Source organism: Cellulomonas xylanilytica, from assembly GCF_007989805.1.
Lineage (GTDB): Bacteria > Actinomycetota > Actinomycetes > Actinomycetales > Cellulomonadaceae > Cellulomonas > Cellulomonas xylanilytica.
In genome coordinates this window covers 57,672-113,111 of record NZ_BJUB01000012.1, presented here as the reverse complement: position 1 = coordinate 113,111, position 55,440 = coordinate 57,672, and the positions used below count along the sequence as shown (strand labels likewise).

General features: G+C 72.9%; 55 protein-coding genes and 2 riboswitches (2 of these 57 running past the window's edge). Of the genes, 24 read left to right on the top strand and 31 right to left on the bottom strand.

The window, feature by feature from the left end; translation table 11 throughout:
- The 3 genes in view from moaA to CXY01_RS17610 are tightly spaced (each overlapping or abutting the next) and all read right to left on the bottom strand, a layout consistent with a single transcriptional unit that may run on beyond the window.
- A protein-coding gene (gene moaA / locus CXY01_RS17620) for a GTP 3',8-cyclase MoaA (protein ID WP_186813449.1) crosses the window boundary here: on the bottom strand, nt 1–7 show its 5' portion. 1,088 nt of this gene lie to the left of the window's left edge; 7 of the gene's 1,095 nt are visible here — the first part of the coding sequence; the start codon lies at nt 5–7; its stop codon lies beyond the left edge, outside the window.
- The gene (locus CXY01_RS17615) at nt 7–420 is read right to left on the bottom strand and encodes a molybdenum cofactor biosynthesis protein MoaE (protein WP_146929999.1); all 414 of its coding nucleotides are present in this window, start codon (nt 418–420) and stop codon (nt 7–9) included. Before CXY01_RS17615 ends, moaA begins: the two co-directional genes overlap by 1 nt.
- A complete protein-coding gene (locus tag CXY01_RS17610) occupies nt 417–908 on the bottom strand; it encodes a MogA/MoaB family molybdenum cofactor biosynthesis protein (RefSeq protein WP_246125466.1) in 492 nt (163 codons plus the stop codon). The genes CXY01_RS17615 and CXY01_RS17610 overlap by 4 nt, the downstream gene beginning before the upstream one ends.
- 112 nt (nt 909–1,020) lie before the next feature.
- Nucleotides 1,021–1,115, top strand: a riboswitch (glycine riboswitch).
- A 240-nt stretch (nt 1,116–1,355) separates the two neighbouring features.
- Between CXY01_RS17610 and gcvP the strand changes: the two genes are divergently transcribed.
- The 5 genes from gcvP to CXY01_RS17585 all read left to right on the top strand — a co-directional run bounded on the left by gcvP (nt 1,356) and on the right by CXY01_RS17585 (nt 6,867).
- The gene (gene gcvP, locus CXY01_RS17605) at nt 1,356–4,283 is read left to right on the top strand and encodes an aminomethyl-transferring glycine dehydrogenase (protein ID WP_371862786.1); all 2,928 of its coding nucleotides are present in this window, start codon (nt 1,356–1,358) and stop codon (nt 4,281–4,283) included.
- Nucleotides 4,280–5,434, top strand: a complete 1,155-nt coding sequence (gene gcvT, locus CXY01_RS17600; protein WP_146929993.1) for a glycine cleavage system aminomethyltransferase GcvT — start codon at nt 4,280–4,282, stop codon at nt 5,432–5,434. The genes gcvP and gcvT overlap by 4 nt, the downstream gene beginning before the upstream one ends.
- Before the next feature lie 36 nt (nt 5,435–5,470).
- Nucleotides 5,471–5,842 carry a glycine cleavage system protein GcvH gene (gene gcvH / locus CXY01_RS17595; protein WP_146929990.1) on the top strand — a complete coding sequence of 124 codons (372 nt, stop codon included), beginning with the start codon at nt 5,471–5,473 and terminating at the stop codon, nt 5,840–5,842.
- A gap of 286 nt (nt 5,843–6,128) precedes the next feature.
- Nucleotides 6,129–6,362, top strand: coding sequence for a LuxR C-terminal-related transcriptional regulator (locus CXY01_RS17590; protein WP_146929987.1), 234 nt, complete (start codon nt 6,129–6,131; stop codon nt 6,360–6,362).
- Nucleotides 6,363–6,441: 79 nt separating this feature from the next.
- On the top strand, nt 6,442–6,867 hold the full coding sequence (locus tag CXY01_RS17585; RefSeq protein ID WP_146929984.1) for a (deoxy)nucleoside triphosphate pyrophosphohydrolase: 426 nt from the start codon (nt 6,442–6,444) through the stop codon (nt 6,865–6,867).
- Between the two features lie 325 nt (nt 6,868–7,192).
- Here the strand turns inward: CXY01_RS17585 and CXY01_RS17580 are convergent, their stop codons facing one another.
- From CXY01_RS17580 to CXY01_RS20935, 6 genes are all read right to left on the bottom strand, one after another.
- Nucleotides 7,193–8,359: a MalY/PatB family protein gene (locus tag CXY01_RS17580; RefSeq protein WP_146929981.1), complete on the bottom strand. Its 1,167-nt coding sequence runs from the start codon at nt 8,357–8,359 to the stop codon at nt 7,193–7,195.
- A 213-nt stretch (nt 8,360–8,572) separates the two neighbouring features.
- The gene (gene metE, locus CXY01_RS17575) at nt 8,573–10,906 is read right to left on the bottom strand and encodes a 5-methyltetrahydropteroyltriglutamate--homocysteine S-methyltransferase (RefSeq protein ID WP_146929978.1); all 2,334 of its coding nucleotides are present in this window, start codon (nt 10,904–10,906) and stop codon (nt 8,573–8,575) included.
- Between the two features lie 7 nt (nt 10,907–10,913).
- Complete coding sequence (locus CXY01_RS17570; protein WP_246125463.1) at nt 10,914–12,020, bottom strand: methylenetetrahydrofolate reductase; 1,107 nt, start codon at nt 12,018–12,020, stop codon at nt 10,914–10,916.
- A riboswitch (SAM riboswitch) is annotated at nt 12,019–12,114 on the bottom strand. Its footprint overlaps the gene before it by 2 nt.
- A 158-nt stretch (nt 12,115–12,272) precedes the next feature.
- Nucleotides 12,273–12,488, bottom strand: a complete 216-nt coding sequence (locus tag CXY01_RS17565) for a hypothetical protein (RefSeq protein ID WP_146929975.1) — start codon at nt 12,486–12,488, stop codon at nt 12,273–12,275.
- Between the two features lie 53 nt (nt 12,489–12,541).
- Complete coding sequence (locus tag CXY01_RS17560) at nt 12,542–13,156, bottom strand: DNA-3-methyladenine glycosylase I (RefSeq protein WP_146929972.1); 615 nt, start codon at nt 13,154–13,156, stop codon at nt 12,542–12,544.
- A gap of 69 nt (nt 13,157–13,225) precedes the next feature.
- A complete protein-coding gene (locus CXY01_RS20935; RefSeq protein ID WP_186813448.1) occupies nt 13,226–14,485 on the bottom strand; it encodes a TetR/AcrR family transcriptional regulator in 1,260 nt (419 codons plus the stop codon).
- 79 nt (nt 14,486–14,564) lie between these two features.
- Between CXY01_RS20935 and CXY01_RS17550 the strand changes: the two genes are divergently transcribed.
- Nucleotides 14,565–15,470, top strand: a complete 906-nt coding sequence (locus CXY01_RS17550; protein ID WP_146929968.1) for an ATP-binding cassette domain-containing protein — start codon at nt 14,565–14,567, stop codon at nt 15,468–15,470.
- Nucleotides 15,470–16,252, top strand: a complete 783-nt coding sequence (locus CXY01_RS17545) for an ABC transporter permease (protein WP_146929966.1) — start codon at nt 15,470–15,472, stop codon at nt 16,250–16,252. The genes CXY01_RS17550 and CXY01_RS17545 overlap by 1 nt, the downstream gene beginning before the upstream one ends.
- 65 nt (nt 16,253–16,317) lie before the next feature.
- Here the strand turns inward: CXY01_RS17545 and CXY01_RS17540 are convergent, their stop codons facing one another.
- From CXY01_RS17540 to CXY01_RS17500, 9 genes are all read right to left on the bottom strand, one after another.
- The gene (locus CXY01_RS17540; RefSeq protein WP_146929963.1) at nt 16,318–16,671 is read right to left on the bottom strand and encodes a hypothetical protein; all 354 of its coding nucleotides are present in this window, start codon (nt 16,669–16,671) and stop codon (nt 16,318–16,320) included.
- Between the two features lie 22 nt (nt 16,672–16,693).
- Nucleotides 16,694–18,874, bottom strand: a complete 2,181-nt coding sequence (locus tag CXY01_RS17535) for an eCIS core domain-containing protein (protein WP_146929960.1) — start codon at nt 18,872–18,874, stop codon at nt 16,694–16,696.
- A gap of 40 nt (nt 18,875–18,914) precedes the next feature.
- On the bottom strand, nt 18,915–20,849 hold the full coding sequence (locus CXY01_RS17530) for an ATP-binding protein (protein ID WP_146929958.1): 1,935 nt from the start codon (nt 20,847–20,849) through the stop codon (nt 18,915–18,917).
- Between the two features lie 86 nt (nt 20,850–20,935).
- A complete protein-coding gene (hrpA, locus tag CXY01_RS17525) occupies nt 20,936–25,183 on the bottom strand; it encodes an ATP-dependent RNA helicase HrpA (protein WP_246125461.1) in 4,248 nt (1,415 codons plus the stop codon).
- A 40-nt stretch (nt 25,184–25,223) separates the two neighbouring features.
- Nucleotides 25,224–26,303: a phosphotransferase gene (locus CXY01_RS17520; protein ID WP_146929956.1), complete on the bottom strand. Its 1,080-nt coding sequence runs from the start codon at nt 26,301–26,303 to the stop codon at nt 25,224–25,226.
- On the bottom strand, nt 26,300–27,325 hold the full coding sequence (locus CXY01_RS17515; protein WP_222594581.1) for a hypothetical protein: 1,026 nt from the start codon (nt 27,323–27,325) through the stop codon (nt 26,300–26,302). Before CXY01_RS17515 ends, CXY01_RS17520 begins: the two co-directional genes overlap by 4 nt.
- A gap of 43 nt (nt 27,326–27,368) precedes the next feature.
- Nucleotides 27,369–28,079 carry a DUF1361 domain-containing protein gene (locus CXY01_RS17510; protein ID WP_186813447.1) on the bottom strand — a complete coding sequence of 237 codons (711 nt, stop codon included), beginning with the start codon at nt 28,077–28,079 and terminating at the stop codon, nt 27,369–27,371.
- Between the two features lie 86 nt (nt 28,080–28,165).
- On the bottom strand, nt 28,166–28,831 hold the full coding sequence (locus CXY01_RS17505; protein WP_146929949.1) for a hypothetical protein: 666 nt from the start codon (nt 28,829–28,831) through the stop codon (nt 28,166–28,168).
- Nucleotides 28,828–29,382, bottom strand: a complete 555-nt coding sequence (locus CXY01_RS17500; protein WP_146929944.1) for an RNA polymerase sigma factor — start codon at nt 29,380–29,382, stop codon at nt 28,828–28,830. Before CXY01_RS17500 ends, CXY01_RS17505 begins: the two co-directional genes overlap by 4 nt.
- Nucleotides 29,383–29,535: 153 nt before the next feature.
- On the opposite strand from CXY01_RS17500, the gene CXY01_RS17495 reads away from it, so the two are divergent.
- Complete coding sequence (locus CXY01_RS17495; protein WP_146929941.1) at nt 29,536–30,030, top strand: aminoacyl-tRNA deacylase; 495 nt, start codon at nt 29,536–29,538, stop codon at nt 30,028–30,030.
- A gap of 1 nt (nt 30,031) precedes the next feature.
- Here the strand turns inward: CXY01_RS17495 and CXY01_RS17490 are convergent, their stop codons facing one another.
- Complete coding sequence (locus tag CXY01_RS17490) at nt 30,032–30,424, bottom strand: PPOX class F420-dependent oxidoreductase (protein ID WP_146929938.1); 393 nt, start codon at nt 30,422–30,424, stop codon at nt 30,032–30,034.
- A gap of 147 nt (nt 30,425–30,571) precedes the next feature.
- Between CXY01_RS17490 and CXY01_RS17485 the strand changes: the two genes are divergently transcribed.
- The 3 genes from CXY01_RS17485 to CXY01_RS17475 are packed head-to-tail and all read left to right on the top strand — an operon-like array spanning nt 30,572 to nt 35,186.
- Nucleotides 30,572–30,910: an STAS domain-containing protein gene (locus tag CXY01_RS17485; RefSeq protein WP_246125459.1), complete on the top strand. Its 339-nt coding sequence runs from the start codon at nt 30,572–30,574 to the stop codon at nt 30,908–30,910.
- Nucleotides 30,911–30,966: 56 nt separating this feature from the next.
- Complete coding sequence (locus tag CXY01_RS17480; RefSeq protein WP_146929932.1) at nt 30,967–32,130, top strand: exonuclease SbcCD subunit D; 1,164 nt, start codon at nt 30,967–30,969, stop codon at nt 32,128–32,130.
- A complete protein-coding gene (locus CXY01_RS17475; RefSeq protein WP_146929929.1) occupies nt 32,130–35,186 on the top strand; it encodes an AAA family ATPase in 3,057 nt (1,018 codons plus the stop codon). The genes CXY01_RS17480 and CXY01_RS17475 overlap by 1 nt, the downstream gene beginning before the upstream one ends.
- Before the next feature lie 12 nt (nt 35,187–35,198).
- Here the strand turns inward: CXY01_RS17475 and CXY01_RS17470 are convergent, their stop codons facing one another.
- Both CXY01_RS17470 and CXY01_RS17465 read right to left on the bottom strand, forming a co-directional pair.
- Nucleotides 35,199–35,615 (bottom strand): hypothetical protein, encoded by a 417-nt coding sequence (locus tag CXY01_RS17470; protein ID WP_146929925.1) that lies wholly within the window; start codon nt 35,613–35,615, stop codon nt 35,199–35,201.
- Between the two features lie 104 nt (nt 35,616–35,719).
- Nucleotides 35,720–37,039 carry a multidrug effflux MFS transporter gene (locus tag CXY01_RS17465; RefSeq protein WP_146929922.1) on the bottom strand — a complete coding sequence of 440 codons (1,320 nt, stop codon included), beginning with the start codon at nt 37,037–37,039 and terminating at the stop codon, nt 35,720–35,722.
- Nucleotides 37,040–37,140: 101 nt separating this feature from the next.
- On the opposite strand from CXY01_RS17465, the gene CXY01_RS17460 reads away from it, so the two are divergent.
- The 4 genes from CXY01_RS17460 to CXY01_RS17445 all read left to right on the top strand — a co-directional run bounded on the left by CXY01_RS17460 (nt 37,141) and on the right by CXY01_RS17445 (nt 39,964).
- On the top strand, nt 37,141–37,905 hold the full coding sequence (locus tag CXY01_RS17460) for an HNH endonuclease family protein (RefSeq protein WP_146929919.1): 765 nt from the start codon (nt 37,141–37,143) through the stop codon (nt 37,903–37,905).
- Between the two features lie 10 nt (nt 37,906–37,915).
- Nucleotides 37,916–38,617 (top strand): LmeA family phospholipid-binding protein, encoded by a 702-nt coding sequence (locus CXY01_RS17455; RefSeq protein ID WP_146929916.1) that lies wholly within the window; start codon nt 37,916–37,918, stop codon nt 38,615–38,617.
- Between the two features lie 55 nt (nt 38,618–38,672).
- On the top strand, nt 38,673–39,398 hold the full coding sequence (locus tag CXY01_RS17450; RefSeq protein ID WP_146929913.1) for a M50 family metallopeptidase: 726 nt from the start codon (nt 38,673–38,675) through the stop codon (nt 39,396–39,398).
- A gap of 176 nt (nt 39,399–39,574) precedes the next feature.
- Nucleotides 39,575–39,964 (top strand): RidA family protein, encoded by a 390-nt coding sequence (locus CXY01_RS17445; protein ID WP_146929910.1) that lies wholly within the window; start codon nt 39,575–39,577, stop codon nt 39,962–39,964.
- Nucleotides 39,965–39,970: 6 nt separating this feature from the next.
- On the opposite strand, the gene CXY01_RS17440 is transcribed toward CXY01_RS17445, so the two are convergent.
- On the bottom strand, nt 39,971–41,206 hold the full coding sequence (locus tag CXY01_RS17440) for an alanine racemase (protein WP_146929907.1): 1,236 nt from the start codon (nt 41,204–41,206) through the stop codon (nt 39,971–39,973).
- Nucleotides 41,203–41,904, bottom strand: a complete 702-nt coding sequence (locus CXY01_RS17435; RefSeq protein ID WP_186813446.1) for an HNH endonuclease family protein — start codon at nt 41,902–41,904, stop codon at nt 41,203–41,205. The genes CXY01_RS17440 and CXY01_RS17435 overlap by 4 nt, the downstream gene beginning before the upstream one ends.
- 115 nt (nt 41,905–42,019) lie before the next feature.
- Here CXY01_RS17435 and CXY01_RS17430 point away from each other — a divergent pair, with 115 nt between their 5' ends.
- From CXY01_RS17430 to CXY01_RS17415, 4 genes are read left to right on the top strand one after another with little or no spacing between them, the layout of a single operon-like run.
- Nucleotides 42,020–42,427, top strand: a complete 408-nt coding sequence (locus CXY01_RS17430; RefSeq protein ID WP_146929904.1) for a MerR family transcriptional regulator — start codon at nt 42,020–42,022, stop codon at nt 42,425–42,427.
- Between the two features lie 36 nt (nt 42,428–42,463).
- Complete coding sequence (locus CXY01_RS17425) at nt 42,464–42,925, top strand: DUF2809 domain-containing protein (RefSeq protein ID WP_146929901.1); 462 nt, start codon at nt 42,464–42,466, stop codon at nt 42,923–42,925.
- Between the two features lie 26 nt (nt 42,926–42,951).
- Complete coding sequence (locus tag CXY01_RS17420) at nt 42,952–43,689, top strand: MIP/aquaporin family protein (protein ID WP_146929898.1); 738 nt, start codon at nt 42,952–42,954, stop codon at nt 43,687–43,689.
- A gap of 56 nt (nt 43,690–43,745) precedes the next feature.
- Nucleotides 43,746–45,248 carry an amino acid permease gene (locus CXY01_RS17415; RefSeq protein WP_146929895.1) on the top strand — a complete coding sequence of 501 codons (1,503 nt, stop codon included), beginning with the start codon at nt 43,746–43,748 and terminating at the stop codon, nt 45,246–45,248.
- Here the strand turns inward: CXY01_RS17415 and CXY01_RS17410 are convergent.
- From CXY01_RS17410 to CXY01_RS17400, 3 genes are read right to left on the bottom strand one after another with little or no spacing between them, the layout of a single operon-like run.
- Nucleotides 45,245–45,679: a nitroreductase family deazaflavin-dependent oxidoreductase gene (locus tag CXY01_RS17410; RefSeq protein WP_146929892.1), complete on the bottom strand. Its 435-nt coding sequence runs from the start codon at nt 45,677–45,679 to the stop codon at nt 45,245–45,247. The two genes, CXY01_RS17415 and CXY01_RS17410, sit on opposite strands and share 4 nt — an antisense overlap.
- A 10-nt stretch (nt 45,680–45,689) precedes the next feature.
- Nucleotides 45,690–45,875 (bottom strand): antitoxin, encoded by a 186-nt coding sequence (locus CXY01_RS17405; protein ID WP_146929887.1) that lies wholly within the window; start codon nt 45,873–45,875, stop codon nt 45,690–45,692.
- Nucleotides 45,876–45,902: 27 nt separating this feature from the next.
- On the bottom strand, nt 45,903–47,273 hold the full coding sequence (locus tag CXY01_RS17400; protein WP_146929884.1) for an MFS transporter: 1,371 nt from the start codon (nt 47,271–47,273) through the stop codon (nt 45,903–45,905).
- A 121-nt stretch (nt 47,274–47,394) separates the two neighbouring features.
- On the opposite strand from CXY01_RS17400, the gene CXY01_RS17395 reads away from it, so the two are divergent.
- Nucleotides 47,395–48,672, top strand: coding sequence for an alpha/beta fold hydrolase (locus CXY01_RS17395; protein WP_246125458.1), 1,278 nt, complete (start codon nt 47,395–47,397; stop codon nt 48,670–48,672).
- Nucleotides 48,673–48,755: 83 nt separating this feature from the next.
- Here CXY01_RS17395 and CXY01_RS17390 read toward each other — a convergent pair whose 3' ends face one another.
- A complete protein-coding gene (locus CXY01_RS17390; RefSeq protein ID WP_146929881.1) occupies nt 48,756–49,190 on the bottom strand; it encodes a hypothetical protein in 435 nt (144 codons plus the stop codon).
- 271 nt (nt 49,191–49,461) lie between these two features.
- Here CXY01_RS17390 and CXY01_RS17385 point away from each other — a divergent pair, with 271 nt between their 5' ends.
- The 3 genes from CXY01_RS17385 to CXY01_RS17375 are packed head-to-tail and all read left to right on the top strand — an operon-like array spanning nt 49,462 to nt 50,955.
- Complete coding sequence (locus tag CXY01_RS17385; protein WP_146929878.1) at nt 49,462–50,277, top strand: SCO4651 family lipoprotein; 816 nt, start codon at nt 49,462–49,464, stop codon at nt 50,275–50,277.
- A gap of 40 nt (nt 50,278–50,317) precedes the next feature.
- Nucleotides 50,318–50,548, top strand: coding sequence for a FitA-like ribbon-helix-helix domain-containing protein (locus CXY01_RS17380; protein ID WP_146929875.1), 231 nt, complete (start codon nt 50,318–50,320; stop codon nt 50,546–50,548).
- The gene (locus CXY01_RS17375) at nt 50,545–50,955 is read left to right on the top strand and encodes a type II toxin-antitoxin system VapC family toxin (RefSeq protein WP_146929872.1); all 411 of its coding nucleotides are present in this window, start codon (nt 50,545–50,547) and stop codon (nt 50,953–50,955) included. Before CXY01_RS17380 ends, CXY01_RS17375 begins: the two co-directional genes overlap by 4 nt.
- A gap of 3 nt (nt 50,956–50,958) precedes the next feature.
- On the opposite strand, the gene CXY01_RS17370 is transcribed toward CXY01_RS17375, so the two are convergent.
- Entirely contained in the window at nt 50,959–52,359 is a 1,401-nt protein-coding gene (locus tag CXY01_RS17370) for a glucose-6-phosphate dehydrogenase (RefSeq protein WP_146929869.1), read from the bottom strand.
- Between the two features lie 146 nt (nt 52,360–52,505).
- On the opposite strand from CXY01_RS17370, the gene CXY01_RS17365 reads away from it, so the two are divergent.
- Nucleotides 52,506–53,318, top strand: coding sequence for a DUF429 domain-containing protein (locus CXY01_RS17365; RefSeq protein ID WP_146929867.1), 813 nt, complete (start codon nt 52,506–52,508; stop codon nt 53,316–53,318).
- Here the strand turns inward: CXY01_RS17365 and CXY01_RS17360 are convergent.
- From CXY01_RS17360 to CXY01_RS17350, 3 genes are all read right to left on the bottom strand, one after another.
- Nucleotides 53,279–53,695 carry a pyridoxamine 5'-phosphate oxidase family protein gene (locus CXY01_RS17360; protein WP_146929864.1) on the bottom strand — a complete coding sequence of 139 codons (417 nt, stop codon included), beginning with the start codon at nt 53,693–53,695 and terminating at the stop codon, nt 53,279–53,281. The two genes, CXY01_RS17365 and CXY01_RS17360, sit on opposite strands and share 40 nt — an antisense overlap.
- Before the next feature lie 136 nt (nt 53,696–53,831).
- A complete protein-coding gene (locus CXY01_RS17355; protein ID WP_146929861.1) occupies nt 53,832–55,121 on the bottom strand; it encodes a glycosyltransferase in 1,290 nt (429 codons plus the stop codon).
- A gap of 20 nt (nt 55,122–55,141) precedes the next feature.
- On the bottom strand, nt 55,142–55,440 hold the 3' end of the coding sequence (locus CXY01_RS17350; protein ID WP_146929858.1) for a glycoside hydrolase domain-containing protein. The gene runs 1,921 nt beyond the window's last position; only the last 299 of its 2,220 coding nucleotides appear in the window; its start codon lies off the right edge, out of view; it ends in the stop codon at nt 55,142–55,144.

Below are 55,440 nucleotides of genomic sequence, written 5' to 3'. Positions count from 1 at the left end.
CGCTCATCACAGACCCACCCATACGTGCGAACCGTCCTCGAGGACCTCACGCTTCCACACCGGCAGCTCGGCCTTGACCGTCTCGACGAGCCTGCGGCACACGTCGAACGCCTCGGCCCGGTGTGCCGTGGAGACGGCGACGACGATCGCGGCCTCCCCGACGGCCAGGTGCCCGATGCGGTGGCTGACGGCGAGACCCAGGACGTCGGCCGACGCGGCAGCTGCGGACGCCAGGCGCTCGATCACGGCCTGTGCGTCGGGGTGCGCCGAGTAGTCCAGCCCGGTCACCCGACCCTCGACCGACGGGTCGTGGTCCCGGACCAGCCCGACGAACGTCGCGACCGCCCCGGCCCGTGGGTCACTGACGTGTTCCACGTGAAACTGCAGGTCGAGGGGCTCGTCGACGACGCGCGCGATCATCGGTGATCGCCCCCGGCCAGCTGGTCGAGCACGTGGTCGACGAGCGGGAGGAGCGCGTCGAGCCCTTCGACGACGCCGTTGGGCGACCCCGGCAGGTTGACGACGAGCGACCCGCCGTCGGTCACGCCGGCGACGCCGCGGGAGAGGACGGCGGTGGGGACGGTCCATGCCCCGTCCCGGCGCAACAGCTCGGCGATGCCCGGCAGCTCGCGGTCGATGACGGCGCGGGTGCCCTCGGGGGTGCGGTCGCGCGGTCCGACGCCGGTGCCGCCCGACGTGAGGACGAGCCGCGCCCCGCCGGCCAGCGCGGTGCGGAGCGCACCCGCGACCGACTCGGCTCCGTCGGGCACGACGGTCACGTGCACCGGGCGGAACCCTGCGCCGAGCAGGCGGGCCGCGGCAGCAGGACCGGAGGTGTCGGGCCGGACACCCGCAGCGGACCGGTCCGACACCACGATCACCGTCGCGGGGCGTGGGGTCGTCTGCACCCGGCCAATGTACGCACGGCCGGCGCACGACGACCGGGCGGCCTGCCCCGTGGACGCGCCTCGCACGCTGGACAGCGCCGGGTACGCTGGCCCCACAACTTCACACGCTGCTCGAACCGCGGCGGGAGAGCTCCCGCACGACGTCCGGGACGCCGAAGGAGCAACCCTCCCCGGGAATCTCTCAGGCCCCTGTACCGCCACGGCGAGGCAACTCTGGAAAGCGGATCGACTCCTCTCGGGGACGAGGTCCCACCGACGGTGCAAGCCGGCGCGCCCCGACAGGCGGACCGGCAAAACTCTCAGGTCGCGCGTACCCATCCGCGTAATGACAGAGCGGGGAGCCCACCCACCGTCCCGGCACGTCCGGACGACCCAGCGGAGCAGCCCGTGACCACCGATCTGAGCCAGTTGCACGATGCCGTCGTGAGCGGCGCCCCCGCCATCCACCTGGACCTCGCGTCCGACGCCGTGCCGTTCACCAGCGTCGAGCACACGCCGGCGGCGGAGGTCTTCGCGGACCGCCACATCGGCCCGCGCGGCGGCGAGACCGCGCACATGCTGTCGGTCGTCGGCTACGCGGACCTCGACGCGCTGGTCGACGCCGCGGTGCCCGCGAGCATCCGCACGGACCGCCCCCTGGACCTGCCGGCGGCACGCTCCGAGGAGGAGGTCCTGGCGGCGCTGCGGACCATCGCGGGCCGCAACCGTGTGATGACGCAGATGATCGGCCAGGGGTACTCGGACACGATCACCCCGGCGGTCATCCGTCGCAACGTGCTCGAGTCGCCCGCCTGGTACACCGCGTACACGCCGTACCAGCCGGAGATCGCGCAGGGCCGGCTGGAGGCGCTGCTGAACTTCCAGACGATGGTCACCGACCTCACCGGTCTGGACGTGGCGAACGCGTCGCTGCTCGACGAGGCCACGGCGGTCGCCGAGGCGGTCGCCCTCATGTGGCGCGTCGCTCGCGGCAAGGCCGGCACCGTGGTGCTCGACGCCGACCTGTTCGGCCAGTCGCTGGCGGTCACCCTGGGCCGCGCCGAGGCGATCGGTCTGCCGGTCGTCGTCGCGGACCTGACCCACGGGCTGCCCGAGATCGAGGGGGACCTCATCGGGGTCGTCCTCCAGCAGGTCGGCGCCTCGGGACGCGTCCGTGACCTGCGAGACGTGGTCGCGCAGACCAAGGAACGCGGCGGGCTGGTCACGGTCGCCGCGGACCTGCTGGCGCTGACGCTGCTGACGTCCCCGGGCGAGCTCGGAGCCGACGTGTCGGTCGGCTCGGCGCAGCGCTTCGGTGTCCCGTTGTTCGGCGGCGGACCGCACGCCGCGTTCATGGCCGTGCGCACGGGCCTCGAGCGGATGCTGCCGGGCCGGCTGGTCGGTGTCTCCATCGACGCCGACGGCGCCCGCGCCTACCGCCTCGCCCTGCAGACGCGCGAGCAGCACATCCGGCGCGAGAAGGCGACGAGCAACATCTGCACCGCGCAGGCGCTGCTGGCCATCGTCGCGTCGATGTACGCGGTCTACCACGGGCCCGACGGGCTGCGGGCGATCGGCGAGCGGGTGCACGCCCGCGCGGCCGGCCTGGCCGAGCTCCTGACGGGCGTGGGCGTGACGGTCGAGCACGACACGTTCTTCGACACCGTGCGCACCGTCGTCCCCGGCAAGGCCCGTGCGGTCGTCGCGCAGGCCGCCGAGGCCGGTGTGAACCTGTGGGCGCCCGACGACGACCACGTGCAGATCGCCGCCGACGAGCGCACCACCGACGACCACCTGCTCCGGGTCGTGCTCGCGTTCGCCGCCGCCGGCACGACCACGCTGGAGGCCGAGGACGGCACGTTCGCGTTCGGCTTCCTCGGGACCGACGGGTCCGACGCCCTGCCCGCTGGGCTGCGCCGCACCAGCGCGTACCTGCAGCACCCGGTCTTCCACCTGCACCGGTCCGAGACCGCGATGCTGCGCTACCTGCGACGGCTGTCCGACAAGGACCTGGCCCTCGACCGCACGATGATCCCGCTGGGCTCGTGCACCATGAAGCTCAACGCGACGGCGGAGATGGAGCCCATCTCCTGGCCGGAGTTCGCCACCATCCACCCCTACGCCCCCACCGACCAGACCCTCGGCTACGCGGAGATGGTCACGGAGCTGCAGGACTGGCTGGCCGAGATCACCGGCTACGCCGCGGTGTCGGTGCAGCCGAACGCGGGCTCGCAGGGCGAGCTGGCCGGGCTGCTCGCCATCCACGGCTACCACGCGTCCCGCGGCGACTCGCAGCGCGACGTCTGCCTGATCCCCGCCTCGGCGCACGGCACCAACGCGGCCTCCGCGGCGCTCGCGGGCATGCGGGTGGTGGTGGTCGCGACGGCCACCGACGGCTCGATCGACCTGGACGACCTGCGCGCCAAGCTGGAGAAGCACGGCCCCGAGGTCGCGGCGATCATGATCACGTACCCGTCGACGCACGGTGTCTACGAGGAGGGCGTGCGCACGGTCTGCGAGCTCGTGCACGAGGCCGGTGGCCAGGTCTACATCGACGGCGCCAACCTCAACGCGCTCGTCGGGCTGGCCCGGCCGGGCGAGCTGGGCGGCGACGTCAGCCACCTGAACCTGCACAAGACGTTCTGCATCCCGCACGGCGGTGGCGGTCCGGGCGTCGGACCGGTCGCGGTCGCGGCGCACCTGGCGCCGTTCCTGCCGGGCGACCCGACGCCGGGTTCGGCGGCCGAGAACACCGTGGCCCCGGTCAGTGCCGCTCCCTGGGGCTCGGCGGGCATCCTGCCGATCTCCTGGGCCTACGTCGCGCTCATGGGTCCGGACGGGCTGAAGACCGCCACGGAGACCGCGGTCCTCGCAGCGAACTACCTGGCCACACGCCTGTCCGGCCACTTCCCGGTGCTGTACACGGGCCCGAACGGCCTGGTCGCGCACGAGTGCATCCTCGACCTGCGGGACATCACCAAGGCGACCGGGGTGACCGCCGAGGACGTGGCCAAGCGCCTCATGGACTACGGCTTCCACGCGCCGACCCTGTCGTTCCCGGTGGCCGGCACGCTCATGGTGGAGCCCACCGAGAGCGAGGACCTGGCCGAGCTGGACCGGTTCGTCGACGCGCTGGTGGCCATCCGCGGCGAGATCGACGCCGTCGAGGCCGGTCGCTGGGCCGTCGCGGACTCCCCGCTGCGCCACGCCCCGCACACCGCGGCGTCGGTCAGCACCGACACCTGGGAGCAGGCCTACCCGCGCGAGCTCGCCGCCTTCCCGGTGGCCGCGCTGCGCGAGGGCAAGTACTGGCCGCCGGTCCGCCGGATCGACGGTGCGCACGGCGACCGCAACCTGGTCTGCTCGTGCCCGCCCATCGAGTCGTACGCCGAATGAGAGTGGAGACCGTGGACACGTTGAGCCCTCTGCACGACGAGCACGTGGCCCTGGGCGCCGCCCTGACCAGCTTCGCCGGCTGGCAGATGCCCCTGCGCTACACCTCCGACATCGCCGAGCACACCGCGGTCCGGACGGCCGCGGGCCTGTTCGACCTGTCGCACATGGGCGAGATCGGGGTGACCGGCCCGGATGCCGGCCGTTTCCTGGACTACGCCCTCGTCGGCAACCTCTCCGGCCTGCGCCTGCTCGGCGCGCGCTACACGATGATCTGCGCCGAGGACGGCGGCGTGATCGACGACCTCATCGTGTACCGCGACACCGAGGACACGTTCCTCGTCGTCGCCAACGCCTCCAACCACGACACCGTGCTGGCGGAGCTCGCCGAGCGGACATCGGGGTTCGACGTGACCGTCGAGGACCGCTCACCGCAGACGGCGCTCATCGCCGTGCAGGGCCCGCGTGCCCTGGAGATCCTGCGCGCCACCGAGGGCCTGGCCGAGGCCGGGCACGACGCCGAGACTCTGAAGTACTACGCGGCCATCCCGATGACGTTCCAGGGCGAGCCCGTCTTCGTCGCCCGGACCGGCTACACCGGTGAGGACGGCTTCGAGTTCTTCCTCGACGCCGCCCTCGCCCCCGCGCTGTGGCGGGCGTTCCTGGCGGCCGGCCAGCCGTTCGGGCTGGTGCCCGCGGGCCTCTCGGCCCGTGACAGCCTGCGCCTGGAGGCCGGGATGCCGCTGTACGGCAACGAGCTCGACCGCACGACGACGCCGCACGACGCCGGACTGGGCCGCGTCGTGAAGCTGGACAAGGTCGACGACGAGGGTAACCCCCTCCCGTTCGTCGGCCGCCGTGCTCTGGAGGGCCGGTCCCAGTCGGAGCCGGCGCGTGTCCTGGTGGGCCTCGAGGGACTCGGCCGACGGGCCGCGCGGCACGGCTACCCGGTGCTGATGTCCGCCGCCGAGGACGCCCCGTCGATCGGCACGGTCACGTCCGGAGCGCCGTCCCCCAGCCTCGGACACCCCGTCGCGATGGCCTACGTGACCCCGGAAGTCAGCGCTCCCGGCACCGAGCTGGCCGTTGACGTGCGCGGACGCCACGAACCCGTCCGGGTGGTTGCTCTTCCCTTCTACCGCCGACACCGGTAGACCAAGCCCTAGAAGAAGTCGACAGGAGCCTCACTCATGACGGAGCTGCCCACCCACCTGCACTACACGGTCGAGCACGAATGGCTGGATGACGGCGCCCCTGCGACCGTCGGCATCACCGGGATCGCGGCTGACGCGCTCGGCGACATCGTCTACCTCGAGCTCCCCGCCGTCGGCGAGGAGATCAACGCCGGCGCGGTCGTCGGCGAGATCGAGTCGACCAAGTCGGTGTCGGAGCTGTACAGCCCCGTGTCCGGCACGGTCGTCGAGATCAACCAGGCTGCCGTCGACGACCCGTCGGTGGTCAACTCCGACCCGTACGGCCAGGGTTGGCTGCTCAAGGTCGATGTGACGTCCACAGGTCCGCTGCTCACGGCTGACGAGTACACCGCGCAGAACGCCGGTTGAACCTCGACGCCTCTGGGCTCGTTGCAGATGTGTGAGTCTCGCCACACGTCCTGGTCAGCCGTCCGGGTGAAAACTCGGTCCTGATCACACGTTCGGCGTATCAGCTGGAGAACTCGGCATTCATTGTGGGTGGCAAGCGCGATCGGGCGCACGGCGGGGGGGAACCCGCCCATGAGGAGATTGCTGGAAGTGGCGTCATGGCTCACCACCAGCCCTCTCTCATCCGGTACGCAGCCCAGAGCGTGACCCGGACCCCCCGGATCACGCAGCACACCGGAGGAACATCATGAGCATGTTGGAGACGAGCAGGACCGTCGGGCTCTCGAACGACGCACTCACGCGCCGCGAGCGGGTCGTGCTGGCCGAGCTCGCCGAGGACGTCACCCTCGAGGAGATCGCGACGCGGCTCTTCGTGACCAGGAACACCGTGAAGTCGCAGGTCCGCAGCGTCTACCGCAAGATCGGTGCCTCCACGCGGGCCGAGGCAGTCGCCTGGGCCATCGAGCACGGCATCCGCTGAGCAGGGTCGCCGGGCTCCAGAAGGTGGGCCGCCCCCCGCACCCCAGGTCCGTGGCACGCGGGCCTGGCAGACTCACCGCATGAGCACACCCGTACTGGTCGTGGCTGCGGCCATCGTCGACGACCTGGACGACCCGCGCGAGCTGCTGGCCGCACGCCGGGCGGTCCCGGCGCGTCTCGCCGGCCGGTGGGAGTTCCCCGGCGGCAAGGTCGACGGCGACGAGTCCCCCGAGGATGCCCTGCACCGCGAGATCCGTGAGGAGCTCGGTGTGCGCGTGGGCCTCGGTGACGAGCTCGTGGGACCGGACGACGGTGTGTGGCGCCTCTCCGACGACTACGTGATGCGCATCTGGCTGGCGGAGGTCGTCGAGGGCACCCCGGAGCCGCTCGTCGAGCACGACGAGCTGCGGTGGCTCCCCCCGCACCAGTGGCACGACGTCCCGTGGCTGGACGCCGACGTGCGCATCGTCGACAAGCTCGCGAGCCTGTCGGTCCGTCTCAGCTGAGCTGCTCTGTCGAGCCGAGTTCATCCGCTCTGTCGAGCCCCTGCCCCCTCCGGTGCAGGGGCTCGGTCGTGTCACCAGCGGTGGTTGGCGTTCTTCATGCACATCTGCCCGGTCCCGCGGCAGTAGCTGCACTCCCCGGACCAGCGCTTGCGGCCGACCCCGTCGCAACGCTCGCAGACCTTCACCGCCGAGCTGCACTCATCGCACTTCACCACGTCGATCTCCCATGACTTCGTTGTACAGGCGTGGGCCTTTTCGTGGGCTCCGTACGGACAGATCGGCACGTGCCGGGGGTCGACATGAGCCCGCGGGCTGCAGGTCTTGGTCACGAATCGGTTGCGACGTCCTCCAGGCTGCGCGCGAGGCGTCCCACGGCATCGGTCAGGACCGCCGTCGAGGCGGCCAGGTTGAGCCGCACGAAGCCGGTCCCCTCGATGCCGAACGTCGGTCCGGGGTTCAGAGCGACCCGGCCCCGTTGCAGGGCGAGCCGGGAGGGGTCGGCCCCTGCCCGGACCGGGGGGAGCGCCCGCAGGTCGATCCACGCGAAGTACGTCGCCTTCGGCGGTGACCAGACGGCGGCGGGCAGGTGCTCGGCGAGCAGGTCCGCGACGAGCCGCTGGTTGTGCCGGAGCCCGTCGAGCACCTCGTCGAGCCACGCGCCGCCCTCGCGGTAGGCGGTCCGCTGGGCGATCGCCCCGAGGTGCGTGACGCCGTCCGCGACGACCGCGGGCATGCGGGCCAGGTCGTCCACCGCCTCCGGACCGGGCACCGCGACCGCGGCGCGCAGCCCCGCCAGGTTGAACGCCTTCGACGCGGAGTGCAGCGCGATCGCGCCGGGGATCACGGTCGTCGTCGGCACGAACCGGGCGCCGGCGGCGAGCACCAGCGGCGCGTGGATCTCGTCGGCGACCACCCGCACGCCGTGCCGGGTGGCCAGCTCGCCGACCGCCCGCAGCTCGGCCGGCGTGTGCAGCGTGCCGGTCGGGTTGTGGGGGTGGCACAGCAGGTAGGCGGCGCGGCGACCGTCGGCGGTGGCCTCGCCGAACGCGCGCTCGAGCACCTCCAGGTCGAGCCGTCCGTCGGCGGCGAGCGGCGCGTTCACCAGGCGGCGGTCGGCGTGGTCCACGAATGCGGCGAACGGCGGGTAGACGGGTGGGTTGATCACGACCGCATCACCGGGGTCGGTCAGCAGCCGCAGGACCTCGACGACGCCGAGCATCACGTCCGGCACGAGGCGGGTGGTCGTCGGGTCCACCGCCCAGCCCCACCGGTCGGCGGCGAAGGCTGCCATCGCCTCGGCGTAGCCGGAGCCCGACGGGTACCCCGTGTCGCCGAGCAGCATCGCGTCGGTGACCGCACGGACCACCGGCTCCAGCTGCGGGACGTCCATCTCGGCGACGAACAGCGGCAGCACGTCCGGCGGGTAGTGCCGCCACTTCTCGCTGGTCCGTCGCCGGAGCGCGTCGAGGGGGACGGTGTCGAAGATCGTCACCCGACCGACCCTAGGGCGGACGAGGCCCACGGACACCTGGGTCGGCGATCACCACCGTGGCCCGCGATCCGCGCGGGGCGGGCGGCGGTCCGCCGGGAACCGGCAGCGCCCTGTCATCGGCGTCGAACCGGACGACCCGCCGCCGCGGACGTGCGTTCTCCCGGGCGCGCGACAGCCCCGGACACCTGTCGGCGTCCGGGGCTGTCGGGTGGATCAGAGGGTGGCGCGCACCTTCCGCGTCGCCTCCAGGATGTGCTCCAGCGACGGGGCGACCTCCTCGTAGCGGCGGGTCTTCAGACCGCAGTCGGGGTTGACCCAGAGCTGGTCGACGGCGATGGCCTTGACCGCCTCGGTGAGGAGCTCCTCGACCTCGCCCTCGCTGGGGACGCGCGGCGAGTGGATGTCGTAGACGCCCGGGCCGATGCCGCGCGGGTAGCCGGCCGCCGAGATGTCCCCGAGGATCTCCATCTTGGAGCGAGCCGCCTCGATGGAGGTCACGTCGGCGTCCAGACCGTCGATCGCGCCGATGATCTCGCCGAACTCCGAGTAGCACAGGTGCGTGTGGATCTGCGTGTCGGGGCGCACACCGGCGGTCGACAGGCGGAACGACCGGACCGACCAGTCGAGGTAGGCCGCGTGGTCCTCGACGCGCAGCGGGAGCAGCTCACGCAGGGCGGGCTCGTCCACCTGGATGACGGCGATGCCGGCAGCCTCGAGGTCGGCGATCTCGTCGCGGAGGGCGAGGCCGACCTGGTTGGCGGTGTCGCCGAGCGGCTGGTCGTCGCGGACGAACGACCACGCGAGGATGGTCACCGGGCCGGTGAGCATGCCCTTGACGGGCTTCTCGGTCAGCGACTGGGTGTACGAGGACCACTCGACCGTGATCGGCTTCGGCCGCGAGACGTCGCCCCACAGGATCGAGGGACGCGTGCAGCGCGAGCCGTAGGACTGGACCCAGCCGTTCTGCGTCACGGCGAACCCGTCGAGGTTCTCCGCGAAGTACTGGACCATGTCGTTGCGCTCGGGCTCGCCGTGCACCAGCACGTCGAAGCCGATCTTCTCCTGCAGGTCGACGACGCGGCGGATCTCCGCCTTCATCTCCTCGTCGTACTGCGCCTCCGTCAGCTCACCCTTGCCGAACGCCGCGCGGGCGGTGCGGATCTCGGTGGTCTGCGGGAACGAGCCGATGGACGTCGTCGGCAGCGGCGGCAGGTTGAGCCGGGCCGCCTGCGCGGTCTTGCGCTCGTCGAACGGGCCGCGGTTGAAGGCGCTCTCGTCGAGCGCGGCGACGCGGTCGCGGACCTGCGGGTTGACGACGCCGGGCGCCGTGCGGCGGGAGCTCACCGCGTCCGCCGCGGCCAGCAGCTGCTCGTGGATGGCCTCGCGGCCCTCGGTCAGACCCTCGGCCAGCGTGACGACCTCGACGACCTTCTCGTCGGCGAAGGCGAGCCACGTCTTGAGCGTGGCGTCGAGGTTCGGCTCGTCCGTGAGCGTGTGCGGGACGTGGAACAGGGACGTCGACGTGCCGACGGTGACCGCCGCGGCGCCCAGGCCCTCGAGCTGCTCCAGGATCGCCAGCTTGGCGTCCAGGTCCGCGCGCCAGATGTTGTGGCCGTCGATGACACCGGCGACCAGCGTCTTCGACTCCAGGCCCGGGACCGCCTCGGCCGGGGCGTGGCCGCGGACCAGGTCGATGCCGATGGCCTCGACGTCGGTGGCGGCGAGCACCGGGAAGGCGGCGCCGAGGTCGCCGTAGGGCGCCGCGACGAGGATCGCGGGACGCGTCGGGCGGGACAGCTCGGTGGCGAGCGCGCGGTACGCCTCGATCACGGAGGCCAGCAGCTGCTCGGCCGGCACGGCGACCGAGTCGGAGACGAGCGCGGGCTCCTCCAGCTGCACCCAGGTGGCACCCGCGGCGGCGAGGTCGGTGAGCAGCTCCGCGTACACCGGCAGCAGGTCGGCCAGGCGGTCGATGGGCGCGAAGCCCTCCGGCGCGTCCTCGGTCGCCTTGGCCAGGGCGAGGTACGTGACGGGACCGACGATCACGGGACGCGTCAGGACGCCGTCGGCGAGGGCTTCCGTGAACTCCCGCACGGGACGGTCGCTGGCGTAGCGGAAGGTGGTCTCCGGGCCGATCTCCGGCACGAGGTAGTGGTAGTTGGTGTCGAACCACTTGGTCATCTCGAGCGGCAGGTCGTCGCCGCGGCCGCGGGCCACGGTGGAGTACCCGGCGAGGTCGAGCGCACCGTCGGTGCCGACGACGTCCGCGAACCGGGCCGGCACGGCACCGACCACGGCGGTGGCGTCGAGCACGTGGTCGTAGAACGAGAACGCGCTGGGGATGGCCGGCACGTCGGTGGCCAGGCCGAGCTCGGCCAGGCGGGTGCGGGTGCGCTTGCGCAGGTCGGCGGCGGTCGCCTCGACCTCGTCGACCGACGTGCGACCGGCCCAGAACGCCTCGAGGGCCTTCTTCAGCTCACGGCGCGGGCCGATGCGGGGGTAGCCGAGCACGGAGCTGGCAGGAAACTTCGGGCTGCTGTCGGTCATGTGATTCTCAGTCCCTCGTGGATCGGGCGGGAGCCGTGTCCTGCGGCCAGCTGGCCAGGTCGGGAGCTGTCCGAGCTCCGCCGTCGAGGTGTGCACCCTCGAGCAGGTCAAGTGCGGCATGGTGCTGGTTGAACGTGTACAGGTGGACTCCGGGGGCGCCGCCGTCCAGGACGCCGTTGACCAGGTCGACGCTCGCCCGGATGCCCCGGTGATGACGGTCGAGCTCGTCGTCGGCGGAACCGAGCAGGTCGAGCAGGTCGTGCGGTACGGGGACGCCGGTCAGCTCCTGCACGCGCAGGAGCCGGGCGGGGTCGGTGGTCGGGATGATGCCCGGGATGATCGGGATGGTGACGCCGGCCTCCCGGGCCTCCGCCACGATACCGAGATAGTCGTCGGCGTCGAAGAACACCTGGGTGATCGCGAAGTCGGCCCCGGCCTCCTGCTTGGCCAGCAGCGAGGCGACGTCCTGCGCGCGGGTGCCGCCCGTCGCGTGGTTGCCGCGGGGGAAGGCGGCGACCGCGACCGACAGCGGACGCACCCGGGCCCGGACCGCCTGCGAGGGGCTGTCCGCGCACCGCTTCGCCTCGATGTCCCGCAGCAGCTCGACCAGCTCGCTCGCGGTCTGGAGACCGTCCGGGTGGGCCGCCCAGTCGCTCTGGTCCGTGGGCGGGTCGCCGCGCAGGGCGAGGAACGACCGCAGGCCCTCGTCGAGGAACTCCCCGACGATGGTGGTGATCTCCTCGCGTGACGTCCCCACGCAGGTGAGGTGGGCGATCGGGTTGAGGGAGGTCTCGCGCAGCAGCCGGCGGACCAGCGCGCGGGTGGTCACCCGGGTCTTGCCCGAGGCGCCGTACGTCACCGAGACGAAGTCCGGCTTGACCGTCTCGAGCTGCTGGATGGTGTTCCAGAGACGAGGGGCCGCGTCGGGGTTGCGGGGCGGGAACAGCTCGAAGGAGATGGTCGGCCGGTCGTTGGCGGCAACCGCGCGACGGCTGGGCGACACGTGCAGGCCGGGGGTGCGCGGCTCCACGGCGGCGGCGCTCACGGCGCGACCGGTCGGGTGGTCGGGCACCGGTGCGGTGCGGGGACACATGGCCTGCGGGACATTGCTCACTCCATCGTCCCTGGCGGAAGCACCCACACCCTCGCGAGGAGGGGGGTTGCTGCGGCGTCGTCGAGCCAGGTCTCTCGGCCGCTCTGGATGGTAGGCGTGATGCTAGACCGCAGATCACATGCTGGGCAACGATGCTCGACAGATGAGATGTGAGCGTCCGCGGTGTGACGGCTCGGTCACCCTGCCGTCAGATGGCTCGACGGCGGGCAGCGCGGAGCGACGTGGCCCGCGACGGCGGGCGCGTCCGCGGGGTCAGTGCGGGCGTCGGGGCGAGAGCGTGCTCGTGTGCATGCGGCTGCGCTGCGACGGGACGTCGAACCAGGAGTTCGGTGAGCCGGCCGGGACGGACAGCAGACCGTGCTGCACCGCCTCGAGGATCTCGGCATCGGGGGCGACGTTGTCCGCCAGAGCCTCGGCCGCCACGCGCGCGGCATCACGCCGAACGTCGGGGTCGGGCGTGTCCGTCATGCCGGGCACTGTAGTCCCGCACACCGCACGCTGCCGAGACCCCGGCGTGAGCATCACCCGGCGGGAGTAACGCCGACCGATCCGTCCGCGACTCCCCCGGTCACCACCGGGCACGTCGCCAGGTGGTCGTCGACGACGCCGCAGGCCTGCATCGCGGCGTACGCGGTGACGGGTCCGACGAACCGGAAGCCCAGCAGCTTGAGCTCCTTGGCCAGTGCGCGGCTCTCCGGCGTCTGCGCGGGCACGTCCGCCCAGGAGACCGGGCGTACGTGCTCCGACCGGGCAGGAGCGTGCGACCAGAGCACCTGGTCGAGCGTGCGGCCCGACGCGTGCAGGTCTCGCAGCGCGCGGCCGTTGGCGATCGTCGCCTCGATCTTGGCGCGGTTCCGCACGATGCCCGCGTCATCGAGCAGCCGGGCGACGTCGTCGTCGCCGAACGCGGCCACGACCTCGGGGTCGAAGTCCGCGAACGCCGCCCGGAACGCGGGCCGCTTGCGCAGGATGGTGATCCAGGCGAGCCCGGACTGGAACGCCTCGAGCGCGAACCGCTCGAACAGCGCGTGCTCCCCGTGCACGGGGCGGCCCCACTCCTCGTCGTGGTACTGCTCGTAGACGGGGTTGCCGTCGCCGAAGCAGCGGCCGGGGCGGGGGACGTCGGGCGAGGTCATGCGCCGAGTCTGCCGCGGGGTGCCGACACGGGGATCGGCGGGTGTGGACACGCGTGGGCTGTGGGCGGCTCAGGAGGCGAGCGCGATGAGCCGCTCGATCCCGTCGAGGATGAGCACCGTCCCGAAGTCGAGCTCCCCCTCGTCGGAACCGGCGTCGTCGGGGAACGAGAACGCCCCCTCCGCGGCGGCCCGCCGCAGGGCCGGGTGCTCCTCCTCCGACGCGAGCATCGCGATGAGCGCACCCAGGTCGGGTGCGGGCGCACCCGCCGCGGTGGTGCCGACGGCCGCGGTCCGGCCGGCGCCGCTCAGCTCCTCCTCGACCCGCAGCCGGTCCAGCGTGTGCGAGGCGAGCAGCCCGATCGCGCCCACCTTCTGGTGCTCGGACAGCGGGGTGCCGTCGAGCGCGGAGAGCATGGCCTCCATCCACGCGAGCCGACCCGGCCCCACGGCGTGCAGCACCTCGGACGCGCGCGCCAGCCAGGGGTGCGCGGACAGGATCGGCTGCTGGACCGCGAGCACGAGCTCGAGCCGCTCGCGCCAGCCGCCGACCTCGGGTCCGACGACGGGAGGCCGGCCGGCCGCGCGGTCCGACATGAGGCTCAGCACCTCGTCCTTGGACGAGACGTAGCGGTACAGGGACATCGTCGTGAAGCCGAGCGACTCGGCGAGCCGGGCCATCGAGACGCCGTCGATCCCCTCGGCGTCCGCGAGCGCGATGCCGGCGTCGGCGATCTGCTCCAGCGTGAGACCGGGCCGAGGTCCGGGGCGGCCGGGGCTGGGCGTGCGCCACAGCACCGCGATGCCCGGTGGCAGGTCCGCGGGGACGCTGTCCGAGCCCGCCACGCGGATGGCGTGCCGACGAGCCTTCTCGGCCTCACGGGCGGCCTGCTGCTGCGCGAGTGCCGCCGCGCGCTGCGCCTTCTCGGCCTCGCGGAGCTGGCGGGCGGCGTCGCGGACGGCCTGCTGAGCGGCGCGTTCCTCGTCCCTGCGCCGCTGCTCGGCCTGCTTGACGGCGTCCTGCTCGGCGCGGAGCCGGTCGCGCTGGCGCTGCTCGGCCTGCTTGACCGCGTCCTGCTCGGCCTTGAGCCGGTCGCGCTCGCGGCGCTCGGCCTCCTTGACCGCGTCCTGCTCGGCCCTCAGCCGGTCGCGCTCACGGCGCTCGATCTCCTTCTGCGCCTCCCGGTCGGCCTTCTCGAGGTCGCGGCGGAGACGCTCCGCCTCCTTGGCCTCGGCGCGCTCGGCCTTCTCCCGGTCCCGTCGCAGGAGCTCGGCCTCGCGGCGGGCCTCCTCGGCCTCCCGTGCGGCTGCTCGTGCCTCGTCGTCGTCCACGGCACCTCCTTGACCCGTGATCCTATAAGTGTGTATGAAGTACACACACAGTTTACGCCATACACAGAAGGAGATCCTGATGACTGCACCCGTCGTGGTCGCCCGGGGGCTGCGCAAGTCCTACGGCGACCTGACCGTGCTCGACGGCGTCGACCTGGAGGTCGGCTCCGGCGAGGTGCTCGCACTGCTCGGTCCCAACGGCGCCGGCAAGACCACGACCGTGCGCATCCTCTCGACGCTCCTGCGTCCGGACGGTGGCACCGCGCACGTCGCCGGCAAGGACGTCGTCCGGCAGCCCGCCGAGGTGCGCGCCGCGATCAGCCTCACCGGCCAGTTCGCGGCCGTCGACGACCTGCTCACGGGTGTCGAGAACCTGCACCTCATGGCGCGCCTGGCGCACCTGGGGCGTGCCGAGGTCCGCTCGCGCAGCGCCGAGCTGCTCGAGCTCTTCGACCTCACCGACGCGGGCCGGCGCGTGGTGAAGACCTACTCCGGTGGCATGCGGCGCCGGCTCGACCTCGCCGTGGGGTTGCTGTCCCGGCCGCAGGTGGTGTTCCTCGACGAGCCGACGACGGGGCTCGACCCCCGCAGCCGCAACGACCTGTGGGACGTGATCCGGTCGGTCGTCGCGGCCGGGACCACCGTGCTGCTCACCACGCAGTACCTCGAGGAGGCCGACCAGCTGGCCGACCGCATCGCGGTGATCGACCACGGACGGGTCATCGCGGATGGCACGGCCCGCGAGCTCAAGGGAGCGGTCGGCTCCGCCCACGTCGAGCTGCGCCTCAAGGACGGCACCGACGAGCGCATCACCACCGACGGCTCGGTGCCGGACGTCCGGCGGATCCTCGCGGACGTCGAGCGCCGGGGCGTCGACGTCGACACCTGGGAGGTCCGCTCCCCCACGCTCGACGACGTCTTCCTCACCCTCACGGGCCGGCCGACCGAGCCCGCCCCCGAACTCGTCACCGCCCGGGAGTCCTGATGACCACGCTGACCGCTGCACCCCCGGCCCTCGGCTGGACCGCCCACGACACCACCGCCCTGATCGACCGGTGCCTGCGCCGCTCGCTGCGGCAGCTGGACACCGTCCTCATGGCGGTGATCCTGCCGGTCGTGCTGCTCCTGCTCTTCGTCTACGTCTTCGGCGGCGCCATCCAGACCGGGGGCGACTACGTGAACTGGGTGGTCCCGGGGATCGTCCTGCTGACCGCCGGCTACGGGTCCGCCACGACCGCCGTCGACGTGGCCAGCGACATGACCGGCGGCATCATCGACCGGTTCAGGTCCCTGCCCATCCGCCCGACCGGGGTCCTCACCGGGCACGTCGTGGCAAGCATGGCCCGCAACGCGGTCTCCACCGTGCTGGTGTTCGCCGTCGCGATCCTCATCGGGTTCGACGCGGCTGCCTCACCGGTGCAGTGGCTCGGCGCCATCGGGCTGATCGCGCTGTTCGTCCTGGCGCTGACCTGGGTGGCCGTGGCCATCGGGATCGTCGCGTCCGGGCCCGAGGCAGCGAGCGGCTTCACCTTCGCCATCCTGTTCCTGCCCTACGTGTCCAGCGCGTTCGTGCCGCCGGAGTCCATGCCCTCCGTGCTGGAGACGCTCGCCACCTACAACCCCATCACCCCGGTGACGGACACGCTCCGAGGTCTGCTGCTGGGTGTCCCGGCGGGCGACTCGTGGGTCGCGGCCGTCACCTGGTGCCTCGGGATCTTCGTGGTGGCACGGCTGGTCGCCGCGGGGCTGTTCCGGCGCACCCGCTGACCGTCCACGGGGCCGCGCCGTCCATTCGGGCGGCGCGGGCTGCCGTGCACGCGAGGCGGCCGGTGTCACTCCCGGCCCGAGAACGTGCCGGCGAGGCCGTCGATCCGTGCCCGGTCCGCCTCGTCGTCGCGGGGCGCCACGGCCCACAGCAGCAGACCGCCGTTGACCGCCGTCTCGACGAACAGGTCCGTCTGCGCGCCGTAGCCCTGCAGCCGCTCCTGCGCCGCAGCGGCCTCGTCGTAGCCGGGGAACAGGTACACCGAGACGTGCGCCTGCCCGTCGGGCCAGTCGAGACCCAGGGCGTCGGCCGCCCCGACGTCCTCCGCCGTCGGCACCGCGTCCGTGTCCCGGACGGCGTGGTCGTCGGTCAGTCGCAGGAGCGTCAGGATGCGACGGCGCTTCTCGGCGATGCCGGTCATGGGGTCTCCTCGGTGGTCGGCGTCACGGGGCGGGCAGCTTCGTCCTGGCGTCCGACCAGTCGCCATTCTCGACGAAGCCCTTGAACGACGACCAGGCGTCGTCCAGCTCGGCCTCGGTGAGCGTGCTGGTCTTGGCCGCGTGCGCTTCCTTGAACTTCGTCTTGAACAGGGCGAGCTTGCCCTCGAAGTAGATCTGCGCCAGCACGGTCTCCTGCTCGACCTTGGTGGCGCCGAGGATCCGGACCATCTCGCGGACGAACGCCACCTGGCCGGGGTAGTTGGTCCGCTCGGGGCCGCCGTCCTTGGCGGGCTGCGCCTTCTGGTTGGTCAGGATGCGCGTGAAGTACTCGGTGATCCCCTCGTTGAGGTCGAAGCCGAACGTGTCCAGCACGTCGTCCGGTGCGTACCGGTGCATGCTCTCGTGGATCGCCGTGCTGGGGGTCCCGCGATCGGCGTGCAGGATCGCCGGGCCGTCCGCGTTCTTGGTCGACGCGTAGGCGTTGGTGTCTTCCTGCTCCTCCTGCGAGTCGTGCGGGAACTCCACCCCGTACACGATCGCCCAGTCCTCGGGCGAGATGCTGGCGACGTAGCCCTCGCCCTTCTTCCCCGCGCCCACCGCCGCCTCGATGAACGGCTTGAGGTGCGGGTAGTCCTCGATGTTCGTCTTGATGAACTCGTCCGCCTCGGCGCCCGTCAGGTGGTGCTTCGTCTTCTTCGTCGCGTCGACGTCGTCCGTCTTCATGACGTTCGTGTCGACCGCGGCCAGCAGCGACATGTAGTACAGGTCGCCCAGGTGCGCGCGACCCTTGGCCATGGCGTCCGGGTCGGTCGAGATCGCCTTCTTCTCCGCACCGCTGAACCCGTTGATGATCACGCGCAGGGCGTCCATCCGGGTCCTCGCGACGCCCTTGTCCGCCGGTGCCGTCTGGGGGTCGCAGGCCGCCTCGAAGCGTTCCTTCGCCGGCTTCTGCGCCGGCGGCGTGACGACCTCGGGGGTGGCCACGACGGGCACGGTCGCCGTGGGTGCGACCAGGGCCGTGGACGCCGTGGCGTCCGTCGGGACCACCGAGGGGTCGGCGACGGTCGTTGCGACGGGGTCGGCCACGGGGTCGACGACGGTTGTCGCGGCGGGGTCGACGACGGCTGTTGCGACGGGGTCGGCGACGGTCTCCACGACCGGGTCCGCGACCGTGGCGACGACCGGGTCCGCGACCGTAGCGACGACCGGGTCCGCGACCGTGGCGACGACCGGGTCCGCGACCGCCGACGTCGGCGACACGGGCTCGGGCGTCGTGACCGGCGTGGTCGTGCTGGACGCGTCGGCGACCTGCGGGACGGGGACCTTCGGCAGCGGCTTGGGGCTCCGCGGTGGCTTCGCCGGCTTGGTGGGCGGGACCACCACCTGCGGGACCGCGACCTGCGGGACCGCGACCTGCGGCACCGCGACCTGCGGCACGACCGGGGTCGTGACGGGCGACGGGACGGGCGTCGTGGTCGAGAGCTTCTTCTTCTTGCCGCCGAACAGCGCCTTGAACGGGTTCCACCGGCGCACGGTGCCGGCCTGCTCGGCCTGCCGGCGCAGCGGGGCGAGCGCCTCTCCGGGTGCCTCGGCGGCAGCGGGCGCGCTCGCGGCGGACACGCGCGCGGTCTGCCGCTGCAGCCGGCGCACGGCGCTGTCGGCCAGGGAGTCGGCGGCGGCCTCGGCGGGGTCGTTCGCGCTGCCGATGACGGGTCCCTGCGCGGAGGCGGTGGGGGCGCCGCCCTGGGCGACGTGGGCCAGCTCGTGCGCCAGCAGGTGGTCGCCGCCGGAGGTCCCCGGCGTGTAGGTGCCGCGCGTGAAGTAGACGTCCGACCCCGCGGTGAACGCGGTGGCCTGCACGGAGCGCGCGATCGTGTCGGCCTCGCTGTCGTCGTGGATCCGCACCCCGCTGAAGTCGACCCCCATCGCGGCGCCCATGCGGTCGGCGTGCTCGGCCTCCAGGGGCCGGCCACCGCCCTGGCGGCGGCGCAGGGCGGTGCCGATCTCGGGCGCGACGGTGGTGCCGCCCAGCGGGTCGTCGCCGGTGGACCGGCGCTGGACGCCCGTCGCGAGGCCGTGGACGGCCACCGGTGCGACGGCCACGGTGCGCACGGCGGGCGCGCCCTGCACGGCCACCCGCTCGCGGGCCCTCTCGAGCGTCGTCCGGTCATGTTCCGCAGGCATGGCTGGCCTCCTTCCGTGTCACCGTGCAGTCACTGGGCAGTCATCGGGCGCGGTCGGGTGAGAACGCGTTCTCGGGGACGCGGCGACCGAGCTTGTGGTGCTCGGCGACGGTCGCCGCCAGGACGTGCCGCATGCCGACCGACTCCCCGGCCGCGACGGCGTCGTACGCGGCGGCGAGCACGATGTTGCGGATGTCGCCGCCCGCGAGCTCGACCTCCTGCGCCAGGTGCGCCACCTGCACGGGGTCGGCCGGGTCGGTGGTGACGCGCGAGAGGTGCCGCTCCCAGAGGCGCTGCCGCGTGGGCACGTCCGGGTCGGGGAAGTGCACGATGAAGCTCATCCGCCGGCTGAACGCGGGGTCCAGGTTGCCGCGCAGGTTGGTGGCCAGGACGGTGACCCCGTCGAAGCTCTCCATCCGCTGCAGCAGGTACGCGACCTCCTGGTTGGCGTACCGGTCGTGCGCGTCCTTGACGTCGGAGCGCTTGCCGAACAGGGCGTCGGCCTCGTCGAAGAAGAGCAGGACGTTCAGGCTCTCCGCCTCGTGGAAGACCCGTTCGAGGTTCTTCTCGGTCTCGCCGATGTACTTGTCGACGATCGACGCCAGGTCGACCCGGAACAGGTCGAGGCCCAGCTCGGCGGCGACGACGTGCGCGGCGAGCGTCTTGCCGGTGCCGGGGCTGCCGCTGAACAGTGCGGCGATGCCGGTCCCCTTGCCCCCGACGTCGACCAGGCGGCCGTCCGCGAGGACCTCGTCGCGGTGTGCCGCCCAGGACACGAACCGGTGCAGCGGACGGGCCACGTGGTCGGGCAGGACGAGGTCGGCGAAGGTCGGGGGACGCGTCGGCACCAGCGCCGGACCGGACGTGATCGAGCCGCCCACGCGCCGGGCGGCGGCTCGGGCGGAGTCGGCCGTGATCTCCGTCGCCGTGACGTCGGCGAGGGTGGTGGCGTACCGGGCGGCGTCGGCGATGACCTCGGGCGCGAGCCGGAAGGTGGCCAGGCGGTGGTCCGCGATCCCGGCTCCGAGCTCGCGGTCCCAGACGAGCGCGCGGTCCTCGGTGGTCACCGCGGGCGCCTCGAGCACGAGCGGGTGGTAGGCGAGCCAGGGCGGCTGCCAGGGCCGGTCACCCACGGCCAGGACCGGCACGACGGCCTCGGCCAGCGCCGCGAACAGGGTGGCGGGGTCGTCCTCCGCGAGCCGCTCCGCGTGCACGAGCACGAGCCCGGCACCCTGCAGCGCCGCCTCCCGGGCGGTCACCGCGAGGACGTGCCGGAGGTCGGCGCCGGGTGCGACGCGGGCGAGGTCGAGGGCCAGGCAGCCGATCCCGGCCGCCGACAGCGCCGCCGCGGCGAGCGACAGGCCGCCGGACCCGAGCGGCGAGCGGATCCAGACCAGCGGCTCGCCCGCCGTGACCGCCGCCGCGAGGATCCCGTCCACGTCGAGCCGGTCCACGGGCACGGGCAGGACGAGCGCCGGCCGCAGGAGCGGGTCGATCTCGTCGACGCCGACGAGGTGGGCCAGCACCCGGTCGGGTACCCACAGCTCGCGGCCCAGCCACAGCGCGGGCGCGGGCGCGACGTCGAGCAGGCCGTGCCGACGCGTCAGGGCGGCGGGACCCAGGTACGTGGGCCCGGCGCCGGAGAGCGTCGGCAGGGACGCCAGCTCGAGCGCGAGGCCGACGGTGGCCCGGGCGGGCGACGGACCTCCGCGCAGCAGGCCGAACGCCAGCGCGAGGTTGGCGTCGAGGTCCGGTGCCGCGGCGATCGTCAGCAGCTCGGCGTCCTGCTCGTCGAGGCCGAACACGTCCGCGAGACCCGCGAGGGGGTCGTCGTGCGTGGTGCCCGGCTCGGCGTGCTCGTCGCGGAGCACGGCCAGGACATTGTCCAGACGCGTCCGGAGGTCGGGGTCGAGGCCCTGCCGGCGGTCACCCGCGACACAGACCTGCTTCACCAGCGCGGCGAGACGCTCGCGCATGTCCTGCCCCCTGTCGATGCGTCGACCGTCGCCGTGCCCCGTCGGCGGCCGTCCTGACGACTGTCACATATGGGACGACAGTTGTGCTAGATCCGACCGGGTGAGGTCCGGGTGAGGGCCTTCCTGATGCGCGTGGTCGACACCGGCACGGGGGTCCCCAGCTGCTGGGCGAACAGGCTGACGCGCAGCTCCTCGAGCATCCACCGGACGGCGGCGACCTCGGGGTCGTGCGGCTGCGCGGCGGCGACCTCGTCGTAGAGCGTCTCGACGTCCTGCACCTGCCACGCCAGGTCGGCGTCGCGCTGCGGGTTGTCGGCAGCCTTGACCAACCGGTGCCGGGCGGCCCTGAGGTAGCGGGCCAGGTGCGGGAGGCGGTCGGCGCCGGTCTCGCCGACGAACCCGTCGTGGACCAGTCGGGCCGCCTGCGCGCGGACGTCCTGGGCGGTGGCCAGCAGCGCCAGGCTGGACCGGTCGCGGACCTCCGCGTCGAGCTCACGCCAGGCGGTCAGCACCGCGACGAGGTCGGTGACCACCGCGAACACGGTGTCCTCGAGACGGTCGCGCACTGCTGCGCGGAGGGCGGTGTAGGCGTCGAGCGTCCGGATGCTGGTGGGAGGTGACGCGATCAGGGACTCGATGGCAGCGAGCTGCACGTCCCTGACCAGCGCCTCCGTGCTCGGATACGGGCTGGCGGCGAGCGTGAGCGCCTGGGTCCCCGTCCACCGGGACGTGACGCGGCCCGTCGCCAGGCCGACGTCGAGCAGGAGGAGGCGGCGCAGCCCGCGCCGGGACGCCTCGGCCACGGTGGACTCGTCGGCCAGCGCACGGACGGCGACGGTCTGCTTCTCCTCGACCAGCGACGGGTACGCGCGGACCCTGCCGACCTCGACCACCTCCGGCAGCTCCGGCAGGTCCGCCGGCCAGGTGGTCAGGCCGGTGCGCTCCACGTCGACGGCGGCGGGTGCCGGGGGCGCAGGGGCCTGAGGGGCCGCATCGACCGTGGGCGCTGGTACCACCGGGGTCGCCTTGCGGGCCTCCTCCATCGCCGCCCGCACCGCGGTCCGGACCGCGTCGTCGACGGCCTGCTGGGTCTGTGCTGCGAGGCGGCGCTGCAGGACCAGCAGGTCCTTGCCCTCGTCCACCACTCCCCCGCGGTCGCCGACCACCCGGAACGTCATCCGCAGGTGCGGCGGCAGCCGGTCGTCGTCGAACGCGTCGTCGGGCACGTCGACGTCGCGCAGCTCGCGCACCGCGCGACGGAACACCTCGCGGAACGACGGCGCCGCGTCGCCGGCGCGGACGGTGTCCTCCCAGTCGGCGGTGTGCTCGGTCATCCACGCGTCCACGGCGCGGGCGACGTCGGGCGCGGGGACCAGCTGCACGCGCACGGGTTTGGGCAGGGAGCGGATGGTGGCGGTCACCAGCTCCTCGCGCAGGCCGGGAACCATCCAGCCGAAGCCGTCCGGCGTGAGGCGCGCGAGCGTCGAGAGCGGGATGTGTACAGTCACGCCGTCTGCTTCTGTACCCGGCTCGAACTGGTACGTGAGTGGCAGGCGGAGGTCGCCCTGCGGCCAGCGCGACGGGAACGCCGACTCGTCGATGGCCCCCGCCTCGCCGACCAGCAGCTCGCGCGTGAACGTCAGCAGGTCGGGGTTCTCGCGACGCGCCGACTTCCACCACTGGTCGAAGTGCCGGCTGGAGACGATGTCGTCCGGGACCCGCTCGTCGTAGAAGGCGAACAGCGTGTCGTCGTCGACGACGAGGTCGCGCCGGCGGGCGCGCGCCTCCAGGCCCTCCGCCTCGGCCAGCAGGCGACGGTTCTCGTGGAAGAACGCGTGGTGGGTGGACCACTCGCCCTGCACCAGCGCGTGCCGCACGAACAGCTCGCGGGCGTGCTCCGGGTCGACCTTGGCGTAGAGCACCCGGCGCTGCGTGACGATGGGGACGCCGTAGAGCAGCACCTTCTCGAAGGCCGTCGCGGCACCCTGCTTGGTGGACCAGGCCGGCTCGGAGTAGGTCCGCTTGACCAGGTGGGCGCCCACCTCCTCCGCCCACTCGGGCTGGATGCGGGCCACGTCTCTGCCCCACAGGCGCGAGGTCTCGACCAGCTCGGCGGCCATGACCCACGCGGGAGGCTTCCGGGCGAGGCCGGACCCGGGGAAGATCGCGAACCGCGCTCCCCGAGCACCGAGGTACTCGTTGCGGCCCCGGCGGTCGGGCCGGCCCTGCGCACGGCCCTTGCTCTGCGACGCGACCTCCGTCGCCTCCTGCATCCCGATCTGGGAGAGCAGCCCGGCCAGGATCGCGACGTGGATCCGGTCGCCGTCCCACTCGAGCTGGAGCCCGTCGCCCTCCTGCGCGGACCGCGGGGAGTTGACGACGATGCCCAGCGGCTTCGCCAGCTCCCGCAGCTGCGTGACCACGTCCTGCCACTCGCGGATGCGCAGGTAGTTGAGGTGCTCGGACCGGCACATGCGGCGGAAGGCCGACCCCGACAGGTCCCGCTGCTGATCGCGCAGGTAGTGCCAGAGGTTGAGGTAGGTGAGCAGGTCAGAGGTGGGATCCGTGAACCGGGAGTGCGAGAGGTCGGCCTTCTCGCGCTCCTCCACCGGGCGCTCGCGCGGGTCCTGGATGGACAGGGCCGCGGCGATGATCATGACCTCGCGCGCGACCGACCGGCGGCCTCCCTCGACGATCATCCGCGCCAGCCGCGGGTCCATCGGCAGCTGCGCCAGCGCGCGGCCGGTGTCGGTCAGGCGGCCGTCGCCGAGCGCGCCGAGCTCGGTCAGCAGCTGGACGCCGTCGCGGACCGCGCGGGTGTCCGGCGGGTCGACGAACGGGAAGTCGCCGATGTCCTCGGGGGTCGTCGCGACACCCACCGCGATCATCTGCAGGATGACCGAGGCGAGCGATGTACGAAGGATCTCCGGCTCGGTGTACAGAGGCCGCGCGTCGAAGTCGTCCTGCGAGTACAGCCGGATCGCGATGCCGTCGGCGACGCGCCCGCACCGGCCCGAGCGCTGGTTGGCGGACGCCTGCGAGATGGGCTCGATGGGCAGCCGCTGGACCTTCGTCGCCTTCGAGTACCGCGAGATGCGGGCCGTGCCGGGGTCGATGACGTACCGGATGCCCGGCACGGTCAACGACGTCTCGGCGACGTTGGTGGACAGGACCACGCGCCGGTTCTGGTGGCGCTCGAAGACGCGGTGCTGCTCGGCGGCGGACAAGCGGCTGTAGAGGGGGAGCAGCTCGACGGCGTTCGGGCTGCGCGGGTCGCTGACGCGGACGCCGAGCGACGAGCGCAGGGCGTCCTCGGCGTCGCGGATCTCCCGCTCGCCCGACAGGAACACGAGGATGTCGCCCGGTCCCTCGGCACTGAGCTCGTCGACGGCCTCGCAGATCGCCGTCATCGGGTCGCGGTCCTCCGACGCGCGCTTCTTCGTCGGCGGTGCGCCCTCCTCCACGTCCGGCGACAGCGGTCGGTAGCGGATCTCGACCGGGTACGTGCGCCCGCTGACCTCCACGACCGGCGCGGGCTCCCCGTCCGCGGACGCGAAGTGCCGCGCGAAGCGAGCGGAGTCGATCGTCGCGGACGTGATCACCACCTTGAGGTCCGGCCGCTGGGGGAGCAGCCGCGTCAGGTAGCCGAGGATGAAGTCGATGTTGAGCGACCGCTCGTGCGCCTCGTCGATGATCAGCGTGTCGTAGGCCCACAGCATCGGGTCCCGCTGGATCTGCGCCAGCAGGATGCCGTCGGTCATGACCTTGACCAGGGTCGACTCGCTCGACTCGTCGGTGAACCGCACCTGGTACCCGACGATCCCGCCGAGGGGCGCGTCACCGACCAGCTCCTCGTTGATCCGCTCGGCCACGCTGCGGGCGGCGATCCGACGCGGCTGCGTGTGGCCGATCTGCCCGGCGCGGCCCCGCCCCAGCTCCAGCGCGATCTTCGGGATCTGCGTCGTCTTGCCGGACCCGGTCTCACCGGCGACGACGACGACCTGGTGGTCGCGCAGCGCGTCGCTGATCTCGGCGCGACGGGCGCTGACCGGGAGCTGCTCGGGATAGACGATCGGCGGGAGGTCGACGGCTCGGCGGATCTCCGTGGCCCGCTCCCGGCGGGCGGCAGCGCGCGCGGGGTCGTCGCGACCCGACCTCCCGCGGCTCGCCGGACGCTGCCCCGAGGGACGTCGGCCCTGCTGGTCCGGGGTGCGCTCGGAGCGCTGCTGTGCGTGCTCCGGCGCCGGCTTGCGGCGGCGGGGTCCCCGCCGTCTCGGGGGTCGCCCCGCACCGGACCCGGGCGGGTCGACGGGGGAGGGGGGCGGCGTGGTCACGACGTCCCAGTCTCCCAGGTGCGGGCCGCGGACCGCTCGTTCATTCGTCCTGGGCGAACGCGCGGTACGGCCCGACGGGTGCGGCCGACGTCCCCCACTCGTCGTCGGCCCACGCCGCGGCGCTGCCCAGCAGGCCGGCGACGACGGGCAGCGTCGACCGCAGCCGGACCGCTCCCCACCGCCACCGCGTGGTGAGCAGCTGCCGGTAGGTCGGCGACGAGACACCGACCGGACCGGTCCGCTGCCGGTCCTCGTCGGCGCCGAGGAGGAGCCAGCCGGTCATCGCCAGGATCCACGACGCCGACGCGACGTCGACCGACCGCGCCCAGCCCGGCTCGCGCACGAGGTCGGGAAGGTGGGTGCCGAGCGTCGTCGTGAAGCGGTCGAGGAGCTCGTCGGTGAACCCCGGGGGCGGGTCGAAGACGCACCAGCACGTGGAGAACGGCATCGCCGCGTAGGCCGCGTCGTACGCCGCGTGGTGCACCGTCGCGCCCTCCAGGTCGAGGAAGCGCCAGCCGCCCGCCGTGCGGACCGCGTTGTCCGGGCACGTGTCGGTGGGGGAGACGACGTCCGAGGCCGGGTCGCGGTGGTCGAGCGTCCCGATCAGGTCGAGCTCCGCGTCGAGCCCGGGGTCGGCGGGCAGGCCGAGGACGTCGTCGAGGAGCATGCGTGCACCGGTCCGGGCCGCGGCCGACGGCTCGTCCGCAGACAGGTCACCGAGCGCGTCCTCGAACGCCGGGATCGCGGCCGGCGACCGACCGAGCGTGTCCGCCAGGCCCTCGACCCACGCCAGCGCGCCCGACCAGGCGGCCGCACGGTCGTCACCGAGCAGCAGGTCCGCCAGCGTCGGGCCGGTGCCCAGGTCGCTCATGACGATCAGCCCGTGCGCACGGTCGACAGCGAGGAGGTCGGGTGTGCGCTGGAGTGCGGTCAGCCCGGCGACCTCCCGCGCGAACGCACTCGACGAGCCGTCGGGGTACTTCTTGACCACCACAGCGCCCGTCGGGGTGGCGCAGCGCAGGACCAGGGATCGGTCGGAGCCGCCGAGCGTCTGCGGGTCCGACACGCGCACCCCGAGCGCAGCGGATGCGAGCACGCAGGTGGCGTCGACGGCCGTCACGGCAGGTCCAGCGTGACGGAGCCGGTGGCCAGGTAGAAGGGGGCCGGCGGGGGAAGCCGTCGGCGATAAAGGAGGCGCGACACCAGCAGCCTCGGCCAGGGAGGTGCGTCGGCCGTCCCGGTCAGCACGACCGTGAGACGCCCGTCGTCGGAGAACCCGAGGGTGGGGTCGCAGACGCCGCGGCCCATCCAGCGGGGTGTGCCCGGCGCACCCGTGTCCAGGAGTCGCCTCGGCGCCCCCCAGTCCGCGCGGTGCACGCTCGGCTCGGACGCCGTCATGACCCAGAGGCCCTGCTCCGGGTAGGGCGTCGTCCCGTGCAGGTTGGTGCCGCGCGCGAGGACCATGAGCCACCCGGCCCCGGTGCGGATCACCGCGTTGTCGAAGAACCCCTCCGCGGCCGTGCAGAAGACCTCGGGCGCGGTCCACCCGGTCAGGCCGTCCTCGCTCGACGTCGACATGAGCTGGTAGTCCGGCTGCTCCCCGGGGGCGACCTCGTGCGGCGTGGCGAGGTACCAGAGGTGATGCCTCTCGCCGGCACGGACGACGAGAGGTTCCAGCACGCTGCTGCGGTACCCGCTGCCGGTGAGGACGGGCCGGCTGCGCCGGCGCCACGTGCCACCGCTGTGCTCCAGGACCCCGATCGCGTACGAGCTTCCGGCGCCGACGTGGCGGCGACCACGCCGGCCCGCGTAGTAGATCCGGGCCGGGGTGCCGTCGCCGGCAGGCAGGTAGCTCGGCGTGTGCATGCCGCCGCGGTCCCACGCCCCGCGAGGTGGATCGGCGACCAGCGGCCGGGCGCGTCCGCGCGCGTCGACGTCGACCGTCCACCCGGCCGACGCCAGGTCCGCACCGCGCGGCGCCGTCGCGCGGTAGAACCGGTTGCGGAACGTCGTCGAGAAGCCGCCCAGGTACAGCACGTGCTCGGTGTCCGTGCTCGTCAGGTCGCCGCTGCCGACGCCCAGCAGGCCGCGCGGCATCGGCCCGTCGACCATGTCCCAGAGCAGGCGGACGCTCGTCGTCATCGGCTCCGCCCCGCCATGCGCGCGAGCCTCAGGACGTCGTCGGTCATCGCGCCTGCTCCAGGGCGATCAGCCCCGCGACCACCGGACCGACGACCACGAGGTAGATGATCCCGAGGAACAGGGCGTGCAGGAACGTGAAGCCGAGCAGGGTGCCCACCGCACCGGGCCCGCGGAGGTGGTCCACCACCTTCGTGACGAGCGAGCGGGGGTGCCGGACGTCCCAGCTGTTCAGCCGCACCGAGCGGCCGAGGTACATCCCGAACGAGACCAGCACCAGGATGGCGACGACGATCAGGCGCGCGTCCAGGCTCTGCAGCGGCGCCGCCTCGTCACCGTGCACCTGGAGCACCCACACGAGCTGTGCGGCGAACACGTTGAGCACCGTGTTCAGCACCCCCGACATCGCGAGCGAGATCACGAGAACGACGTCGAACCACATCGGCACGCCGTCCCCGTCGCGACGGTGGCTGAGGTTGAGCTCGGTGATCAGGTACCCCGCGTTCGGCAGCAGGAGCAGCCAGACGAGCCCCACGAGCACCAGCAGCGCCACGACCACGGGTCGGGGCACGACGAGCCCGGCCGTGACCGTCAACGCGAGCCCGCCCACCAGGACCAGCAGGGGCGCGACCGACAGCGCGAGGTTCAGCAGCATGGGCCGGTACAGCGGTGTGCGGTACACCCGGCTGCGGGCGACGACGAGCGCCAGCGCCAGGACGTTCATCAGGACGACGCCCAGGATCAGGCTGGTCAGCATGCACGTCCTCTCGTCGGTCCGACCCAGCATGTCGGAAGGACGCAGGTGCGGCACCGCGGCGCGTGCTCAGGCGTGCCGCCTCGTCGTCAGTCGAGGCAGTAGAGCGTCACCTTCGCGATGCCCAGCGCGTCCGGCCCGTACATCTGCGCGAACAGGGCCGCGTCCTGCTCCGTCGCGAAGTACGACGCCACGACCATGACGTCCTGCGGGAGCCCGAGCGTCTCAGCCGCACCCTGGTCGCACCCGATGTCGCCGCCCGAGGACTGGTACCCGAGCTCGGTGATGCGTTCCTTGGCGGCGAGCGCGGTCGGGGACTCGAACGAGTCGACGACCGCCACGTACGTGCCCCACACCTCGTTGCCGTGCGTGACGTCCGCCGCCTGGGGCAGGGCGGCAGGCGGTGTCTCGACGACGACCGGAGGCGTCGCCGTCGGTGACGGGCTGACGGTGGACGGCGACGGCGACGGCGACGGCGGCAGCGACGGGGAGGGGCTCGACGTCACCGACGCGCTCGGCTCCGGCGCCACCGGCAGGAGGGCGGGCGGTGCCGTGACGGCGTTGGCGGTGACGATGCCGACCGCGACGACGGCCGCGGCTCCCACTGAGACGGCAGCGAGGCGACGAGCGCGGAGACGACGGATCCGGGTACGCATGTGCAGAGCCTCTGTTCCGGCGTCGGGTGCCGAGGAAGCGGAGATGCGGGCCTCGTGGTCGGCGAGCTCTCCGAGGAGGTCGCGCAGCGGGGCGGTCATGGCTCGCTCCTTCCGGTCCGGACAGGGGTGACAGGGCGGACGACGGAGGTCTCGTCGGGCAGGGCGTCCGGCCCGAGCACGCTGCGGAGCTTCGCGGTGGCGTCGGACAGGTACCTCTTCACGGCGCCCGTGCTCAGGTCGAGCTCGTGCGCGATCTCCGGGACGGTGAGGTCGTCGAAGAACCGCAGCACCGCGACGGCCCGCTCACGCGGCGCCAGGCCGGCGAGCGCCGCGCGGACGTCCAGGACGGCCTCCGTGGCGCGCTCGGGCGACGGGGCGTGCCCGGTCTCCGCAAGCAGGTGCACCTTGGCGCGCCAGGAGACCGAGCGCCGTGTGGAGTCGATGTACATCGTGCGGATGACGGCACGCACATAGCCCTCGGCGGAGAACACGTCCGTCAGTGCGCGCCGCTTCGCGAAGGTGCGGATGATCGCGTCGTGCGCGAGGTCCTCCGCATCACCCCGGTCGAGGGTGAACAGGGCCGCGTAGCCGACCAGCGCCGAGCGCCGGTCGCGCAGCACCTCCTCGAGCACCTGCTCCCAGGCGGCCATGCGTCACCCCCTTGCCGTGCGGACGAGCTGTCACAGAGAGAACGAACACCACGTCGGAACCGTTGGGGTGGTCGGCCCGCCCAGGGTCGCAACGGTGTTCCACGGCCCTCCCGCAGGAGGCGGGTGGCGACGAGCCGGTCCTACAGTGACCGGATGAGTGACGCAGCCGCACCGACCGACGGGGAGCGCCGGGCGCTCGCGGGCCTGGAGTCGTCGGGCATCGAGTTCCAGGTCACCCGGCACGGACGCGTCGGCTCGTTGGCGGAGGCGGCGCAGGCGCGCGGCATCGACCCCGCCGGCGTCGTCAAGACGATCGTGGTGCGCCGCGGCGACGACGACTTCCTCTTCGTGCTGGTGCCCGGCGGACGGACCATCTCGTGGCCCAAGCTGCGCGCGCTGCTCGGGGTGTCGCGCCTCTCGATGCCCGACGCGGCCACCGCGAAGGACGTCACGGGCTACGAGCGCGGGACGATCACGCCGTTCGGCTCGCTCGTGGCGTGGCCGGTCGTCGCCGACTCGCGCGTCCGGGAGCGGACCGTGTCCATCGGCGGCGGGGCGCACGGCGTCGCCGCGACCGTCGACGGAGCCCAGCTGGTGCGCGCGCTGGACGCAACGGTCTCGGACGTGACCGAGCCCGAGAGCGAGTGAGCTACTTGGTGACGAAGGTGTCCGGGCGGACCGTGAGGATCACGCGCTTCGCGGCGTCGGTGATCCCGTAGTCCTCGCCGTACCGCGCCTGCAGCGACTTGTAGAAGCTGGCGACCTCGTCGTCGGGAACCGTCTCCACGACGGTGCCGCGGACCTCGAGCGACCGGTACGGGTTCTCGGGGTCGTGGATCGAGATGGCGACGCGAGGCTCGTGCTGGAGGTTCTTGAACTTCTGGCGGGTCGACGTGTGCGTGAACCGCAGCACCTCGCCGTCCCACTCGAACCACATGACGCTGCTGTGCGGGGAGCCGTCCGGGGCGACCGTGGCCAGGTGCGCGAAGGTGGGGCGCTCCAGCAGGTCGGCGTGGCTGGCGGGGAGCTCGTGATGGGCCATCGCACGAGGCTAGCCCGCGCCTGCGGGGAACCGCCCGGCGTCCACGTCCGTTCTCACAGTTCGGATGGCGCCTTCCAGCAGGACGGGTAGCGTCTACCCGCCGGGAAGCAGGTCCGGCGACGGGGGTCAGCACTGAGGAGAGTTTTCGTGATCGATCACGCGGCTGCCGCCGGGACCATCAGGGTCGATGCCCAGGACGCGCGGACCGTCATCGTCCTCGTCGGGGAGATCGACGCCGCGCTGCGCGACGAGGCGAGCGCCTGCATGGGACTGGCCCTGGTCAGCGGGCTGCCGGTGGTGATCGACTCGACCGACGCGACCTTCATCGACTCGTCGGGCATCGCCTTCGTGCTGCAGCTGCACCTCGCGGCGTCCGAGGCGGGCATCCCCGTCACGCTCCTGGACCCGCACCGCGTGCTGCGCGACGTGCTGGACATGGTCGGGCTCAGCGGTGAGCTCCCCGCGGAGCCTGTGACGTCCGTCTGACGCCACACCCGGCCCTGGTCGGCCGGTCTGTCGGTGGGCTGGTTTACGTTCGCGGCATGCGGTTGTTGCACACGTCGGACTGGCACCTGGGCCGGTCGCTGCACGGGGTCGACCTGATCGACCACCAGGCGGCGTACCTGGACCACCTGGTCGACGTCGTGCGCGCCGAGCAGGTCGACGCCGTGGTGGTCGCGGGGGACGTGTACGACCGTGCGATCCCGCCCGTCGAGGCCGTGACGCTCCTGTCGGAGACGCTCGCCCGCCTGGCCGAGCACACCACGGTGGTCGTGACGTCGGGCAACCACGACTCGGCGACGCGGCTGGGCTTCGGGTCGGCCCTGATGCGGGACCGGGTCCGGCTGCGCACGCGCGTCGCGGGCCTCGCGGAGCCGGTGGTGCTCCCCGACGACGCGGGCGACGTGCTGGTGTACGGCATCCCGTACCTGGACCCGGACTTCGCGCGGGTCGAGCTGGCCGACGGTCCCGAGCTGCTGGCCCGCTCGCACCAGGCGGTGGCCGCGGCGGCGATGCGACGGGTCCGGGACGACCTCGCGGCGCGCCGCGGTGCTGCCTGCCCGCGGGCGGTGGTGGCGGCTCACGCGTTCGTCATCGGCGGCGCCCCGACGGACTCCGAGCGCGACATCCGCGTCGGCGGCGTGGACCAGGTCCCCGCCGGTGTGTTCGCGGGCGCGGACTACGTGGCGCTGGGCCACCTGCACGGACCGCAGACGGTGTCAGGCGTCGACGGCACCGTCCTGCGCTACAGCGGGTCGCCGCTCGCGTACTCGTTCTCGGAGCAGCACCACGCCAAGTCCACGGTCCTGGTGGACCTGTCGGGCGGTCAGGTGCGGACCTCGCTGGTCACCGCGCCGGTGCCGCGCCGGCTCGCCGACGTCACGGGCACCCTCGAGGAGCTGCTCGGCGCGGCGGGGGCACCGCACACCGATGCGTGGACGCGGGTGACCGTCACGGACCCGCACCGCCCGGAGGACCTGTACCGCCGGGTCAAGCAGCGCTTCCCGCACGCGCTCGTGGTGCACCACCGCGCGGCGCCGTCGGCGGGCTCCTCGCGCACGGCGGTCGTCACGGCGGCGCACGACCCGCTCGACGTGACCGCCGACTTCCTCGCGCACGTCACCGGCCACGGCCCGACGCCCGCCGAGGCGGACGTGTTGCGCCGTGCGTACGAGGACGTCGCCGGGTGGGAGCGGAGCGCCTGATGCACCTGCGCACCCTCACGCTCCAGGCCATCGGGCCGTTCGCCGGCCGGCACACCGTCGACTTCGACGCGCTCGGCCAGGCCGGGCTGTTCCTGCTGGAGGGGCCGACCGGCTCGGGCAAGTCGACGCTGATCGACGCGATCGTGTTCGCGCTGTACGGCAAGGTCGCGTCCAGCGAGGCGTCGGAGGACAGGCTGCGCTCGGCGTACGCGGCGGACGACGTCGAGAGCGTGGTCGACCTGGTGTTCGAGGTGCCTGCCGGCATCTACCGCGTGCGGCGCACCCCCGCGTACCAGCGGGCGAAGCGGCGCGGGAGCGGCACCACCACGGCGAACGCGTCGGTGAAGGCGTGGCGCCTGCCCGCCGGGACGGACCTCGACCCGGCGACCCTCGACGCGGTCGGCGTGCCGCTGGGCAACCGGCTGGACGAGGTCGGCGCCGAGATCCAGAAGGCCGTCGGCCTGGACCGCACCCAGTTCGTCCAGACGATCGTGCTGCCGCAGGGCGAGTTCGCGCACTTCCTGCGTGCCAAGCCCGAGGACCGGCGGGTGCTGCTGCAGAAGATCTTCGGCACCGAGGTGTACGAGCGGCTGGCGTCCCGGCTGGCGGAGATGCGTCGGGAGAGCGACCGGGCGAGCGCCGCGGCCCGGGTGGCGCTGTCGTCCGGGGCGTCGCAGCTGGTCGGGGCGGCGCGGCTCGCCGACGACGAGGCGGCGGACGTCCGGCAGGCGATCGACGACGCCGTCCTGCGCGGTGACGGGCTCGTGGCTGCGGTGCGGTCGGTGGTGGCCGGACGGACCGACGAGCTCGACGCGTGGGCCGCCGGTGCACGTGCGGCAGCGGTCGCGGCCGATGCGGTGCGCGGCGCTGCGCGCGCGGAGCTGGACCGGTCGACCGCCACGGACGCGCTGCTCCGTCGTCGGACGACGTTGCGGACGGAGCGTGCGGCGCTGGACGCGGCCGCGGACCTGAACGCCGAGGCCGTCCTGCAGCTCGCCGCCGCACGGGCGGCCCAGGCGGTCCGGCCGCTGCTGGCGGGAGCCGAGCGGGCCGCCACGGCTCTGGACGCCGCCCGCAAGACCGTGACCGCCGCGCTGGACGGGGCACCCGACGACATCGCGACGCCCCCGCGTGGCACCGACCTGCGGACGCACGTGCAGGCCGCGGGGCGTTCGTCGGCCGAGGCGGCCGGTGCGCTCGCCCGGCTGGTCGAGGTCGAGGCGGGGCTGACGTCGCGTCGCCGTGCGGTGCGCCGGACACGGGACACCGTCGACGACCTGGTCGCGGCCCTCGCGGCGGACGACGCGTGGTTCGCCACCCGGCCGGCCGGGCGGGCTGCCCTGCTGACGGAGCTGGAGGAGGCACGGGCACGGGCGGCCTCCGCCGGTGAGCGCGCCTCCGACCTGGCTGCGGCGATCGAGACCGTCGCTGCGCACACCGACCTGGCCGCCGCGGAGCGGTCCCTCGCCGAGGCGCTGGCCGCCCGGACCGCGGCCGGTGCTGCCGCAGCCGTCGCGCTCGACGCGGAGCGGGACCTGCGTGCGGCGCGGATCGCGGGCCTGGCCGGGGAGCTGGCCGCCCGGCTCGACCCCGGTGACGCCTGCCCGGTGTGCGGGTCCGCCGAGCACCCTGCCAAGGCGGTCCTCGGTGCCGACCACGTGTCCGCCGAGCAGGTCGAGCAGGCGGAGACGGCCCGGGCGGCCGCCGAGAGCTCGCTGCGTGCCGCGGCCGAGCGGTGCAGCGTCCTGGAGGAGCGCGTCGGCGCGCTCCGCGGCCGCGTCGGCAGCGGGACGGTGCAGGACGCCACGCAGCGGTGCGACGAGGCACGTGCGGCGCTCGCGCGGTCGCGTGCGGCAGAGACGGACGTCGCCCGGCTGGTCCCCGCGCTCGACGACTTCGACGCGCAGACGCGCGCCCGGGAGACCGAGCGGTCCGCCGCCGTCGCCCGGCTCGCGGGGGAGCGGGCGACGCTGGAGGTGACGCTCCTGGACCTCGACGCCGCCGAGGCGGAGGTCGTCGTCGGCCGCGGGGAGCACCCGACGGTCGTCGCACGGCACGCGGAGCTGCTCGAACGCGTCGCGGCGTCGGCCACCGTGCTCGACGCGCTGGTGGAGCAGGACGCCGCCCAGGACGAGGCCGGCCGTCGGCAGGTCGAGCTGGCCGAGGGCCTCGACGCGCACGGGTTCGACTCGGCCGACGACGCGCGCGCGGCGGCGCTCGACGCGGGCGCGCTGGCGGACCTCGACCGCGTCGTGACGGGCTACGCCACCCGGCTCGACCGGGTGACCGCAGGGCTGGCCGAGCCGGAGATCGCGGCCCTCGCCGACGACCTCGTGGTGGACGTCGACGCGGCCGCGACCGCGGAGGCAGCCGCGCGGCTGGAGGCGGAGCGGACCGCGGGCGAGGCCCGGGTCGCGGAGGAGCGCTCCGCCGCCGCCGCCGTCGCGGGGGACGCAGTGGTCGCGTCGGCGACCGCCCTCGCCGACGCGCTGGGGACCGCCGGTCCGGTCAGCCGGCTCGCCGACCTGACGGGCGGTGGCGGGGGCGACAACGCGCGGAACCTGTCCCTGGCCACCTTCGTGCTGATGCGCCGCTTCGAGGACGTCGTCGCCGCGGCGAACGAGCGCCTGCTGGTCATGTCGGACGGCCGGTTCGAGCTGGTCCGCAGCGACGAGAAGGAGGACGTCCGGGCGCGGAACACCGGGCTGGCGATGCGCGTCATCGACCATCGCACCGAGCAGGCGCGGGACCCGCGCACGCTCTCCGGCGGCGAGACCTTCTACGTGTCCCTGTGCCTGGCGCTCGGCATGGCCGACGTCGTGACGGCGGAGGCCGGCGGGATCGACCTCGGCACGCTGTTCGTCGACGAGGGGTTCGGGTCGCTCGACCCGCACACGCTCGATGCCGTGCTGGCCGAGCTCGGGCGGCTCCGGGCGGGTGGTCGCGTGGTCGGCGTCGTCTCGCACGTGGAGGTGCTCAAGCAGTCCATCGCGGACCGCATCGAGATCCGCCCGACGGCGGCCGGCCCCAGCACGCTCACCGTCCGGGCGGGCTGACCGGGCTGACCCTCACCAGGCCCAGCCGCGGGCGGCGAGCTCGACTTCCTCGCGGAACCGTTCGGCCGGGTCGCCCTTCGCGGCCGGCTGCACCTCCACGCCCGCGAGGTGGCACGCCTCGACCAGCAGCTGGTCGTAGGCGAGCTGCGACGCGATGATCCGCTCGGCGCGGGCGAAGGTGCGCGGGTCCAGCTCGAGCGCCCGGACGTGGTCCGCGACGACGCTGAGCCGCTCCTGCACACGCAGGGTGGTGAACGGGTCGTACTCGGGGGGCCGGTGGGGACGGATCCGGTCAGCCAGGTGCTCCAGCCGGTTGGCCAGGAACGTGCGCCATCGCGGCGGCTCGTCGGGCGACGGGAACAGCTGCCAGATGGCACCGAAGACGAGCGCCGGGACGAACATCACAGCGGCCAGCATCATCCAGCTCATCGTGCGTCCTTCATCGAGCGCGTACTGCTCAGATTAGGTCGCCGATGTGACGTGCGCCACAGAGTTTCGGGGTCCTGCGATATCGATCCGGTGACGACCCGCCGTCAGGCCCGGGCGGGTTCGCCGACGACGTCCTCAGCCTCGACGACAGCGGCACGCGGCGCGGCGGCATCCGCGACCGCGTCGGGCTCCGCCGCCGCGACCACCGCGTCGGCCTCCTCGAGCGCGGTACGCGCCCAGGAGCGGCGGACGAAGACGAGCAGCACGGCGGCGACGACGATCACCCCGGCCATCACGGCGCCCATGCTGACCGCGCTCGGGGTGCCGTTGATGCTGGTGAGCGGCGCGATGACCGCCCCGAGCCCGAACTGGAGCGCGCCGAGCAGGGCGGCGGCGGACCCGGCGCGGTGCGGGTTGGACGCCAGCGCGATGGCCGGGGCGGACGGCAGGACGAAGCCGGCGGTGCCCAGGGTGAGCACCAGCAGCACGGTCACGGGCCAGAACGGGGCACCCAGGAGAGTCGTCGCGAACAGGGAGAGGCCGAGGACCACGCCGACCCCGACCGCTCCGGAGAGGATCTGCTCGGGGCGGAAGCGACCGACCAGAGCACCGTTGATCTGCGAGCCCGCGGTGATCGCGACCGCGCCGGCGGCGAACACCCAGCCGAACTGCTGGGGCGTCAGGCCGTACCCGTCCTGGAACACGAACGTCGAGGACGCCACGTAGGTGAACATGGCCGACAGGTAGAACGCGGACATGAGCGCGAGGCCGAGGAACGGCAGGTCGACCAGCAGGTCACGGTAGGTGCGCAGCGCGGCACCCGTCCCACCGGTGCGCCGCAGCCCCACCGGGAGCGACTCGCGCAGCGCGAACGACGCGACGACGAACAGCACGGCGCCGGTGGCGGCGAGGAACACGAAGATCAGGCGCCAGGAGCCGACGAGCAGCAGCTGCGCGCCGATCGTCGGCGCCAGGATGGGGGCGACCCCGACGACGAGCATCAGCCGGGCCATCACCTTGGAGACGGCGAGACCCTCGAACTTGTCCCGCACCACGGCCAGCGACAGCACCATCCCGGCGGCGGCGGTGAAGCCCTGCACGAACCGCAGCGCGGTGAACGCGGTGATGTTCTGCACGAGGACCAGGCCCACGGACGTCAGCACGTACACGACGAGGGAGCCGAGCAGCGGCCGGCGGCGGCCGTAGGCGTCGGAGACGGACCCGATGAGCAGCTGCCCGAGGGCCAGCCCGGCCAGGGACGCCGCGATGGTCAGCTGGACCGCGGCGGCGGTCGTGTTCAGGTCGTCGGCGATCTCCGGGAAGGCGGCGAGGTAGGTGTCAAAGGTGAAGGGCCCGAGGGCGGTGAGTGCCGAGAGCAGCAGGACGAAGCCGACGCTCACGCGCGTCGCGGGGGTACGGGCCATGACAGTGCCAAGGTTGTGGGGCGCAAGCATCTTCCCGGGCCGTCCACTCTCTGGGACGGACAGGGGTCAGGTCCGAGTGCGCGGACGCCGATACTTCGGCAGTGAGAACCTCCCCGCACCTGTTCGTGGCCCTCGTGGTGGGACTGTGCGTCCTGCTCGCGGGCTGCGACGAGCAGGTGCTGCTGGGGAGCGCCCCGGTCGCCACGGTCGACGCCCCGACGGTCGAGGCCCCGCGCGTCGATGCCCTGCCCGTCGACGTCGTCCCGGACAGCGCGCTGGCGACGGCGGTGCTGCTCCCGGTGAAGGGCCGCGCGCCGAAGACCGGCTACGACCGCGACCTGTACGGCCACGCGTGGAAGGACGTCGACCGCAACGGCTGCGACACCCGCAACGACATCCTGCGGCGGGACCTGACCGACCAGGTGCTCAAGGACGGCACGAACGGCTGCGTGGTGGCGGCGGGCACCCTGCACGACCCGTACTCCGGGGAGCCCATCGCGTTCATCCGCGGCCAGGGCACGTCGTCGGACGTGCAGATCGACCACGTCGTCGCGCTGTCGGACAGCTGGCAGAAGGGTGCCCAGCAGTGGGACACCCCGACCCGGGAGTCGTTCGCCAACGACCCGCTGAACCTGCTGGCAGCCGACGGTCCGCTGAACCAGCAGAAGGGCGACGGCGACACGGCGACGTGGCTCCCGCCGAACGGCGCGTTCCGGTGCGCGTACGTCGCGCGGCAGGTCGGTGTGAAGCACGCGTACGGGCTCTGGGTGACCCAGGCGGAGAAGGACGCCATGGTCCGCGTCCTGTCGACGTGCCCCGCGGAGCCGCTGCCCGAGGGGTCGCTGCTGCCGGTCGCCGCCCCCTAGGTTGTGTCCCGTGAGCGGACGCGGAGTGGTCGTCGGGGTGGTCACGGTCGTGGTGCTCGTCGGGGGCGCGTTCGTCGCGGACCGGGTGGCGGAGTCGACGGCGGAGCAGCGCGTGGTGACCGCGATCCAGGAGAACCTCGACGTCGTCGGGACGCCGACCGTCGAGCTCGGGGGCTTCCCGTTCCTCAACCAGCTGCTGGCCGGCTCGATCGACGACGTCACGGGCCAGATGGACGGGGTCACGCTCGAGGGCATCGACGCCACGGACGTGACCCTCGACGCGACCGACGTGAGCACGTCCGAGCCGTACACCGTGGGCACCGCGACGGTCGCCGCGACGCTGCCGACCGCGTCGATCGAGCAGATCGTCGCGGACCGCTCCGACCTCGAGATCGCGGTCGCGGTCGACGGGGGAGCGCTCACGGCGTCGGGCGAGGTGCTGGGGCTGCGGCTCGCGGCCAACCTGGTTCCCCGCGTCGAGGAAGGGACGCTCCTCGTGTCGGTCGACAACGTGCAGATCGCCGGGCTGACGGTGTCGGTCGACGACCTGCCGAACGCGATCGGCGACCGGCTGACCGACATCGAGATCCCTGTGGAGGGCCTCCCCGAGGGGATGGTCCTGTCCGACGCGACCGTCGTGGCGGACGGGGTGCGCATCACCGCCGACGGGACCGACGTCGTCCTGCCCACCGAGGCCCTGCCGGCTGGGTAGGGTCCGTCCTGCCCTCCCGCCCGGGGGGACGACGACGGACGAAGGACCCCCGCCCGTGGACTGGATCGGCGACGCCTGGCAGGACATCACCACGCCCCAACCGGTGCCGTCGAGCACCGCCGTCCTGCTGACCGCCGCGGGGGTGCTGCTGGTCCTGCTGGTCCCGGCCGCGTGGCACGTCGCCCGGCACGGGCTGACGATCGTGCACGAGGCGGCGCACGCGGCCGTCGCGGTGCTCGTCGGCCGTCGGCTGTCCGGCATCCGCGTGCACTCCGACACATCGGGACTGACCGTGTCGGTGGGCAAGCCGCGCGGTCCGGGCATGGTGGCGACGGTCGCGGCGGGCTACACCGGGCCGGCTCTGCTGGGTGTCGGCGCGGCGTGGTTGCTGTCCCGCGGGTACGCCGTCGCGCTGCTGTGGATCCTGCTCGTCGTGCTGGTTCTCGTGCTGGTGCAGATCCGCAACTGGTACGGCCTGTGGGCGGTGCTGGTGACGGGCGCGCTGCTGGTCGCGGTGACGGTGTGGGGCTCGGCCACCGTGCAGAGCGTCGCGGCCTACGCGATGACCTGGTTCCTGCTGCTCGGTGCGCCGCGCGCCGTCCTGGAGATGCAGTCGGAGCGCCGCCGTGGCAGGCGCCGGGGCGTCCCCGACGCCTCCGACGCCGGGCTCCTGGGCCGGCTGACCCACACGCCGGGCGCCCTCTGGGTGGCCGTCCTGCTGCTCGTCTGCCTGGCCGCGCTGGCGCTGGGCGCGGTCTGGCTGATCGGCCTGCAGGTCTGACCGGGATACCACGCCACCGACGACCACCCCCGACGGCTGGCCACCGGCGTGCACACGGTCTCGTCGACGGTGTCTCGGCACTGCTCGACGGGCGGCTCACCGGCGCCCTCCCCGGTCGCGCGGTGCGCTGAGGAAGACTGGTCCCGGTTCCGCTCACCACCGAAAGAGGCCGGCCCATGACCCGCGAGAAGATCAGCACCCCCGACGCGCCGCAGCCGGCGGGCAACTACTCCCAGGGGATCCGGCTGGGGAACCTGGTGTGGACGGCCGGCTTCGGACCGCAGGACCCGGTCACCGGCGAGATCCCCGAGTCGGTCGCGGACCAGACACGGCGGGTGCTGCGCAACGTCGAGGCGACGCTCGCGGAGGCGGGGCTCGACCTGGGTGACGTGGTCAAGACGACGGTGCACCTGGCCGACCTGGCGGACTTCGCCGAGTTCGACGCGGCCTACGGGGAGTTCTTCCCGTACCCCAAGCCGGCGCGGACGACCGTCGGGTCCCAGCTGGCCGGGATCAAGGTGGAGATCGACGTGGTGGCCGGGCGGCTCACCTCGGACGACGACTGACGCGCGTCAGAACCACGTGGTGACGACGTCCACCACGCGCTGCTCGGCGTCGATCACCGGGATGGCCCGCCACTTGTCGAACGCCGTGCACGGGTGGGAGATGCCGAGCTCGAGGAGGTCACCGACGGCCAGCGCCGTGCCGAGGGGGTCGCCGCACTCGAGATACGCGTGCTGGTCGTTGGTGCGCGTGACGTCCCATCCGACGACGGCCACGGGTGCCTGGCCGGCGCGGTGCCGCCGGAGCACGACGGGCAGACCGGAGTCGTACGGCACGTCCCGCTTGCCGGCCCCCACGATCGCCAGCCCGTCCTCCGGGGTCGAGACCACCTGGGCCCAGACCCGCAGCGCCGGGTAGAGGTGGCCGGCGATCCGCGTGAACGGCGTCGAGCCCGCGTAGGTGCCGTGGTCGTGCGTCAGGTAGGCGCCGGACCGCAGGATCGTCGTGCTGGGCACCCCGCCGACGTCCGCGCCGCCCAGCACGTCGGCGACCACGTCGAAGTAGGCCGACCCCCCGGCGGAGAGGATGACGTGGTCCTGCAGCAGCCCGGCGCCGACGAGCATCTCCGCGACGGCACGCACCTCCGCGAGGAACGCGCGAGCGGCGTCGGCGTCGACGAGCGCCCCCTCGTACGCGCTGACGCCGACCAGGTCGACGCCCGGCGTCCGTGCCACGTGCTGGGCGACGGCGAGCGCCTGGTCGCCGCTGCGCACCCCGGACCGCCCGGCCTCGTGGCCGACCTCGAGCAGCACGCGCAGCCGCCCTTCGCCGGCGAGCGCCGCCGCCGCGACGTCGACGGCTGCCACGGAGTCGACGTGGAACAGGATGTCGGCCGACGGCTCGGCCGCGAGGGTCGCCGCGATCCAGCGCAGCACCGTCGGGTCGAGGACCTCGTTGGCGACGAGCACGCGGTGGACGCCGAACGAGTGCGCGCTCAGCAGCTGGTTGCCCGTCGCCACGGTGATGCCCCACGCGCCGGCGTCGAGCTGCGCGGAGAACAGCTCCGGCGACATCGTCGTCTTGCCGTGCGGCGCGAACGCGAGGCCACGGTCGGCGGTGAACGACGCCAGCTGCCCGATGTTGTGCACCACGGCGTCGGCGTCCAGCGTCAGCACCGGCCAGGTCAGGGACCCGTCCGTGAGCGTGTGGCCTGCGGCGACGAACTCCGACCGCGTCACCGGGGTGGGAGACCAGAAGCCCTTGGTGGTGGGGCCGAGCAGCAGGGGCGGGAAGCGCAGCGTCATGGTGGCCTCACCGTAGCGACGACGCACCCGTTCAGCTCCCGGTTCAGCGCGTCGTGTTCGGCCGCGGTGACCCACAGGCCGTACGCCGCCTTCACGCGGACCTGTCGCAGCGCGTAGACGCAGCGGTACCCGCGCAGCGGCGGCAGCCACGTGGCGGCGTCGCCCGCGCCCTTCTCCTGGTTGGCCGGCCCGTCCACCGCGAGCAGGTTGGCGGGGTCGTTGGCGAACGCCTCGCGCTGCTGCGCCGTCCACGACTGCGCCCCCTTCTGCCAGGCGTCCGACAGCGCGACGACGTGGTCGACCTGTACGTCTGCGGAACCCGGGCCGCGGACGAACGCGATCGGGACACCCGTGTAGGGGTCGTCGAGCGTGCCGCTGAGCACCACGCAGTCCTCCACGACCGTCGCCACCAGGTCGCGTCGCAGGATGTCGTTGCGGGTGTCGCAGCCGTTCCGGTCGACGTCCGCCCACGCCTGCCCGAACCGTTCGCGCTCGTACCCGGTGCTCGGTGCCCGTCCGCGGACCGCCAGCGACCCGAGTGCCTCCCGCCCGGCCGCCAGGTCCTCGGCGGTCACCGCGTACCGCGCGGAGTCGCGCGCCTGGGACCACGCCGGCGCCCCGGCCCCGACGGCGACGCAGAGGGCGAGCACCGCCACCCACGGACCGGGCCGCCGGAGCCGGCTGTCGTCGTCGCGCACGCCTCACTCTCGCCGCGGGCGCCCTCTCGGACTGCTGGTGCTGTGCATGGCCGGGACTGTGGGCGGCTCGACGACGCTTGACTTCGAGTGCACTCGAAGGCGCACCATCGACGCCATGAGCGTCGCCGAGGTAGTCGCCGGACCCGTCGTCACCAGCTTGAGCATCGCCGAGGCGGCCGAGGCCACCGGCCTGACCACGCACACCCTGCGCTACTACGAGCGCGACGGGCTGCTGCTCGACGCGGTCGACCGGGCCTCGTCGGGCCACCGCCGCTACTCCCAGGACGACGTCGGCTGGATCCGGATGGTCACCCGGCTGCGCTCGACGGGCATGCCGATCCGGGAGGTCCGCCAGTACGCCGAGCTGGTCCGTGCCGGTGACGGCAACGAGGCCGAGCGGCTCCAGCTCCTCGTCGCGCACCGCGACCGCGTCCGGCAGCAGCTCGCCGAGGTCGCCACGCACCTCGAGGCCATCGAGTACAAGATCGGCCTCTACGAGCGCAGCACCTGCACGCTCACCTGACACGACCTCCGCAGGCAGCCCCGTACGGTCGACCGCGTGCCCCGCGACGACGCCCCCGAGCTGCCGGTGACGAGCTCGTCCCACCAGGTGCCACCTCGTCGTGAGACCGAGCGGCGCGACGGGCGGACGTCCCGGGACGCGCGGGTGGCGGCCGCGGCGATCGCGGTCGGCGTCGTCGTCGTCGGCGTTGCCGTGTCCCGGCTGCAGCACCCGCTCGCGGACCCGGCCGGGGACGCGCTCTACGCGGTGCTGGTCTACGCCCTGCTGGTCGTCGTCGCCCCTCGCGCGCGGGCGGCCGCCGTCGCCGCGGTCGCGTTCGGGCTGTGCCTCCTGGTCGAGCTCGCGCAGCTCACGGGGGTCCCCGGCGCAGTCGTCGATGCCGTCCCGGTCGCCCGCTACGCCCTCGGCACCACGTTCGTCCCGGTCGACCTGGTCGCCTACGCGGCGGGCGTCCTCGGCGCGATGCTCGTGCGACGGACGGCGGCTGTGCGACGCTGACGGCAGGACCGACGAAGCGGGGGCGCATGGATCCGTCGTACAGCCTCGCCGTGCGGTTGGCGTGCGAGTTCATCGGCACGGCGATCCTCATCATCCTCGGCAACGGCACGGTCGCGAACGTGCACCTCAAGGGGTCCAAGGGGTACCGCGGCGGGTGGTCGCTGATCGCGATGGGCTACGGCTTCGGCGTGATGATCCCGGCGATCATGTTCGGCGGGATCAGCGGCAACCTGATCAACCCGGCGTTCACGCTGGGGCTGGCCACCTGGGGGCTGTTCCCGTGGTCGGAGGTGGCGCCGTACATCGTGGCCCAGCTGCTCGGTGCGATCGCCGGCCAGGTCGCGATCGTCGTCACGCACAAGCCGTACTACGACCAGACGACGGATCCCGAGGACATCCTGGCGACGTTCGCGACGATCAACGCCGCACGCTCGCGCCTCAACGGCTTCCTCATCGAGCTGCTCGGCTCGGTGGTGCTCTTCTCGTGCGCGCTGGCGATCATCAACTCGCCGCTGACCGAGAACGAGCCCGCCGTCGCGCACCTCGCGCTCGGGTTCCTGGTGTGGGGGCTCGTTGCCGGGCTGGGCGGTCCGACCGGTCCGGCCCTCAACCCGGCGCGTGACCTGGGGCCGCGGATCGTGCATGCGGTGCTGCCGCTCCGGCACAAGGGGTCGTCGCAGTGGGACTACGCGTGGGTGCCCGTCGCGGCCCCCGTGCTGGGCGGGATCATCGGCGTCGGGGGCTGGTACCTGCTGCTCGGCTGAGCCCAGCAGGTGACGAACCACCCCGATACCGGCATGCTCGGTCGCGGGGGTGGGACATGTCCGTGAACACCAGCATCTTCCGGCGCAAGTCCGTCGAGGACTCGCTCGAGGAGTCGCTCGACCCGGAACGGGCCCTGCGGCGGACCCTGACCACGTGGGACCTCATCGTCCTCGGCGTGGCGGTGGCCGTCGGTGCGGGCATCTTCTCCGTGGGTGCGACGGCGGCGGCGAACTACGCGGGGCCGGCCGTCATCGTCTCGTTCCTCATCGCGTCCGTCGTGTGCGGGCTGGCCATCATGTGCTACGCCGAGTTCGCCTCGACGCTGCCGGTCGCCGGGTCGGCGTACACGTTCTCCTACGCGTCGATGGGGGAGTTCGTCGCCTGGATCATCGGCTGGGACCTGATCCTGGAGATGCTGCTGGGGTCGGCGGTGATCGCGAAGTTCTGGGGCGTGTACCTGTCGGACGCGTTCGGGCTGTTCGGCATCGACATCCCGACGACGCTGACCCTCGGCGGCGTGGACGTCGAGTGGGGGCCGGTCGTCATCGTCGGCGTCTTCACCACGCTGCTGGCGCTGGGCACCAAGCTGAGCACGCGCGTGAACAGCGTGTTCACCATCATCAAGGTCGCCATCACGCTCTTCGTGATCGTGGTCGGCTTCTTCTACGTGAACACCGCGAACTTCTCGCCGTTCGTGCCGCCGTCGCAGCCGGCCCCCGAGCGGACGTCGCTGGAGCAGCCGGTGTTCGCGTTCCTGTTCGGCCTGGAACCGACCGCGTACGGCGTCATCGGCGTGCTCTCCGGCGCGGCGCTCGTGTTCTTCGCGTTCATCGGGTTCGACGTGGTCGCGACGACCGCCGAGGAGACCAAGGAGCCGCAGCGCACGGTCCCGCGAGGCATCCTCGGCGGCCTGGCGATCGTGACGGTGCTGTACGTGCTGGTGACGATCGTGGTCACGGGGATGGTGTCCTACACGGAGCTCGCGGAGGCCGAGACGCCTTCGCTGACCACGGCGTTCGTGCTCGTCGGCGCCGACTGGGCGGGCCGCGTGATCTCCGTGGGAATCCTGGTGGGCCTCACGTCGGTGCTCATGGTGCTGCTGCTGGGCCTGACGCGCATCGTGTTCGCCATGAGCCGTGACGGGCTTCTGCCGCGGGGGGCGTCCCGCACCTCCCCGAAGTACGGCACCCCGGTCCGGCTGCAGATCGGTGTCGGCATCGTCGTCGCGCTGATCGCCGGGCTGTCCGAGGTCGAGCTGCTCGAGGAGATGATCAACATCGGGACGCTGTCGGCGTTCGTGCTGGTCAGCTTCGGCATCCCGATCCTGCGGCGCACGCGCCCCGACCTGAAGCGCGGGTTCCGGGTGCCCTGGTCGCCCGCGCTGCCGATCATCGCGGGCGTCGCGTGCCTGTGGCTGATGGCGAACCTCACCACCCTGACCTGGCTGCGGTTCCTGGCGTGGCTCGCGGCCGGGGTGGTCATCTACTTCGTCTACTCGTACCGGCACTCGGTCGCGGCGAACCCGCACCACGACGCGAGGACCGGCGCCAAGCTCTAGAGCGGTTCGAGGACGAACACCGGGATCAGCCGGTCGGTCTTGCGCTGGTAGTCCTCGTACGCCGGCCAGACCTCGTTGGCGCGCGCCCACCACTCGTCGCGCTCCGCACCGCTGGTCTCGCGCGCGACGTAGTCCTTCTTCGCCGCGCCGTCCTGCAGCTCGACGTGCGGGTGCTCGACGAGGTTGCGGTACCAGGCGGGGTTCTCCGGTGTCCCGCCCTTCGACGCGACGACGGCGTACCGGCCGTCGTGCTCGACCCGCATGAGGGCCGTCTTGCGCAGCTTGCCGCTGGTGGCGCCCACCGACGTCAGGACGATGACGGGCTTGCCCTGGAGCGTGTTGGCCTTCGTGCCGTCGGTCCGCTCGTAGGTCTCGGCCTGCTTGCGCGCCCACGCCGACGTGCTCGGCTCGTACTCCCCGGTCAGTGGCATGGCGGCCCTGCTACTTCTTCTTCTGCTCGTCCAGGTAGGTCGTGGCCTTCTCGACGACGCTGTCGATCTGGGCGTCCTGGCTGTCGCTGGTCCGCGACTTGACCGCCTCGGCTGCCTTCTCGATCGCCGACTTGGCCTGGTCCTCGTGGCCGCTGACGGCGGCCTTCGCCTGGTTGACCAGATCCTCGATGCCCATGGTGGCGTCCTCCCTCGTGATGACGTCTCAGTCTGCGGGGTCGGCGTCGGGTGTGCCCGGTGAGCCGGTGTCCCGCGGCATGGCGGCCGCAGCCGCCACGGTCACGAGCGCGACGAGCGCGACCGCGACGAACGCCACCGTGACGGCGTCCCCGAACTGGGCGGGGTCCTCGGTCGGCGTGTCCCCGTGCATGAGGCCGTTGACCAGCGCACCGAGCGCCGCGACGCCGACCGCGCTGCCCATCGACCGCGAGAACAGGTTGGCGCCGGTGACCACGCCGCGCTCGCTCCAGCCGACGCTCGACTGCGCGGCGATGAGGGTCGGGGACGCGACCAGCCCGAGCCCGGCACCGATCACGAAGCAGGCCAGCCCGACCGCCACCACCGAGGGCTGCATCGACGCCAGCACCAGCCCGACGCAGCCGAGCACCACGACCGCGCAGCCGAGGAGCGCGGTGGTGCGGAACCCGAACCGCAGGTAGAGCCGGCCCGACTGCGACGCGGAGATGGGCCAGCCGATGGTCAGGGCGGCCAGCGTGAGGCCGGAGGTGAGGGGCGAGACGCCGAGCAGCGCCTCGAGGAACGTGGGCACGTAGGACGTCAGACCGATGAGGATGACGCCGACGCCGACCGACACGAGCGACGCGGCCAGCAGCAGCCTCCGGGAGAACACCCACAGCGGCAGCACGGGCTCGTCGGCCCGCTGCTCCACGCGGACGAACGCGACCAGCAGGACGGCGCTGACGACGAACGCGCCGACGCTGGGCACGGACAGCCACTCCCACGCGTTGCCGCCCTCGAGCAGCGCGAGGATCAGCAGGCTCATGCCCGTGGTCAGCAGCAGCCCGCCGGCCCAGTCGATGCGGTGCCGGGTCCGCTCGACCGTCTCGTGCAGGTGCCGGACCAGCAGCCAGGCGGCCGCGAGGCACAGCGGGATGTTGACGAAGAAGATCCAGTTCCAGGAGAGGAACTCCGAGAACACCCCGCCGAGCGTGGGCCCGACGACGGACGAGATGCCCCAGACGCTCGCGATGTAGCCCTGCGCCTTGGCGCGCTCCGCGACCGTGTAGATGTCGCCCGCGATCGTGATCGCCATCGGCTGCACGGCGCCCGCTCCGAGACCCTGCACGGCGCGGAACGCGATCAGCGCGGGCATGCTCCACGCGAACCCGCACAGGATCGACCCGAGCAGGAACAGGCCGATGCCGAGCAGGATCACCGGCTTGCGACCGACCGTGTCGGCGAGCTTGGAGTAGATGGGGACGCTCACGGCCTGCGTCAGCAGGTAGACGGAGAACAGCCACGGGAAGCTGGTGAAGCCGCCGAGGTCCGCGACGATCGTCGGCACCGCCGTGGCCAGGATCGTCGCGTCGATGGCGACCAGGCCGGTGGTGACCATGATCGCGACGAGGATCGGGCCGCGTTCGGAGCGGAAGCCGACACCGCTGGTGTCGGTGCGGGTCGAGCTCAGGATGAACCTCCTCGGGTGGCGCTTCGCCGTCGACTTTAGGCTTGCCGACGTGACGCGCGAGTATGCGATGACCGGGTTCACCGTCCGCGAGCACCGGATCGAGGTGCCGGTCGACTGGTCGGCTCCCGAGCGGTTCGCCTCGATCGAGGTGTTCGCCCGCGAGCTGGTGGACCCGGAGAAGGCGTCGGACGACCTGCCGCTGCTCCTGTTCCTGCAGGGCGGACCCGGCGGCCAGGGACCCCGCCCGCTGGGCGGCGGGTGGGTCGCCGCCGCGCTGCAGAGGTACCGCGTGATCCTCCTCGACCAGCGCGGGACCGGACGCTCGTCGCCGGTGGACGGCCGGGTGATCAGCGCCGTCGACGACCCCGCCGGGTACCTGGCGTGCTTCCGCGGGGACGCGATCGTCGCGGACGCCGAGCACCTGCGCGCGACCGTCTACGGCGGCCGGCCGTGGGCCACCCTCGGGCAGTCCTACGGCGGGTTCCTCACGCTGACCTACCTGTCCCGGCACCCGTCGGCGCTGACCCGTTGCTACGTCACCGGTGGGCTGCCGCCCGCGACCGTGGACGCCGAGGCCGTCTACGCGGCCACGTTCCAGCGGCAGGCGGCACGCAACCGGGAGCTCGCACGCCTGCACCCGACCGACATCCCTCTGCTGGGACGCATCGCCGACCTGCTCGCGGACGGGTCGGTCACCCTGCCGACGGGCGAGCCGTTCACCGTCGAGCGGCTCCAGCAGCTGGGGCACGGCCTCGGGATGAGCACGGGGATCGACGAGGTGCACTGGCTGCTCGACACGGCGCTCACTCCGGCCGGGGCGTTGTCCGACGCGTTCCTCGGGGCCGTCGTCCGCGAGACCGGGTTCGACAGCAACCCGCTGTACGCCGTGCTCCAGGAGGTCATCTACCACCAGGGCGCCCGCGAGCCCGGCTGGGCCGCGCAGTCCGAGCGCGACCGGTGGACGTCGTACGCCCCCGACGCCCGTCCGCTGCAGCTCACCGGCGAGACGATCTTCCCGTGGATGTACGAGCAGCACGCCGCTCTGCGCCCGTTCCGCGCCGCCGCCGAGCAGCTCGCCGCCCGGACCGAGTGGCCCGCGCTCTACGACCTCGACGTCCTGGCGGCCAACGAGGTGCCCGTCGCGGCCGTCCAGTACTACGACGACCCGTACGTCGACCTGGACCTCGCCCTGGCGACCCCCGTCGGCAACCTGGACGTCTGGATCACCAACGAGCACCTGCACGACGGCCTCCGCGTGGCCGGCGACGCGATCCTGCCGAGGCTGTTCGACCTGGCGGCCGGCAAGGCCCGCGTGACCGGCCGCTGACTCCCCGAGCGCGGCAGTTTCCGACGAGCGCGGCAGTTCAGACTGCCGCCCTCGTCGCGGAGTGCCGACCTCGCGGTCGGGCCTCACGCCTCCGGGGTCGGCTCGTGGCCCGGGCGGCCGTGCGTACGGTTCTCCTCCTTGAGGCGCGCCTCGTACACGTGCCGACGACCTGCCATGAGCTCGTCTCGGACGCGCTTCTCGGCCGCCTCGAACACCCGGTAGTACTCCTCGTCGTACGCCTCGACCACCTGGAACGTCCACCGGCCCGGCAGCACGTTGCGGCCGACGAGCTCGGCGCGGAGCTCGTCGGCCAGCTCCTGGTGCCCGGCGTCCGCCAGCTGGTCCAGCGCCTCCGCCAGCTCGTTGTCCGCGCGGCCCGTGAGCCGGTGGAACGCGTAGAGCATCCCGCGGGCGTGCTCCACCACCTCGAACGCGGCGGTCAGCGCACCGACGGCGTCGACCGTCTGCTCGGAGGTGCCGGCTGGTGGGCGGTGGGCGTCGTCACGCTCGTCGTTCATGTGTCGATGCTCGCGGCGCCCGCCGCCGAGCGCACGTCGACCGGCCCACGACGATCCCCGCACCGAACAAGCCGTGAGTGCCGTCATCAGTGCTCTGGACGACACTCATGGCTTGTTCGGTCGGGTCCGGTGTGGTCATGGGCGTGGATCGGCCCTCCGACGGAGGATTTGTCCGCTTTCGTGTGGCAGCCTGTCTCCCGGTCGCGTGCCAGCCGCCACAGACCCGACTCTCCTGCTCGAGCGGCCACCCCGGAGGAGCCCCATCGTGCGCGTGTCTCGTCGTCTGCTCGCGGTCCCCGCCGCCGCCGTCCTCGCCTGGTCGCTGACCGCCTGCGGTGGTGCCGCGCCCGAGGCGCCGACGTCGCCGTCGCCGTCCGCCAGCGCCTCGGCCACGCAGGAGGCGGTCGTCGAGTCCACCGGCTTCGAGCTGACCACCGAGACGATGGACGAGCTCACCGCCGCGATGCTGGCCGCGCAGACCTACGACACGTCGATGGTGACCGAGGTCGGCGGCGCCTCGATGACCGCCCAGGGCCAGGCGCGGGTGACCGAGGCCGGCTCCGAGCTGACGATGACCACGAGCAGCCCGGACATGCCGACCCCGGTCGAGATCCGTCTCGTCGGCGGCCAGATGTACGTGAACATGGGCGAGCTCACCGGCGGTCTGTTCTGGCAGATCGACGCGGCGGACACCAGCAACCCGATCGCGGCCGCGATGGCGCAGTCGACGGCGCAGTCGAGCGCCGCCGACAGCCTCGCCGCACTCGTCCCGGCCCTCGTGTCCGTCGAGAAGTCCGGGGCCGAGGAGCAGCTCGACGGCGTCACCACCCAGCCCTACGACGTGGTCGTCGACACCAGCAAGCTGGCGGGCCAGGCTGCGGAGCAGTTCGCGTCCGCCGCCGAGTCGGGGGTCGAGATCCCCGCGCAGATCACGTACCGGTACTGGATCGGCACCGACCAGCTGCCCCGCAAGCTCACGCTGGACATGCTCGGCTCGCACATCGAGATGTCGTTCAGCAACTGGGGTGGCCCGGTGACCATCGAGGCCCCGCCCGCCGACCAGGTCACGGCCGCTCCGACGATGTGACGTGATGCCGTCGTGCATGCGGTGCAGCTAGAATGCATGCATGACGGTCATCACGGTGCGGGACGTGCCTGACGAGGTGCGTGACGAGCTTGCGGCTCGTGCCGCGCGTGCCGGCATGTCCATGCAGGAGTTTCTTCGTGCTCACCTGGTCGACCTCACGGCCCGGCCGAGCGCCGGCGACGCGCTCGCGCAGGTCCGGTCCCGGGCCCGGGCCTACCCGCGGCTCTCGTACGACGACCTCGTCGACGGTCTCGGGGCCGACCGGCGGTGACGGGGACCGTCGTCCTCGACGCGTCGGCCGCGCTGGCCCTCCTGATCGACCCGGGCCCGGCCGGTGAGCAGGTCGCAGCGCGGCTCGACGGCGCCACCGTCGTCGCACCGGACCTGCTCCCGTACGAGGTGACCAACGTGCTGCGGCGGCACCGCAACGCCGGACGGCTGTCGGAGACCGAGGCGCGGCTCGCGCTCGACGGGCTGCACGCCCTGTCGATCGACCTGTGGCCGCACGCGGTGCTCGCGGACCGGGTGTGGGCGCTCGGCGGCAACCTCTCGTGCTACGACGCGGCGTACGTGGCGCTCGCCGAGCGGCTGGGCGCCGTCCTCCTCACCGCTGACGCGCGGATCGCGGGCGCGCCCGGGGTCACCTGCCCGGTCGAGGTCGTCGAGCTCGACCGCTGACGCTCAGTCGCCCAGGGCCCAGCCGTGCGGGTCCGCCAACCGGTCCGCCGACTCCGGCCCCCACGACCCGACCGCGTACGGCTCGGGTGCCGGGCGGTCGTCGCCGAGCAGCGGGGCGAACGCGCTCCACGCCGACGCCAGACCGGTGGCAGTCGTGAACAAGGTGCGGTCGCCGACGAGCACGTCCTCCAGCAGCCCGGCGTAGGGCGGCAGGGACTCGCCGGGCTCGACGTCGGAGAGGGCGAGGTCGGCGGTGCCGGTCGCCAGGTCGAGGAAGGCGCCGGGGCGCTTCACGGTCGTCGTGACCTTCAGCTCGCCCGACCCCGCGAGCGAGACGATGACACGGTTGGGGCCGACGGGGGAGCCGAACAGCTCCTCGGGCGTCCGCAGCACCAGGGTCACCTGCTGCGCCGACGCGGCCATCCGCTTGCCGGTGCGCAGCAGGAACGGCACACCCTTCCAGCGCTCGGTGTCCACCCAGAGCCGGGCGGCGACGAACGTGTCGGTCGTGGAGTCGTCGGGCACGCCGTCGATGTCGCGGTAGCCGTCGTACTGCCCGAGCACGACGTCCTCGGCCGGGTCGAGCGGGCGGAAGTGCGCGATGACGTCCTCGCGAGCCGTGCCCAGGTTGGCGGCGTCGAGCCGGCGCGGAGGCTCCATCGCCACCTCGGCGGCCACCTGGAACAGGTGCGTGACCAGCATGTCGAGCGCGGCACCGGTGGCGTCGTAGAACTCCGCGCGCTGCGCGACGTCGAGGGTCTCCGGCACGTCGATCTGCACCTGGGCGACGTGCTTCCGGTTCCAGATGCCGCCGAACAGCTCGTTGGCGAACCGCAGGACGTGCAGGTTCTGCGTCGCCTCCTTGCCGAGGAAGTGGTCGATCCGGAACACCTGCTCCTCGTCGAACGCGTCGTGCACGATGGCGTCCAGCTCCCGGAACGACTCCGGCGACGTGCCGTACGGCTTCTCGTAGACGATGCGGATGCCCTCGGTCAGCCCCGCCTTCTTCAGCGCGCGCGTGATCGGCGCGAACGACGACGGCGGGACCGCGAGGTAGTGGATGACGGTGACGTCCCCGCCCAGCTCGGTGCGCAGACGCTCCAGCTCGCCCGGGAGCTCGTCGGCGCTGTCGTCCTCGCTGACGTCCCCGCAGTACGCGGTGTGCTCCGTCAGCTCCGCGACGCCCTCCGAGGCCTCGTGGTCGCCGAACTCCTCGACGGCGTCGCGCAGCAGCTCGTCGAACTCCTGGGAGCTGATCGGCGAGCGACCCGTGCCGAGCAGCGCCCACCTCTCGGGGAGCAGGTGGCGTCGCTGGAGCGTGGCCAGCGCGGGGAGCACCATGCGCTTGGCCAGGTCGCCGCGCGCGCCGTGCAGGACGAAGATCAAGGGCTCGGTCGGTGCCATCGGCTGCATCCTCATGACGGTGACAGGCGGAACCTCGACCGTACGTTCGTGTGCCGACGAGCGCGCGGTGGGCTCGGCCCGCACGCCCGCCGGTCCATGATGGAGCGCGTCGGCGGCGCGCACGGACCGGACGGCGGGGACCTGGCGTGACGACGTACCTCGGGATCGACCTGGCGTGGGCCGCCCGCGCGAAGACCGGCATGGCGGCGCTGGATGCGGACGGGCGGCTGGTCGCGTCGACGTCCGTGGTCACCGACGACGAGATCGCCGCGTTCGTCGCGACGCACACGTCGGGGACGGTCGTCGCCGCGATCGACGCACCGCTGATCGTCCCGAACGCCACCGGCTCCCGCATGGCCGAGCAGCTGGTCAGCCGCGAGTTCGGCCCGTACAACGCGGGCGCGTACCCGTCGAACCGCTCGCGCCCGCTCTTTGACCCGCCGCGGGCCGAGACACTCTGCCGCCGGTTCGGCTGGGACCCCGACCCGGCAACCCCGCCCGGTCAGGACCGCTCGGTCGCGATCGAGGTCTACCCGCATCCCGCGATGGTCGTGCTATTCGCGCTGTCGACGGTGCTGCCGTACAAGGCGAGGCGTGGCCGGGACGTCGACGGGCTGAGGACCGCCTTCGTCTCGCTGCTCGACCACCTGGAGCGCGCGTGCGACGAGCCGCTGCGACTGACGACCTCGCCGCGCTGGGCGGAGATCCGGGTTGCGGTGACCTCCGCCGGCCGGATCGTGGACCTCGACCGGGTCGAGGACGAGGTCGACGCCGTGCTGTGCGCGTACCTCGCGTGGCTCTGGGGCACGGGCTCGCCGATGATGCGCGTGGTCGGTGACGTCGACAGCGGCTACATCGTCGTCCCGGGCAGCCCGTCGGTCGCCCCGCTCCGTCCGAGGAGACAAGGGGCGTGGATGCCTCAGGCGTCGACGGGGAAGCCCGGGAAGCCCTTGCGGTAGTCCCACGAGACGATGCGATCCGGTCGGACCCTGATGATCACCGGCTCCCACGAGTCAGCCAGGCTCCGGGCGAAGCCGTCGGCGGCCTCGTCGTCCATGTACCGACGGAAGATCGTCGCCCGCTTGGCCAGGACGTCGTGGCGGTCCAGCTCGGCGGTGCCGTAGACGAGGGCGCCGACCGGGGCGTCCCCGACGACGTCGAACAGGGCCGTGACGCGGGGGTCGCGCGCGACGTTGCGGGCCTTGCGCGAGGTGGTCTGCGTCCCGATCAGGATGTCCGGCAGCTCGTACACGTAGTACACGGGCGCGAGGTGGATGCTGCCGTCCTCGTCGTGGGTGGCGAGCCGGGCGATGTCCGCGCCCCGGAGGAACTCGATGAGCTCGTCCTCGGTGAGCGGGGGTGCCTGGGGTAGGTCGCGCTGTCGGCCACGATGCCTCCTGCGGGGTGAGGGCGGCGAGCCCTCGTCCCGTCAGTCTCCGACCGCAGCCGTGGGCACGTCAACGAGGTGCACCTCAGCCCACCGGCGTCGGCACCCGCAGCACGCGTGCCACGCGGTCGAGGATCGCGTCCAGGACGGCCCCGCGGTCGAACTGCAGGGCGTGCAGGCGGGCGCGGGTCTCCCAGCCGGCGCGCTCCTCGGGGGACATGGCGAGGATGCGGTCCAGCGACGCGGCGATGGACGACGGCGACTCGACGGGCACGATGAGCGCGGTGTCACCGACCGCCTCGCCGATGCCGCCGGTGTCGGTCGTGATGATCGGTCCGCCGCCCGCGAGCATCTTCTCCGCCAGCGCGATCCCGAACGTCTCGACGAACTCCGGACGCGGCTTGCTGGGCAGCACGTACGCCGCGGACGCGGCCATGAGGTGGGCCTTCTCGTCGTCGTCGACGTCGTCGAAGAACACGATCCGGTCGGCTGCCGACGACGCGGCGGCGAGCTCCTGCAGGCGACCCGCGTCGGGGCCGTTGCCGGCGATGACGAGGCGGAGCGAGTCGGCCGCGCGGCTCGTCGCGAAGCCGGCGATGAGGTCGTCGACCCCCTTGGCGTGCGCGAGCCGGGAGAGGAACAGGACGTAGCCGTCGGCGGTCAGACCGCGCGAGTCGAGGACCCGCGACGTCTCGGCGGCGTCGAGGTCGAGGTACGAGCCGACGTCGATCGCCGGGTAGGAGACGGTGACGCGCTCGCGGCACTGGGCGGCGAACGTGGTGCCGTGCTTGGCGTCGATGGCGGCGGCCTCGGCGATGATCAGCTCGCGCGTGTAGTCGCTGACCGCGAGGCACACGTCGTGCTCCAGGTAGCTCGACAGCACGTGCGCGGCAGCCCCGAACTCGTCCTTCTCCACGCACGCCCGGACCACGTTGGTGACGTCGGACCCGACGGCCTCCGCGACGGTCGTGACGTTCACCGGCAGACCGGTCCGGCGTGCGACGTGCACCGCGTCGGCCACGGCCAGCGAGTGCGGGCTCAGGTACAGCGACATCGCGACCGTCGGGACGCCGTCGGTGAACAGCTCCACCAGGCGGCCGGTGATCCCCGCGAGCCAGCGCCCGTCGGGCACCTTGTAGTCGCCGACCGGCTCGGGACGCTCGACCGTGATGCCCGGCGAGTACGGCAGCACGCCGTCGAGAGGCTTGAGGGGGAGGCCCGTGGCCTGCAGCCGGTCGATGGGCCAGGTGACGATGCGGACGTCGTCGAAACCGCGCTGCAGGGCGGCCTCGGCGAGGTTGCGGGCCTCGCCGGAGTGGCCGCAGATGACCGGGTCGGCACGGACGACGATGACGAGACGGCGGTTCGGGACCATCACGGCTCCTTGGGGCTCGGTCAGCGCCGCAGCGCGGCGGTCGGGGGGTGGGTGCTGACGGACGGGGGCCGGACGGTGGTGCCCCAGTCGCTCGGCGTCGGGCCGAGCTCCAGGTGCAGGCGTCCGCCGCGATGGAGCTCCGTGCCCGTCAGCCACGTGCGGTCGAGCCGTTCACCGTCGAGGTGGACGGACTGGACGTACTGCGTGGGCCCGTCCGGGGTCGGTTCGACGAACCCGGTGGTCTCGATGGTGAGGTTCCGGTCGCCGACGTCGATGCTCGACTCGCGCCACGCGGGTGCGCTGATGAGGAACAGGTTCT

Bases quoted from the DNA above. Each gene is read 5' to 3' on its own strand.
- CXY01_RS17615 (WP_146929999.1), bottom strand. From the start codon at position 420: ATGATCGCGCGCGTCGTCGACGAGCCCCTCGACCTGCAGTTTCACGTG.
- gcvT (WP_146929993.1), top strand. From the start codon at position 4,280: ATGAGAGTGGAGACCGTGGACACGTTGAGCCCTCTGCACGACGAGCAC.
- gcvH (WP_146929990.1), top strand. From the start codon at position 5,471: ATGACGGAGCTGCCCACCCACCTGCACTACACGGTCGAGCACGAATGG.
- CXY01_RS17590 (WP_146929987.1), top strand. From the start codon at position 6,129: ATGAGCATGTTGGAGACGAGCAGGACCGTCGGGCTCTCGAACGACGCA.
- CXY01_RS17585 (WP_146929984.1), top strand. From the start codon at position 6,442: ATGAGCACACCCGTACTGGTCGTGGCTGCGGCCATCGTCGACGACCTG.
- metE (WP_146929978.1), bottom strand. From the start codon at position 10,906: ATGACCGACAGCAGCCCGAAGTTTCCTGCCAGCTCCGTGCTCGGCTAC.
- CXY01_RS17565 (WP_146929975.1), bottom strand. From the start codon at position 12,488: ATGACGGACACGCCCGACCCCGACGTTCGGCGTGATGCCGCGCGCGTG.
- CXY01_RS17560 (WP_146929972.1), bottom strand. From the start codon at position 13,156: ATGACCTCGCCCGACGTCCCCCGCCCCGGCCGCTGCTTCGGCGACGGC.
- CXY01_RS17550 (WP_146929968.1), top strand. From the start codon at position 14,565: ATGACTGCACCCGTCGTGGTCGCCCGGGGGCTGCGCAAGTCCTACGGC.
- CXY01_RS17545 (WP_146929966.1), top strand. From the start codon at position 15,470: ATGACCACGCTGACCGCTGCACCCCCGGCCCTCGGCTGGACCGCCCAC.
- CXY01_RS17540 (WP_146929963.1), bottom strand. From the start codon at position 16,671: ATGACCGGCATCGCCGAGAAGCGCCGTCGCATCCTGACGCTCCTGCGA.
- CXY01_RS17535 (WP_146929960.1), bottom strand. From the start codon at position 18,874: ATGCCTGCGGAACATGACCGGACGACGCTCGAGAGGGCCCGCGAGCGG.
- CXY01_RS17530 (WP_146929958.1), bottom strand. From the start codon at position 20,849: ATGCGCGAGCGTCTCGCCGCGCTGGTGAAGCAGGTCTGTGTCGCGGGT.
- CXY01_RS17515 (WP_222594581.1), bottom strand. From the start codon at position 27,325: ATGACGACGAGCGTCCGCCTGCTCTGGGACATGGTCGACGGGCCGATG.
- CXY01_RS17510 (WP_186813447.1), bottom strand. From the start codon at position 28,079: ATGCTGACCAGCCTGATCCTGGGCGTCGTCCTGATGAACGTCCTGGCG.
- CXY01_RS17505 (WP_146929949.1), bottom strand. From the start codon at position 28,831: ATGACCGCCCCGCTGCGCGACCTCCTCGGAGAGCTCGCCGACCACGAG.
- CXY01_RS17500 (WP_146929944.1), bottom strand. From the start codon at position 29,382: ATGGCCGCCTGGGAGCAGGTGCTCGAGGAGGTGCTGCGCGACCGGCGC.
- CXY01_RS17495 (WP_146929941.1), top strand. From the start codon at position 29,536: ATGAGTGACGCAGCCGCACCGACCGACGGGGAGCGCCGGGCGCTCGCG.
- CXY01_RS17490 (WP_146929938.1), bottom strand. From the start codon at position 30,424: ATGGCCCATCACGAGCTCCCCGCCAGCCACGCCGACCTGCTGGAGCGC.
- CXY01_RS17480 (WP_146929932.1), top strand. From the start codon at position 30,967: ATGCGGTTGTTGCACACGTCGGACTGGCACCTGGGCCGGTCGCTGCAC.
- CXY01_RS17475 (WP_146929929.1), top strand. From the start codon at position 32,130: ATGCACCTGCGCACCCTCACGCTCCAGGCCATCGGGCCGTTCGCCGGC.
- CXY01_RS17470 (WP_146929925.1), bottom strand. From the start codon at position 35,615: ATGAGCTGGATGATGCTGGCCGCTGTGATGTTCGTCCCGGCGCTCGTC.
- CXY01_RS17465 (WP_146929922.1), bottom strand. From the start codon at position 37,039: ATGGCCCGTACCCCCGCGACGCGCGTGAGCGTCGGCTTCGTCCTGCTG.
- CXY01_RS17445 (WP_146929910.1), top strand. From the start codon at position 39,575: ATGACCCGCGAGAAGATCAGCACCCCCGACGCGCCGCAGCCGGCGGGC.
- CXY01_RS17440 (WP_146929907.1), bottom strand. From the start codon at position 41,206: ATGACGCTGCGCTTCCCGCCCCTGCTGCTCGGCCCCACCACCAAGGGC.
- CXY01_RS17430 (WP_146929904.1), top strand. From the start codon at position 42,020: ATGAGCGTCGCCGAGGTAGTCGCCGGACCCGTCGTCACCAGCTTGAGC.
- CXY01_RS17420 (WP_146929898.1), top strand. From the start codon at position 42,952: ATGGATCCGTCGTACAGCCTCGCCGTGCGGTTGGCGTGCGAGTTCATC.
- CXY01_RS17415 (WP_146929895.1), top strand. From the start codon at position 43,746: ATGTCCGTGAACACCAGCATCTTCCGGCGCAAGTCCGTCGAGGACTCG.
- CXY01_RS17410 (WP_146929892.1), bottom strand. From the start codon at position 45,679: ATGCCACTGACCGGGGAGTACGAGCCGAGCACGTCGGCGTGGGCGCGC.
- CXY01_RS17405 (WP_146929887.1), bottom strand. From the start codon at position 45,875: ATGGGCATCGAGGATCTGGTCAACCAGGCGAAGGCCGCCGTCAGCGGC.
- CXY01_RS17400 (WP_146929884.1), bottom strand. From the start codon at position 47,273: ATGGTCACCACCGGCCTGGTCGCCATCGACGCGACGATCCTGGCCACG.
- CXY01_RS17390 (WP_146929881.1), bottom strand. From the start codon at position 49,190: ATGAACGACGAGCGTGACGACGCCCACCGCCCACCAGCCGGCACCTCC.
- CXY01_RS17380 (WP_146929875.1), top strand. From the start codon at position 50,318: ATGACGGTCATCACGGTGCGGGACGTGCCTGACGAGGTGCGTGACGAG.
- CXY01_RS17370 (WP_146929869.1), bottom strand. From the start codon at position 52,359: ATGGCACCGACCGAGCCCTTGATCTTCGTCCTGCACGGCGCGCGCGGC.
- CXY01_RS17355 (WP_146929861.1), bottom strand. From the start codon at position 55,121: ATGGTCCCGAACCGCCGTCTCGTCATCGTCGTCCGTGCCGACCCGGTC.